This is a genomic window from Salinisphaera sp. Q1T1-3 (assembly GCF_003602005.1).
In the GTDB taxonomy this organism is placed as follows: Bacteria; Pseudomonadota; Gammaproteobacteria; order Nevskiales; family Salinisphaeraceae; genus Salinisphaera.
Genome location: NZ_QZWD01000003.1, coordinates 173,015 through 230,685, shown reverse-complemented (window position 1 = coordinate 230,685; position 57,671 = coordinate 173,015). Strand labels below are relative to the sequence as shown.

Genomic DNA, 57,671 nt, shown 5'->3' with positions numbered 1-57,671 from the left:
AGCGTCGCCGCCAGGTCGATCAGGTCGACCACGGCTTCGCGTGTGTTGTCGCGCGAGGTGATCGGGCTGCGCAGATTGATGAAATTGGCGCCGGAAGCGTCCACCACACCGTCTCCGTCAGCATCCAGACTGAAGGTCCGTTCGGCGCCGTCGATGGCCAGCGCATTGCTCGCGGGCAGCCCGTGCAGCGGCAGATCGATGGCCACGGTGACGAATCCGGCCGCGGCCAGCGCCGGGGCGATCGCGAATACGTTCGTACGATTGGCGGTGATGCCGTGCTGGAAGATCACGACCGGCCAGCCCCCGGCCGGCGGCTGACCGCCGCTGGCGCTGTTCGCGTTCGGCACGGCCACCAGCACCGGCACCGACTGCACCGATCGCATCGCCGGTCGCGGATAGCATCCGGTCGTCGAGACCGGCCGGGCAATATCGCGACACGCCACGCCGCTGCCGTCGAGCGCACGCAGCGTCGCATCACCGGCCGCCGCGGTTCCGTCGTTGTGCCAGAACCCGGTCAAGGGCGTTTCATCGTCGTTGTCGGCGTCGTTGGCCGGCAGGTAATAGGCCAGATCGACGGTGCCCTGATACAGATCGGCCGTATCGGCCAGCGCCGGATTGATGTCCCCGGTGGACAGACGCCCGCCCTGGGCGTTGGGCAACGCACGGACGCGAATCCCGCCATCGGCCGCCGCATTCGGGTTCACACGCGGCTCGGCGGCCAGCGCACGCAACGAATCCCCCACGCTCTGCGTCGTGAAACGCCATGCGACAACGGCCTCGTCCGCCGAGACGTCGGCCGACTCGAGCAGCGGCCGGACCATCGTGGTCCGGATCAGCGCCAGCTGTCGACGCTGCTCGGCCGAAAACCGGGTCGCCGGATTGGCATCGGAACCCACGGCATCCGCACTGGCCACGACGGCGAACTGATCACTCGGCGCAACGCGACCGCCGTTATCTGCCGTCAGTTCCCGGGTAATCACCACGCCATATGTCGTGGCCGGATTCAGCGGCTTGAGCGGCCGGATGAGCAGACGCGGGTGGTCCACTGAAACCGACGAGCGCACGACATCGAAATCGGTGCCCGCGCTCAGCGACTGACCGTTCGACAGATCGATCAGTCGCACGCCACCGTCGTTGGCCGAGGCCGTGTCGATGGCCGCACCGTCGAAGTCGAGATAGAGATTGTCGGTCGTGGAAAAACCGTCAAGCCGATTGAGCCCGGCGACCAACGGATTGCCCGCTGCCTCGGAGACATTGAGTGTGCCATCGGCCGCCAGCCCGGTCAGCGTGGCGCTGTTGTTCATGGCATCGACGAACAACAGATCGTTGGGGAACGGTAGTCTTGGTGTCTCGCTGATCGGCGCATAACGGCTGGTCGCCGCGGCTGGTGTCGGCGTGCCACCCGTATCGCGACCGCCGCCGTCATCCACGTCCGCTTCGTCACTACAACCGACCAGACTGGCGACGAGCAGGCTCGCCGCCCCGATAATCAACGCGCGTCTCATGATTCCCCCCCGATGTCACGTTCCGGCTCCCGCCGCTGGAAGCACTGTGTGACCGCCGATGGCACGCTACTACTGGCAATAGGTCGGATAGCCCTCACCGGATATCTCACGCGGGTCTCCGAAAGACGGCATACCGCCTTTCCGGAATCCGGCGTCGCCACAGGCATCGCTGACTTCGAGACAACTGTTCAATCGCGGGACCGTTTCGAGCGCGGGTTCAAGGCTTGTCCGGTCGCCGAACGCGGACCGATCGGCTCGGCGTCTTCCGATGATCACCTGCGTGCATGCCCCTCGGCGGGCCCCTGCGACCAAGGACGCATATGCGTGCCCGTCACTCTATGAAACGTTGCGCGCGGCGCGACGGGGGTCTCATCGGCCTTTGATATCAGGAGATTGCCTTGAGCTCGACATCCACGACGAATGAGTCGCTCTTCGATCGACTGGGCATGCCCCACTCGATTCGCTGGGGGTTTCTCGGCGTACTGATCTTCATGACCGGCAACGGCACGGCATCGAATTTCATCGCCCCGCACATGCAGAACGCCCTGTCGGGCGCCGGTGCCGAGCTGGTACCGACCATCATCGCCATGTACAGCCTGGCGGTGCTGGTCGCATCCTATCTGTCCGGTGCGCTGGCCGATCTGTTCGGACCGCGCCGCGTGATGCTCTGGGGCTTTCTGACCTGGGTGATCTTCGAAGTCGCGTTCCTGTTATCGCTGCGGCTGGAATCGACCGCCCTGGTGTTCGCCACCTATTTCATGCGGGGTTTCGGTTTCCCGCTGTTCGCCTTCGCTTTTCTGGTCTGGATCAACGCAGTGGTACCGCGGCGGCGCAATAGCACGGCCGTGGGCTGGTTCTACGTCATGTTCACCGGCGGCCTGCCGACACTCGGCTCGTTGTTCGCGGCCGGCACGATTCCGCTGTTCGGCGGCGGCGCACTGGGCGAGACACTCACCATGTGGGCGTCCATCGGTCTGGTCACGCTTGGCTTTCTCATCGTGTGGCTTGGCGTGCGCGACCCGGCGGGGTACGGGCGACTGGCACCCGCCGACGAGAGCGCGGCCGAGGTGCTCACCTCCGGCCTGCGTCTGACCTGGAACGAGCCACGCGTGCTGCTCGGTTTTCTCGTGCGTCTGATCAACACGGCCCCGGAATTCGGCATGTTCGTGATCATGCCGGCGGTCATTGCCGATCAACTCGGTTGGGGGCAGTCCCGATGGCTGTTGATGACGACGTGTATCTATGCCGGCAACATCCTGCTCAATGCCGTTTTCGGCGCGATCGGCGATCGCTGGGGGTGGACCCGGACAGTCCGCTGGTTCGGCGTGGTCGGCTCGGCCGTCGGGCTGCTGGCCTGGTGGTATATCCCGCATCTGGTGCCCGCCGGCTCCGACTGGGGCTATGCCGTCTCGGTCATCGCGGGCATGGTGTTCGGGATTCTACTGGCCGGCTTCGTGCCCCTCGGAGCGATCCTTCCGGCCCTCACGCCGCATCACAAGGGCGCCGCGATGGCCATGTACACCACGGCCGCCGGCGGTGCCACATTTCTGGGCACCGCCGTGGTGGCCATCGTTCAACCCTGGGGCGGAAACGTTGGCGTTGTCTGGGCCTTCGTTGGCCTGTATGCCGTGTCCTTCATCATGACGTGGTGGCTCAATCCGGATCAGGCAGCCAGCCGTCAGGCCGATTGATGAGCACGACACGGCATATACGCGGCGTTGTGCCGCGGCCCTTGCCGAAAGACAAGGGCCTGTTTGCCAGCCCGGCTGGCACTAGGCACGATAACTGCATGGGACGGCAATGCGGGCCGTCAGTCGCCACGGCACGGCCCGAACCCGGATGAAACCTGCCCGGAGGCTGGCATGATGAGTCGTCTGCAGTGCGTCACGACCCGGCATCGCGCCGCAGGCCGCAACCGGCCTCGGGCTGGCTGAGAACCACCGTCATGGACACGCAGCTCGATGCCCCGCGCGCTCGGCTGTCCGTTGGCTTCGTTCTGTTACCTCGTTTCACGATGTTGCCCTTCGCGGCCTTCGTGGACTGTCTCCGTCTGGCCGCCGACGAAGGGGATACCAGTCGGCCGGTCCAGTGTCGCTGGCGTTTCCTCAGCCCGGACGGTCGCCCGGCCACCGCCAGCAACGGGGCCCAGATCGCGCCGTGCGAGCCATATGCACAGCGCGCGGTCGAGGAATTCGATTATCTGGTCGTCTGTGGTGGCCTGCTCGACGACAAGGCCGCGGCGGATGCCGCCACCATTGCCTATCTGCAACGCGCCGCAGCACGCGGCGTGCCGTTGATCGGCCTGTGCACCGGGCCGTTCGCCCTGATCCAGGCCGGCCTGATGACCAACCGGCGCTGCTGTGTCAGCTGGTACCACTACAAGGATCTGACCACGCGTTACCCGGACGTCATGCCGGTCGCCGACCGTCTGTTCGTGGTCGACGGCGACCGCATCACCTGCTCCGGCGGCACGGCGGCCGCGGATCTGGCGGCCTGGCTCATCGAGCGTCACATCGGTCGCGCCTGGGCGCAGAAGAGCCTGCACATCATGCTGATCGACGGCGCGAGGCGCGGCAACACTGCCCAGCCACAGCCGGCCGTCCAGGATCAGGTCCAGGACAATCGAGTGCGGCGCGGCATTCATATCATCGAACAGCACCTCAACGACCCACCGAGCACCACGGCGCTGGCCGACATGCTCGGCATATCGAAGCGTCAGCTCGAACGCGGCTTCATGCGTGAACTCGGCATGAGCCCGAGCACGTTCTCCCGCGATCTGCGGCTGCGCTACGGGCTGTGGCTTCTACACAACACACAGCGCTCGATCACTGAAATCAGCGCAGAGTGCGGCTTTGCCGACAACGCCCACTTCACACGTCAGTTCAAGCGTCAGTTCGATCGTTCGCCCTCTCATATCGCGCGTCAGGCCGACGAAACGATGCCGCCGCCCGCGGACGAGGACCTGGCCGGGCTGTTTTCGAGACGCTCACATCTGTGAGCCTGACTGCGGCGTCCGGCAATGCGATCGAAAGCACTTTCGCCAAGAATCCGAAAAGACAGTCTCTCGAAGCGAGGTACGTCGATATAGCGTCAACCGGACCAGAATGCCCTGCATCTGGGACCAAAGTATTAATTATTACAGACCAATTGATGATGAATACCGATCGGTTTATTTCAGATCAAATTCGCTCAATCGGTGCCGCCCGCAACGTCAATCATATTCAAGCACTTTAGGGACTTTTGATGTTTCGTGCGAGTCCGCGCCTAGCGCGCCCCGAAATTGACGATGGGCGGCAAGACAAGGCGTCGTGCGCGCCGTGCCGTCATGCTGCGCCAGCGGGCGACAACGCTGGATTGCCGTCGTGTTTTTGATTTTGGGACGCTTGTCCCTTCGGGTTGGGCTGCAAATCCCGCCCTGCGGCGTTGCGAGCCTGAATCGTGCCACGCCACGATCGGCGACTCGCGCCTTGCCGGACACACGGCGGTCTCTCGACGAAAAGGCGCTCGAACGAAACCTCAACAGGCCCTGGGACACACCCTTGCCCCATCGTCGGCTTATCTCGGCATTCGATGATATCGACTCTTCATGCATCGGCTTGACCAATGAATAATCTACGCTCAAGTCGCTGGGTATAAATGAATAATTATTGGCAAATAAACTCACCCCCTCGAACACGGGATCTCGACAAGGCGCGAACGAAACACGCTGTTTGACCGGGCCGCCGTCAGCGACTCTTTCCCCAATTATCCCTATACGAATCGCCACGTCTTGTTTCTTATGTCATCGACATTTCTGCATTGATCCCTTTCCCGATCCGGCCGTCGTCGATCGTCACGGGTGCCGCATGCGTCAACGGCGTACCGTGCGGGTCACTGGTGAGCGCTCAGAATACAACCCTTTTATTATCGGTGACTTGGCCTACGGCTTGCCTTCTTTCAAACGCTGACCGGTGCATGACGAGACACCATGCGATGCGTGACCTTTCCGTAAGCGACATGATGTTTTGTATTCGCGACATCGATCGTCGTCAAATCGAAAATAACGTAAAGTTTTTCATTACTGTGATTTTTCGTTGTTATACTCGATTACTCACATCATTGCGCCGCAAGGCGAGCGGGTGACCCGTGATTCAATCCAGCCCTTTCCAGACAGGACAACCCTGCCGAATCGGATTCGTGCAGGTGCCGGGTTATTCCGCGATCTCGCTTTCGTGTGCGATCGAGCCATTGCGCATGGCGAACCAGCTGACCGATCGTCAGCTCTACGACTGGGCGGTCTTGAGCTGTGACGGCGAACCGGTCGAGGCGAGCAACGGCCTGACGATCGCACCGACCCGTGCCTTCGAGCGCGACGACGAATTCGATATCGTCTTCGTCTGCGCCGGTGTCGAGGTCAAGCAGGCCTGCGATCGCCGATTGCTCAACTGGCTTCAGCACATGGCCCAACGGCATACGCCGCTGGGCGGCCTGTGCACCGGGCCCTATATCCTCGCTCGGGCGGGTGTCCTGGACGGCTATCGATGCACGGTCCATTGGGAACACATATCGAGCATCAACGAAGAGACCGAGTTTCCGAACACGCTGTTCTGTTCGCAGCTGTTCGTCATCGATCGGGACCGCTATACCTGCTCCGGCGGGGTGGCACCACTGGATCTGATGCTCAATATCATCAGTCAGCAGTGCGGCACGGAACTGGCGGCCTCCGTATCGGAGGAATTCGTTCATGATCGCATTCGCGGCGTGGGAGACGCACAGCGCGTGCCTCTTCGCGCGCGTGTCGGGCCGAGCCAGCCCAAGCTGCTCGAGGCCGTGGCACTCATGGAGGCGAATATCGAGGAGCCGCTGACCCTGAGTGAACTCGCGCATTACGTGAACATTTCGAGACGCCAGCTCGAGCGGCTGTTCCGCACGCATCTGGACCGTTCGCCGACGCGCTATTATCTGGAGCTGCGTCTCAAGCGCGCACGGGAGTTCCTACTGCAGACATCCATGTCGATTCTGGACGTCGCGCTGGCCTGCGGCTTTTCGTCTTCGCCGCACTTCAGCAAGTGCTATCACGACTACTACGCGCTGCCGCCCAGCCAGGAACGGCGTCGACAAGCGACCCAGATCCGGCGCAATGAACCGGTCGCGGTACAGGAAACCACGCCGCACTGATCGCGCCAGGGCCGAAGCCGGCGGTCGACCAGACCGGCCGGCAGGTCCAGGGATCCGCCGGTGATCTTCGCGAGGCGGCCGCGACACCACGCGTGCCGCCACGTCGGTTTACAAGAGCTGTCAGTGCGAGCTCAAGAACCCTTCCGAACGCAGATAGTCGGCGATCGCCTGGGCAGCGTCTTCGGCCGCCGGGTCGATCATGAGCGCGCCCTGCCCGGCCTGGGTCTCGCTGGCAGCACGCAGACGATCGGCGGCACTGCCGCCGCCCGACACCCGGATTCGTTTCGGACGCGGTCGTGCCGGCCGTATGTCGGCATGTTCGGCAACCGGGCAGGCAACTTCGGGCGCGAGTCTTCGAATCGTGCCCCGGCGCGCCCTGGCCTCGGCATATATCGGACGCGGCGCGGAGGCAGCATCCACCGTAGCGATGAGCGGTGTCATGGCTTTCAGCGAACGGCGCCGGCCGCGTGGCAGAACCTGTGTCAGAGCCAGGCCGCCGTCACTCGAAGCGAGCGTATCGATCGCCGGCACAAGCGTATGGCCGAGTGCGTCAGCCAGGTCGTAGGCCAGCATGCCGCTGCCCTCGCCGTCTTCGGCACAGGTGCCGGCCAGCACGACATCACAACGCCGGGCGGCCAGATAGGCAACCAGAGCTGGCCGGATATCCCGATCCGCCGGCAGCTCGATCACATCCAGGCGGTCCAGCGATCTTCCGCCTGCGGTCTGGCCCAGATAGTCACGCAGACCGGGCGACTCGGGATCGCCAACGTGCACGGCACGCACGCGCTCGCCGACCGACAACGCGAAGGCGAGCGCGCGCGCATCGGCGATCGCGGGGCGGACGCGATCCGAGCCCGGGTGTCGGCCGAGCGAGCAGATGACGGTGATCTCAGGTATCACGGGCTTGGGCCTCCAGCAGTCGCGTCAGGGCCGGCATGACCTCTTGCGCGTCCTTGATCGCGGACAGATCGCCGCGCTTGACCATTTCGGCGTGCAGATCGGTGTTCACGGCCACGACTTTTTCACAGCGTGCAATGCCCTGGAGATGTTGTGGTGCCCCGGAGATCCCGAAGGCCAGATAGCAGCGTGCCTCGATCAGCGTGCCCGAGGCGCCGATCTGGCGCTCCCGCGGCATGAGCCCGGCATCGCAGACCACACGCGAGCCGCCCTCGGCGGCACCGAGCGCGCGCGCCAGCGCATGAAACGCGTCCCAGTCGGTCACGCCGTTGCCGGCACTGAGCACGAAATCGGCCTCGGCCAACGGCACCGCGCCGGGGTCGATCGGCAACAGGCCGAGATCGCGGATGCCACCGTCGCCGTCGCCGATATCGACGGCCGGCGGCGCGACCGGCCGTGCTTCATGACATCGATCCGGGGCGATCGGATCTTCGCATTCGGGGGCGAGCAGCAGCACCCGTGGCGGCGTTCGCGTGTAATCCGAGCGAGCGCCATCGCCGCGGCTGACGACTTCGTCAACCCGCAGGCGATGCACGCGCGTGGCCGGCGTCACATGGCGGGCCGCGGCCACGCGCCGACCGATATCACCGCCCGCGACGAGCGTATCGGCGAACAACAGATGGCGCGGGGCCAGCTCGGCGATGAGCGCTTCGATCGCGGTCGCACGATGTGCCGGGGCATAACCGACATAGCCGGGATCATCGAACCGAATCAGCCGGTCGGCGCCGGCCGGCCCCGGATCCTCGCCCGGCTCGAACACGACGGCGACCACGCCGCCGCCGTCTCGATCAGCGAGCTTGCGGGCCGCACCGAAGACATCCCGATCGTGGCTCGACAGGCGACCCGCTTCATAGTCCGGCACCACCACGATCCAGAACGCCGGGTCCTCGATGCGCGTGATGGCCGGCCCGGCAGCGACGGCGTGTGCTGCCGGCGCGCCGGCGGCCGTGCCCGCGCCGCTGCGACCCGATCGATCGAGGCGCAATCGACCGGTTGCTGCGGTCATCGCCTCACGCCGAATCCGGCGCGGATCGCGCCGTGGCCGACCGGTCGGCCCGACTTCGATCAACGGTTCGATCGTGGCGTCGGGATCGCGCTCCCGACGTGGATCGCGTCGCGGCCGGTTGCCGTCGGGCGGTGCCAAGGCACGACGGGCCCGTCTACGCACTCTCACGCCACACCTCCGCCGCCGGCTCGGCGGTCTCGATCGCATCGGCCAGCAGGTCCGCGATGTCGACGACTTCGGCCCGCGGCTGGACCACGCCTTCGAGCATCGTGGCGCAATGCGGACAGGCCACGGCCACGGTCTCGGCGCCGGTCGCCGCCACGTGTTCCATGCGGACATCAGCGATGCGACGACGGCCCGGGATATCGGTCACGGCCAGCCCGCCGCCGGAGCCGCAACAACTCGACCGCTCGCCGGACTTGTGCATTTCCGTGATCGACTGGCCCATGTGTGCCAGCAGTTGGCGCGGGGCCTCGGTCTCGCCGTTATAACGCCCGAGATAACAGGGGTCGTGATAAGTCACGGCCATGGCTTCGCCAGCGGCGGCCGGCAGGCGCCCCTCGACGACGAGTCGCGAGAGGAAAGTCGTGTGGTGGCGTACCGTGTAATGGCCGCCAAGCGCCGGATACTCTCGGCCGATGGCCTGTAGCACGTGCGGATCGGCGGTCACGATCTCGTTGAAACGATAACGATCGAGCGTGGCGATATTCGTCCGGGCCAGTCGCTGAAAGGTGGCTTCGTCACCGAGTCTGCGCGCCAGGTCCCCGCAATCGGCTTCTTCGGCACCGAGAATGGCGAAGTCCACGTTCGCCGCGCGCAACAGTTTGACCAGGCTGCGCAGCGTACGCTGGTTGCGTCGCTCGAACGCGCCCTCGCCCATCCAGAGCAGAACATCGCAGCGGCCCGTCTCCGAGAGCAACGGAATATTCAGATCGATGGCCCAGTCGGCACGTCGGGCAGCCGGCCGGCCGCCCATGTTGTCGGATTGACGCAGTTCGTCGAGCACGGCCGCGCCCTTGGCCGGCGTCGCGCCGGCTTCCAGGGTCTGGAAACGTCGCATGTCGATGACGGCATCGACGTGCTCGATCATCATCGGACATTCGGACACACAGGCCCGGCACGTGGTGCAGGACCAGAGTGTGTCCGGGTGGATGCCGGCCTCGGCATCGATCAAGGCGCCGCCGCGCGATTCCGGACGCCCGTCTCGATCCGGGTGCCCCTGACCCCGATACCGGCCCGTGACGCCGCCGCCCATTTCCGCCGATACCAGATCCTGGATAAGCGCCTTCGGGTTGAGCGGCAGCCCGGCCTCGAACGCCGGGCAGGCCGCTTCGCAGCGCCCGCACTGGACACAGGCATCGAAACCGAGCAGCCGGTTCCAGTCGAAATCCTTGGGCTGCTCCGCGCCGATCCGCTCAGCCGACAGATCGGCCGGGGCAAGCGCGGTGTCACGCGCGTCGTGATCGAATCGCTGCGGGCGCGGATGAAACGCCAGATGCAGCACGCCGTTGACCGCATGCTTCATCGGCCCGAGTGCCATACCGACATAGAGTTCGGCACAGGCCCAGATGCCAATTGCCAGCAGCGGCCAGGCCAGTACCGACGACCACGCGATCGGTGGCGCAAGACCGGCGGCGGGCAGACTCGCCACGCTGAAGAAGACGACGAATGCCGTCAGCGACCACGGCAGCCGGTCGTATCCGCCGCCGGACAGTCGTGCGGCGCGTGTCGGCCGACGGCGTCGCCATTCGATCGTCACGCCAACAGCCATGGCAACCAGCGCCGCCAGGGCCAGCCACGCGGTGACAAGCCCGCCCATACCGAGCAGATGACGTATCAGCACAAACAACGTCGCCGCCACGAAGCCGCCAGCGGTGAGCACGTGCATGCGCGCCACGCGCGCCCCGGTATCGGCCGTATCGTCGGTGGTCAGCGGTCGCCGCGAGACCACGTGATGCACATCGACGAGATAGCGGCGTGGCACCTGGAACAGCCCGCGCCACGCAATCGGCCGTGATCGCCCGGCGGCCCAGCGGGTCGCCCGCCAGGCGATCGCCGCCATCAGAAGCAACAGACTGGCCAGCACCATCCAGCCGGCCGGGTTCGTCCCCGTCATGGTTCAGAAATCCTTGGCGAGCCGGAGCGAGTCGTAGATCGCGCCGTGGATATCGCGCGGCGACACACAGTCGCCGACGCGATAGAGCAGATAGCCCTCGCCATCGTAGGTCGGCTGCGGCGTGGCCGCGAACAGGGCTTCCATGTCGACCTGGCCGTTGTTGCGGCTGCCGGTCTTGAGGGCGTAGTAGAGGTCCTCGCGCGGGCGCACACCGTTCTCGACCACGATCTGGTCAACCGCGCGCTCTTCTTCGGCGCCGGTATATTCATTGGCCAGCACCGCGATGAGCTGGTCGCCCTCGCGATAGACATCGGCCAGCGCGGTATTCGGTGTGAACACCACGTCATGTGCCATGAGCCGCTTGTTGTAGACCGGCTGACTGGTGCCGCCGGTCGCCTCGCCGACCGCCAGATCGGGCGTGACGATCTCGACCAGCGACTCTCGGTTGGCCAGATAATCGGCACAGCTGACGCCGGCATAGCCGCTGGTCACATCGAAGACCAGCGCGTTGGCACCGGGCTCCACCGCCCCTGAAAGAATATCGTGGCTGCTGACCACGAAATCTTCGTCGGCATGCCAGCCCGGGCTCTGATCCAGATATGGGCGGCCGCCGGTCGCGACCATGATGATGTCCGGCGCCAGAGCCAGCACCTCGTCGGCGCCGGCCTCGGTCGACAGATGGATATCCACACCGAGACGCTTGAGTTCCATGACGAACCAGCGCGTGATGCCGGCGATCTGATCACGGGCCGGCGCCTTGGCGGCGATCTCGACCTGGCCGCCCAGACGATCCGTCTTTTCGAACAATGTGACCTCATGGCCGCGCTCGGCCGAGACCCGTGCGGCTTCCAGGCCGGCCGGGCCGCCGCCGATGACCACCACCCGGCGCTGGGTATCGGCCTTGGCGATCCTGTGCGGCATGGTCTGCTCGCGACCGGTAGCCGCGTTCTGCACGCACAGGACATCCAGGCCGTCGTATTGTCGGTTGATGCAGTAGTTGGCGCCCACGCACTGCTTGATCTGATCGACCTTGTCATCGCGGGTCTTGTTGACGAAATGCGGATCGGCGATGTGGGCACGGGTCATGCCCACCAGATCACAATGCCCTTCCGAGATGATTCGGGCCGCCGACATCGGATCCTTGATGTTCTGGGCATGGATGACCGGCACATCCACCTCGGCCTTGATCGCCGATGCCAGATAGACGAAGGGCTCCGGCGGATAGGCCATGTTCGGGATGCAATTGGACACCGTGGCATGCGTATCCGCGCCCGAGCCGATCACGTCGATGAAATCCACCATGCCGGAGGCCGAATAGCGCGAGGCGATCTCCAGCAGCTCCTCCTGGCCCAGCCCGTCCGGCAGGAACTCGTCGCCGGCCATCCGCATGCCCACCGCGAAATCGTTGCCGACCTCGGCCCGGATCGCCTCGAATACCTCCAGACCGAAGCGCATTCGGTTCTCGAGGCTGCCGCCGTACTTGTCGGTGCGCTGGTTGGTCCGGGGGGACCAGAACTGATCGATCAGGTGCTGGTGCGCCGCCGATATCTCGACACCGTCGAGCCCGCCTTCCTTGGCCCGGCGGACAGCCTGGGCGTACTCGCCGATGATGTGCTCGACTTCCTCGGTTTCGATCGTCTTGCAGGTCGAATTGTGGACCGGCTCGCGAATCCCGCTCGGCGACACCAGATGCGGCCAGCCGCCGCCGTGCCAGCTGGTGCGCCGGCCCATGTGGGTGAGCTGGATCATGAGCGCTGCGCCCTCGCCCTGGACGGAGGCGGACAGCTGCTGGAAGTACGGGATGATGCGGTCGTGGCTCACATCGACCGCGCCCCACCAGACCGGCGTCGGGCTCGTGATCGAGACCGAGGAGGAACCACCGCACATCGTCATGCCGATGCCACCCTTGGCCTTTTCCGTGTGGTAGGCGCGATATCGCTCGGTCGGCATGCCACCTTCGGTATAGACCTCACCGTGGGGCGTACTGACGATCCGGTTGCGCAGCGTGAGCCTGTTGATCGTGAGTGGCTGAAACAGCGCATCGAACTGACTCATAGGACACCGCGCCCGAGCGCCTGCGGCGCCACCCGGTCGACGTTCAAAACAGCACGAATCGTCATGGCCCGCTCCCGAGCTTTCCGTTGGAATGATTTCAGTCTATGAGCGGGCCGTTTTTAAGGAGCCTTCGATTGCGACGCAAAATTTCACAGAAACGTCATCACTCGAAGACCCCACGTCGTGACTTGATCGAGGAATGGCCAAACCCAACCCGGCTACCCGGCACGACCTGTCTTCAAGTCGGACACACGCTTGCGCAGCCGCCATCGACGAGATTGGCGCCGGCAACAGCGGCATCTTGTGCGTTCGGGATACGAGGCGTCTTCCGACGCGCTCGGTCCGCCGTTCGGGAAACGACGAACCCGGCCGGCGTATCAGCGATACGCCTTGCCATGCGCCTATCGAGTCGGCATGCCCGCATAGGCCACGGCCAGCTGGATCGGCACTGACCCCCGGCCCGCGTCGGCATTCAGCGGACCGGGCAACCCGTGCACCGGCCGGTCGCCGGCCACGGTTGGCACGGATCGATACCGATAGTCGCGCGCCCAGGCGCGCCTTCGGCTACTGTGCGTTGGCCAGTTTCAATTCGGGCTCCAGACCCTGTAGATTCGACAGCATCCGCTGGCTATACCAATCCAGAAAATCGATGATCCCGAATTCAAAAGTTTCCGAGTAGGGACCGGGCTCGTAAGCCAGAGAATTGATACCTCTTTGATTCTCTTCCGCCAGCTGGCGATCCTGATCGTTGGTGGCATCCCAGACCTTGCGCAACGTCTCGGGATCGTAGTCCACGCCTTCCTGGTTGTCGGCGTTGACCAGCCATTTCGTGGTCACACGAGTTTCCTGGGGCCCGATGGGAATCACGCGGAACACCACCGCATGATCCCCCATCACATGGTTCCAGGAGTTCGGGAGGTGAAGAATCCGCAGCGACCCCATGTCAGGGCTGGTCAGTCGCCCCATCAGCTGGCCGACACCCTGCTGGCCGTCGGGCGTCATCGATACGGTGCCTTCGACCAGCGGCGTCCGGGTGATCCGGTTCTGCTGGCCAAAGCGCTGGAGCCGCCACGGCACGCCTTCGCTTTCCCAATCGTTCTGCTTGCGCTCGACCACCTGCTTGTATTCCGGCGTGGCACGCGGATCCTCGGTGTCGTCGAACTGGTAGAGCGAGTTGAGAAGCTCGGGGTGGGCCCCGTTGCAGTGATAGCACTCGCGGTTGTTCTCGATCACCAGTTTCCAGTTGGCCTTTTCGATGATGTCGGACTCAGCGACGACCTTGACGTTGTCCATGCCGTGCGGCCCGACGTACTCGGAAAGCGCATCGCCGAAATCATCCAGCGCCGGCGGCTCGTCGGCCAGGCATATGAAGATGAAACCGCCATGGGTGCGCACATGGACCGGCTTGAGGCCGTAGGCCGACATGTCGAAGTCCGACCCCATGTCGGTGCCGGCGAACAGCAGCTTGCCGTCCAGTTCGTAGGTCCACTGATGATAGGGACAGACCAGCTTGGCCACCTTGCCGCTGGCTTTGCTGCACAGCCGCGATCCACGGTGCCGACATACGTTATGGAATGCCCGGATGCTGTCTTCCTCCCCGCGCACGACGACCACCGAATTGTCACCGACGTTGACCGTCAGAAAACACCCCTTCTTCGGAATCTCGCAGGTCATTCCTGCGAACAGCCATTCCTTTTCGAAGATGTTCTGCATGTCGAGCGCAAAGAGCTGCTCATCGTTGTAGAACGGCTGTGGCAAGGAGAAATTCCGGTCCCGTGCCTGGAGCATCTCTGCGGCCGCCTGTCCGGCTTTATACAACGGATCCTCGAGCGGAAAGCGAACTGTGGAATTCATGACTATGCCCTCACGGCACCACGCGATTCTTGATTGAACGAGCGCGCCGTACGGAAAATTTTTCCTTGCCGAATTTTCATCAACGATTCCCGGGGCCAGATGGCCGCCCGGGACATCATTGATTGAGTTCGGGATTGATTTTGATACAGCTTTCATCGCCCGAGTTGTCTGCCAACGACATGATGAATCATGCGCGCGACGTCGCCGGAATCGGCCTTCGTCGACCCCGGATGGTTCAGATAACTACGTGTCGCTGAGAGAAAAGTCGTGGTCGGAGCGGGCGCCCAGAATCCAACCAAGGAATACGGCCCGCCCCCGGGCCGATCGGCTCACGGGGCCTTGGCCCTGCACTGTCACGTGGCGACGACATGGCGATGAACTTCTCGAACCCGGTCAATACGCAAACCTGGACCAACGGCCGCCACAAGGTGCGTTGCGTCAAGGTCATCCAGGAAACCGCGGACGTCCGCACTTTCTGTTTCATGTCCGAACAGCCGGTCATGTTCTTCTTCAAGCCCGGCCAGTTCGTGACGCTCGAGCTGGAGATCGAAGGCGAGCCGATCATGCGCTCCTACACGATCTCGAGTTCTCCTTCGATTCCCTACAGCTTTTCGATCACCGTCAAGCGGATACCGGGTGGCCGGGTCTCCAACTGGCTGCACGACAATCTGGGCGTCGGCGAAGTGCTGGCCGTACACGGGCCGGTGGGTAACTTCAACGCCATCGACTATCCGGCGGACAAGCCGCTGATGCTCTCGGGCGGGGTCGGCATCACGCCGCTCATGTCGATGACCCGCTGGTTCTTCGATACCAATGCCGCGGTTGACCTGCAGTTCGTGCACAGTGCGCGGACGCCTCACGACATCATCTATCACCGCGAACTGGCGCACATGTTCTCGCGCCTGCCCGAGTTCACGCTGCATATCGTCTGCGAACACGACGACAAGAAAGGCGAATCCTGGGCCGGCTTCCGCGGCTATCTGACCGAGCCGATGCTGGAGCTGATGGTGCCGGACTTCATGGAACGCGAGATCTTCTGCTGCGGGCCGGAGACCTACATGAAGGCGGTCCGCGGGATCTTGCAGAAACGCGGCTTCGACATGTCGCACTATCACGAGGAACACTTCGACGCCACGCCGGCCGCGGTACGCGAAGACGTCATCGAGCTGGCCGAACAGGCCGAGGTGGCTGCCGAAGCCGTGGACGAGGCGGATCTGCGTGAGATCGCGTTTGCCAGCACCGACAAGCGCGTCAGCATTCAGCCCAACGAGACCGTCCATGCCGCGGCCGCGAAAATCGGCCTGCATATCCCCAAGGCCTGCGGCATGGGCATCTGTGGGACCTGTCGTGTGGGCCTGAAGTCCGGCGAAGTGGAGATGGACCACAACGGCGGCATCACCGAGGAGGACATCGAGGCCGGCTATATCCTGTCCTGCTGCAGCCGCCCGAAGACTGACGTGGTGGTGGATTTCTAGAGCCTGTTAACACGTCCCGCGTGCGCCGCACCGGCGCTCATTTTTTGCAAGACCAGACATCGGGCGCGTGCGCCCGTCATTCTGGCGTAGCGAATGACAACGCCGGATTGCGGAAAAATGACCGTCGTCCCGTCCGGTCACGCGCGACGTGTTATTAATCCGGCACCAAAACAGCTGACGACGTCAGCTGTTTTCAACGCCATCGAAAGAAACACCGGCCCTTGTCCGTCTTTTTATTCTCAATGGCTTCACGGCCGTTGGCCGTAGCGCGCGTGCTGTCGCACACGCGCATTATCAACCCGAAAAATCATCTATTTTTATGCCGGGTTAATAACAGGCCCTAACCGAACACGAGGGTGCGTTCGCCGTTGATGAACACGCGTGATTCGATATGCATGCGCACGGCGTGCGACAGTGCCCGGCACTCGCAGTCGCGTCCCGTGGCGATCAGATCGCCCACGCGATCATCGTGACGTACCCGGGCCACACTCTGTTCGATGATCGGACCTTCATCCAGGTCAGGCGTGACATAGTGCGCGGTCGCCCCGATCTGCTTGACACCTCGGGCGTGCGCCCGGTGGTAGGGCTTTGCCCCCTTGAAACCCGGCAGAAACGAGTGATGGATGTTGATCGCCCGGCCGGCCAGTGACAAGGCCATTTCGTCGCTGAGGATCTGCATGTAGCGGGCCAGAATGACCAGCTCCGCGCCGGTCTCGGCCACGAGCGCCTGCAAGGCCGCCTCCTGTTCACCCCGGGTGTCCCGGCTGACGGGCAGATGGACGAAACGACATCCGTACTGCGCGGCCAGCGGTTCGAGATCTGCATGGTTGGAGGCGATCGCGGCAATCGTCATCGACAGCTCGCCGCGCGCGTGGCGATAGAGCAGATCGCGCAGGCAATGATCGAGTCGAGAGACCAGAATCAGGACCGGCACTGGCCGGTCCGCGGCCGCGAGGCGCACGGTCAGTCCATACGCCTCGGCCAGACGAGTGCGCTCGGCGGACAGCTCGGCGGCATCGAAACCGGTGTCCGGAACATGAAATCGCAGACGGGCGAAGAAACGCTGCGTGTCCGGATCGTCGTACTGATCGAGCTCCTCGATGTAACCGCCGATACGATCGACCGTGGCACACAGGGCCGCGACCTGACCACGCCGGCTCGGGCCGGTCGCGGTCAGCAGATGCGCAGCACGCGGCGTGGCCGCTTCCCGAGCCGATGCGCTCATGCGCCGGTCGCCGTCTTCGGCGGGGCCGATGCCTGCAGGCCGGCAAGCACCAGCGTCGACTCGGCCGGCTGGATGGCCAGACCGTATTCACCGCCGGCATCCACGAGCCACTGCCAGAGATAATCGGCAAAACTGCGACGCACCACGATCTCGAACCGCTGGCCGGCCTCGACGACGCGGACGAACATCGCGCTCTTGGCCAGCAGCGATCGCGTACAGAATCCGGTCGGCGCCACCCGCGGGTGCAGATCGAGTGTGCTGCCCTTGGCCAGCACATCCAGCGCCGCCGGCCCTTCCAGGCTGATCAGGGTCTGACCGCCCGACGTGTCGAGCACGCCGGCATGCACGTCGGCGAGCGCGCCGCGCAGCGCGGATAGCCATGCCGGCGTGCTCTCACCGTCGACCAACACCAGCCATTCGGTCGGCCCCATCCAGGCGATCACCACGCCCTGGCCTTCGGCATAGGTATTGGGCGTTGTCGGCACCTCGCAACCCAGCACTCCGGCACAGGCCGCGGTGAAAGCCGTGTCGGACGATTTACCACGCAACACGATCTGGCCAAGAAACGGGTGTTCGGTCATCCGGACGCCGACCTTGGCCGGCGCGCTGTTGCCACGCACCGCCTCGACCTGGTCCACGAGCGGGCTTTCGATTTTGATCTCAGACATTCTGACGCGCTCCTTCACGATCGTAGAACACAGGGTCGGTGATGGTCGCGGCGATCACACTGCCGTCGACCTGTGGCGAGTAGACCGTCTCGCCGTGGCGCGACCGGCCGTCCTCGACCACCGCGAGGGCGAAGGAATGACCGAGCGTGTCGCTGTGGTAGCTGGACGAGACATGGCCGACCATCGGCATCGGCAGGGCGGCTTCCGGGTCGTTGACGAGTTGGCTGCCCTCGGGCAGCACGATGCTGCCGTCGGTCGGAACCAGCCCGACGTATTGCTTGCGCCCCTCGCCGACGATGTCGGCGCGCGAGAGCGAGCGCATGCCGATGAAGTCGTCCTTCTTCTTGCCGATCGCCCAGTGCATGCCCATGTCCATCGGCGTGACGGCACCATCGGTATCCTGCCCGGCGACGATGAAACCTTTCTCCGCGCGCAGGATGTGCATGGTTTCCGTGCCGTAGGGCGTGATGCCGTGCGGCGCGCCGGCGGCCATCACGGCCTCCCAGACATGACGGCCGTAATTGGCATCGACGTTGATCTCGAAGGCCAGCTCACCCGTGAAACTGATCCGGAAGACGCGCGCGGCCACGCCCGCCACCGTGCCTTCGCGGAACGTCATGAAGGCAAAGGCCTCGCGATCGAAATCGATGTCGTCACAGAGCGCCTGCAGGATCTCGCGCGATTTCGGACCGTTGACCGCGACGGTCGCCCACTGGTCGGTGACGAAGGTAAAGAACACATCCATGTCCGGCCATTCGGTCTGATGCCACTGCTCGAGCCAGTTCAGCACGCCGGCCGCGCCGCCGGTGGTCGTGGTCAGGTAGTAGTGGTTCTCATCGAGCTTGGCGGTCACACCGTCGTCGAAGATCATGCCGTCCTCGTGCAGCATGAGACCGTAACGACAGGTGCCGGTCTTCATCTTGCGCCGACCGCCGGTATAGATCATGTCCAGAAACCGGTTCGCATCCGGCCCGTGAACTTCGATCTTGCCGAGCGTGGAGGCATCGAGCACGCCAGCGCCGTTACGCGTCGACCGGCATTCCCGATCAAGCGCCGCCTGCATGGATTCGTCGTCTTTCGGGTAATACCAGGGCCGCTTCCACTGACCGACGTTCTCGAACAGCGCGCCGTGTTGGACGTGCCAGTCGTGCATGGCGGTCTTGCGCTCCGGGTCGAACAGGTGATCGGCCGTGCGGCCGGCCACCGAGCCGAACGACACCGGTGTATAGGCCGGCCGGAACGTCGTTGTCCCGGTTTCGGGGATGCTCTGGTCGAGCAACGAGGCGAGAATCGCCATACCGTTGATATTGCCGAGCTTGCCCTGGTCGGTGCCGAAACCCATGGCGGTGTAACGCTTGACGTGCTCGACCGACTCGTAGCCCTCGCGCACGGCCAGTGCGATATCCGCGGCGGTGGTGTCGTTCTGGTAGTCGACGAACTGTTTCGGCCCGCGGCTGAGCGGCTTGCCGGTGGGTGCGATCCAGAACGGCTGGATCGGCATGACCGTACCCGGCGCCGGTGCCGACGGTGCGGCCCCGGCCGTCGGCTCGAAACCCAGCTCGGCAACCGCGGCACCGCCCTGCTCGAAGCCCTGTGACAGAGCTTTGCGCAAGGAGAAGGCACCGGTGACCGAACCGGCCGAGCTCTGGCCCGGATTATCCGGCCCGGGCAGGAAACAGGCAGCCTCGTCGTCCCACTGCGGCTTGGACCCGATATGACAGTGCAGATGCACGACCGGTGACCAACCGCCGGATGTGGCCACCACATCACAGGCGATCGTGTCGCCCTCCTCGGCCAGCTGCCCGTACTTCACCTGGGCGATCTGCACGCTCTTCACGCGTCGCGAGCCGCGCGCCTTGATGATCGCGCTGCTGTCGTGAATCGGGATGCCGGCTTCGCGGGCTGCATCGGCCAGCGCCCCCGTCGGATTGGTCCGGATATCGACGATGGCCGCCACGTCCCTGCCGGCCGCCTTCAGATCGAGCGCAGTCTGATAAGCGCTGTCGTTGTTGGTGAAGACCACCGTCCGCCAGCCCGGCGCGACGCCGTAGCGATTGAGATAGGTCGAGACCGCCGAGGCCGTCATGATGCCCGGCCGGTCGTTGTTGCCGAAGACGAGCGGTCGCTCGAGCGCGCCGGTGGCCAGCACCACGCGCTGCGCCCGAACACGCCAGAGCCGATGCCGGACCTCCCCCGCGCCGGGGCCGCCTCGATAATCGGCCTTGTCTTCCATCAGGCCGATGAAATTGTGGTCGTAGTTGCCGAACGCTGTCGTGCGCGTCATCACACGCACCTCCTGCATTGCCGACAACTCGGCGACACTCGCCGCGATCCAGTCGTGCGGGCTGCGGTCATCGATGGCGTTGGCCTGCGCGTCCCGCTCGGCGAGCAGCGAGCCGCCGAATTCGGCGTTTTCGTCGACCAGCATCACCCGCGCCCCGGCGCGTCCGGCGCGCAGGGCCGCGGCCAGACCGGCCGGGCCGCCGCCGACGACCAGCACATCGCAGTGGGCGTTCATGTGGTCGTAACGATCCGTGTCCGGCTCGGTCGGTGAATAACCGAGGCCCGCGGCCTGTCGGATGCGCTTCTCGTAGCTCGGCCACGACTTGGCCGGCCACTTGAAGGTCTTGTAGTAGAAGCCTGCCGGCAACATTCGCGAGAAGGTGTTGTTCAGGCCCATGGGGTCGAAACCGAGCCGGGCGCTGGTCGAGGCGACCAGACCGTCGAACAGCTCGACCTGCGTGGCGCGCTGGTCCGGCCGGGTCTGGCCGCCGAGCCCGACCTGCACGATGGCATTGGGTTCTTCCGGGCCGGCTCCGACCAGACCGCGCGGCCGGTGGTACTTGAAGCTGCGGCCGATGACCGACACACCGTTGGCCAGCAACGCAGAGGCCAGCGTATCGCCGGCATAGCCGGTGTACTCGCGGCCGTTGAAGGTGAATCTGATCTCGCGGCCGCGATCGATGCGGCCGCCCTGGGACAGGCGATGGGTCTGCTGGCTCATGAGGCGTCTCCGAGAGCGGGTCGACCGGGAACATCCACGGATTCGATGCGATAGGTCACGGTGTCGCGTACCACGTCGAAGAACTGGCCGCAGCCGTGGACGTGACGCCACTGTTCGTGATGGCGGCCGCGCGGATTGGTGCGCATGAACAGGTAATCGGCCCATTCGGCGTCACTCAGGGACGCCGGATTCTCCGGCCGCTTGATCGCGGCTTCGCCGGCATAGGCGAATTCCTGCTGGTCTCTCGGCCCGCACCACGGGCAGTCGATCTGAAACATGGTTTTCTCCTAGCGGCGTTGTATCAGTGCGCCACGCCGGCCGCGCCGTGCTCGTCGACGAGGTAACCGGTGGTGTAGCGATCCAGCGAGAACGGCGCGTTGATCCAGTGCGGCTCGCCGGTGGCCAGGGTGTGGGCGAATACCCAGCCCGAACCGGGCGTGGCCTTGAACCCGCCGGTGCCCCAGCCACAGTTGATGAACAGATTGTCGACCGGCGTCTTGCCGATGATCGGCGTGGCATCGGGCGTGGTATCCACGATGCCGCCCCAGTGACGCAGCATCCGCATGCGCGAGAAGATCGGAAACATCTCCTTGATGGCCGCGATCGTCTCTTCGATGATGTTGAAGCTGCCGCGCTGGCCGTAGCCGTTGAAGGCATCGATGCCGGCCCCGATGACCAGCTCGCCCTTGTCGGACTGGCTGACGTAACCGTGGACCGCGTTGGACATGATCACCGTGTCCAGGATCGGCTTGACGGGCTCGGAGACCAGGGCCTGCAACGGGTGCGACTCCACCGGCAGCCGGAATCCGGCCATTTCGGCCAGTACACCCGAGTTGCCGGCGACCACGATGCCGACCTTCCTGGCCCGGATCGTGCCGCGCGTGGTCTCCACGCCGGTCACCGTGCCTCCGTCGCGCAGGATATTGGTGACTTCGCAGTTCTCGATGATGTCCACGCCGGCCGCATCGGCGGCCCGCGCATAGCCCCAGGCCACGCCGTCGTGACGCGCCGTGCCGGCGCGACGCTGTAGCGAGCCCCCGAGGATCGGGTAGCGGGCATTCGACGAGGTGTCGATATAGGGCACCTCGGCCTTGATCTGGCGCGCATCGACCCATTCGCTGTCGATGCCGTTCAGCCGATTGGCGTTGATGCGACGCTTGGCATCGCGTTCTTCCTGCAGCGTGTGGGCCAGGTTGTAGACCCCGCGCTGGGAGAACATGACGTTGTAGTTGAGTTCCCGGGACAGGCCTTCCCAGAGCTTCAGCGACTTCTCGAACAGATGTGCCGATTCGTCGTAGAGATAGTTCGAGCGCACGATGGTCGTGTTGCGCGCCGTATTGCCGCCACCGAGCCAGCCCTTCTCGACCACGGCGACGTTGGTGATGCCGTGCTCCTTGGCCAGATAGTAGGCAGTGGCCAGACCATGGCCGCCGGCGCCGATGATGATCACATCGTATTCGGACTTCGGCTCCGGGCTGCGCCAGGCGCGGTCCCAGTTCTCGTGATGCGACAACGCATTGCGGGCCAGCGAAAAGATTGAATAGCGGTTTTTCATGACAGCTTCCGGTTGAACCTGGGTCTCAACACTCGATGACGTTGACGGCCAGACCGCCGCGCGAGGTTTCCTTGTATTTCGTCTTCATGTCGGCGCCGGTGGCCCGCATGGTGGCGATCACCTTGTCCAGCGAGACGAAATGCTCGCCGTCGCCGCGCAACGCCATGCGGGCAGCCTGAATCGCCTTGACCGCGCCCATGGCGTTACGCTCGATGCACGGCACCTGCACCAGCCCGGCGATCGGATCGCAGGTGAGCCCGAGGTTGTGCTCCATGCCGATTTCCGCGGCGTTCTCGACCTGGGCCGGTGTGCCGCCCAGCACTTCGGCCAATGCCCCCGCGGCCATCGAGCACGCCACACCGACCTCGCCCTGACAGCCCACCTCGGCGCCCGAGATCGAGGCGTTTTCCTTGTAGAGCACGCCGATCGCGCCCGCCGTGAGCAGAAAACGCACGACCGCGTCGTCGTCGCCCTCACAGAAATTCACGAAGTAGCTCAGCACGGCGGGCAGGATGCCGGCCGCCCCGTTGGTCGGTGCCGTGACCACGCGACCGCCCGAGGCGTTTTCTTCGTTGACGGCCAGCGCGTAGAGCCCGACCCAGTCGATGACGTCCAGCGGGTCCCCGGCGGCCTCGGCGTTTTCCAGATCGCGCGCCAGGCGGGCGGCCCGCCGGCGGACCTTGATGCCGCCGGGCAACACCCCGTCGCGTGAGCGACCACGCGCGATGCAGTCGGCCATGGCAGCCCAGATATCGAGCAGGCCGGCACGGATCTCGTCGTCATCACGCCAGGCCCGCTCGTTGGCTCGCATGATCTCGCTGATCGCCACGCCTTCACGGGCGCAGTGCGCCAGCAGATCGGCGCCGGTGGTAAACGGATAACACTGGCGCGTCTCGTCTTCGACCAGACGGGCTTCGCCGTTTTCGTCCGGCTCGATGACGAAGCCGCCACCCACCGAATAGAAGATCCGTTCAGCGATCGTCTGCCCGGCCTCGTCGCGAGCGACGAAACGCATGCCGTTGGTATGCAGGGGCAGGCGCTCGCGTTTCTTCATCAACAGATGTCGACGCACATCGAAATCGATCCGGTGATGGCCGTTCAGGGCCACCGCATGCGAGGCATGCATCGTCGCGATACGCGTGCCGATGCCCTCGGCGTCCACGCTTTCCGGCTCATCGCCTTCCAGGCCAAGCATCACGGCATGGTCGGAGCCGTGGCCTCGGCCGGTCGCGGCGAGCGAACCGTAGAGCGAGGCCTCGACAGCCGTGACCGAGGCCAACCGGCCGTCTGCCTCGAGCTCGCGCACAAAGCGCGCGGCTGCGCGCATCGGGCCCACGGTATGAGAACTCGACGGCCCGATGCCGATCTTGAACAATTCGAAGACACTAACCGCCATGACTGACCTCGGCTTCGCAGAGCGTCACGCTCTGCGGGCAGCGTTCACACAACGCCCGAACCTGGCGTCGGGCACGAACCGCGATCTCGGGCGCCTCGGCCGCCTCGAGCACGTCGGCGATCACACCGGCGAGCTGGCGTGCCGCGGCGTCATCGAAGCCGCGATCGGCGATGGCGCCGGTATCCACGAGCAGGCCCACGCTGGTGAACGGCCAGCCGGCCGCCCCCGGCAGGGCTTCGGCGCGTACCGCGATGTGGACAGCGTCAAGCGCATCCACCGCACGTCGACCGGTCAACGACTGGCGGCTCAGATCGATGAGGAAACGATGATCGTCGGTACCGCTGGTCATCACGTCGAAAGCCCGGCCGCGCAGCAGGCGCACCATGGTCCGGGCATGGGCGATGGCCATCCGTCGGGCCCGACGATAATCGGCGTGCTCGATACGACCGAGTGCGCGAGCCAGGTCTTCGGCCTCATCGAGCCGCGGGGCCTCGGGCGCGGCCTCGGCCACGGCCGGTGCCAGCCGATCGGCCAACGCGGCATCGCGGCCGAGCAGCATCATGGCGCCACGCGGACCGCCCGGCAGGCATTGCGTCGCCGCGACCACCATATGCGCGCTGGCCACCGGATCGCCGTGCAGGCCGGCAGCCACGCCGGCCGCGATCGGACTGATGTCGACGGCCAGCCATGCACCCGCCGCATCGGCCATGCGTCGCAGCGCCCGCCAATCCAGAGCTCGGGCATGCGGCGGCATACCGACCACGACCAAGCGCGGACGGAAATACAGCACGCGTGACTCGAGCCGCTCGTAATCCAGCCGGCCGGAATCGATATCGGGCTCGCAGCGCGTCATGCGATAACGATCGCTGTCGGGCGAGACAAAGATGTTTTCGAGCCCGACCGTGAGCACGCCGTCGCCCGGCGCGAGCAGTTGCTCGGCCAGCAGCGCGAGCGCAGCTGCTGGCGAGACCAGATTCAGATAGGCATCCGAAGCATCATAGGCTCGACGCGCCCGATCGCGGGCCAGGACTTCGATGGCTTCGACCGGATTGGGCTGTATGATCAGCCGCGATCGCGCGCGCAGCGTCGCCGCAGGCGAAGACGGCGGGCCGACCAGATCGATGCGCTGCGCATCCCGCATGCGAACGTCATGCCGCGCCGCATCGAGTTCGGCATCGGTCTGCGTCGGTGTTCCGCCGTGATCCAACATTGCCATCGTCTTCCTGTCGTGGCTCGAATGAGCCGTATGACTGGATTAGACCGATCGCGGGACCGTGCCGACTTGAACGTTTGCGACATTGTTGCGGGATTATTTCACCGCCCGTTCTCCCGGCTCGATGCCACGGCGCATGGCGGGACGCCTGTTCGATCCAGCGACGCATTCAGGCAAAGACAGGCACAACGCGACCACCGGCCGCGAAGCCTCTGAATCAGGAATGAAAACAGGTGCCGTCTTGTCTTGCCGCGGAAATCGCAGAGCCGTTCGGCGCCGGCAGTGCGCACGCGGGGTGACAATGCATCGCGGCATGCCGGATCCAGCGGCCGACACGTCGATCGAAAGCCTTATGACCGGCTGCCGCCCCGCTTCGGGTCGACCAGCGGACAGGCCGCGCAATACTCGGGCGGGCGCGTGGCCAGATAATAGAGACAACAGGTACGTCGAAAACGCACGCGACGGCCGGCGCGATCGGCGACACGGGGCCGTCGGAAACGCGCCAGCGGGTTGTAGTCGAGACCGAATACGGCCGGCGACAGATCGAGCAGAAACCGGAAATCCGCGTCGCAGCGACGGGCGATCTCGGGCGTGGCAGGATTCGCGAACCGACGATCGTAGAGTGAATAAACCCGCACCGCCGCGTTCTCCCAGAGCATGCGAAGCGACACACCGGATGTCTCGTGCAACACCCGCCAGAGCGGTGCCAGCAGGCCACCGAACAGCATCTCGACGAGGCGTTGCCGTGCCCGGAGGCGATCGCCGGGCGCCCATCGCTCGGCCCGGGTCACATGCAACGGCAGCGCTGCCGTCCAGCGATCGTTGCGGCGCGCATATTCAATCACGCAGTTCGCTGGCGACAGATCGAGCCCGCGATCACATACCGACAAGGCATACAGACCGCACCCGGTCGCAAGAAACGCCAGGCGCTTGCTCCAGAGCGAGGCCGCCACGCGCACATCAGTGGTACCGATCATCGGCGCCAGACGATCGAGTACGCCACGACAGGCGCGATGATCGTGAAGTGCCCGGGCCTCGATCGACCGCGCATCGGCCCGGGCCGCCTCGGTGAGACCGAACGTACCGCCGAGCATCTCCCATTGCACGGGCGTGAAATCGACCGCGCTCATAGTGCCCGACCGACCGGCACGCACATGGGTGTGCCGACACAGGGATCGGGCACGATACGACACACCAGATCGAAGATAGCCCGGACGTTGTCTGCGGTCATGACGGTCTCCGGCGTGCCTTCGGCGACGATACGCCCGTCACGCATGCCGATGATGTGATCGCCATACCGGGCTGCCAGATTCAGGTCGTGCAAGACCATGACAACGGTCTTTCGGGTCTCGCGGTTGAGCGTGCGCAACAGATCGAGTACGTCGAGCTGGTGGGCCGGGTCGAGAAACGAAATCGGCTCGTCCAGCAACAGCAGTGGCGTGTCCTGGGCGACCGCGAGCGCGATCCAGACCCGCTGTCGCTGGCCGCCCGAAAGGGTGTCGACCACACGATCGGCGAGATCAGCCACATCAGCACGCTGCATCGCGCGTTCGACCATGCGTTCGTCGCGCTGCGACCACTGCGCCAACCAGCTCTGGTACGGATGACGCCCCAGCGCGACGAGCTGGCGAACCGTCATCGCCTCGGGCGTGCGCGGTTGCTGCGGTAACAGCGCGAGGCGCCGGGCGATCTCGCGTGTGGGTGAGCGCTGGATATCCGCACCGGCCAGGAGGACACGTCCGCGCGACGGGACCAGCAGACGCCCGAGCGCGAGCAGCAGCGTGCTCTTGCCCGACCCGTTGCCACCGATGATCACGGTCGTCGCCCCGTCCGGCACATCCAGCGTCAATCCCTCGACCACGGTCTTGCGACCGTAACCAAGGGTCAGCTCGTCGGCGCGAATCGAAGTCATGACGTGCGTGTCTCCCGTATGAGCAAACCAATGAAGAAAGGCGCACCGACGGCCGCGACGAAGATCCCGGCCGGCAGGTCGAGCGGCAGGAACAGGGTGCGCCCCACCAGATCCGCGCTCATCACCACACTCGCTCCGATCGCCACGGCCGCGAGCGCCTGGGCGCTGCCGCTGACCGCGACCCAGCGACGCGCCAGATGCGGAGCGAACAGACCGACAAAGGCCATTGCGCCGCCCCAGGCGATCGCCAGGCCCGCCAGCAGGCTGGCCACGCCGATCAGCGCCAGGCGCGATGCCGGCACCGAAACACCGATACCGGCAGCCAGGGCATCATCGAGCGGGGCCAACAGGGCATAACGGATCAACGGCACCCCGAACAGCAACACAAGGGCCAGCAGCCCGCCGAGCGTAACGGCATCAGCCCGGTTGGCGCCGTAGACACTGCCGACCAGCCAGACATAGGCGCTCGAGGCCAGCTCGGCCCGGCCGACGATCAGCATCAGCGTAACCACGGCGCCGGCCAGCGCGCCCATGCCCACCCCGATGAGAATCAGGCGATACGGCGTCACCCGGCCGCCACGCAACGCCAGAGCATAGACGCTCGCGACCACGAGCAACGCGCCGGCGATCGCAGCGACCGGCCGTACCCAGGCCCCGCCCTGCCCGGCGGCGAGGGCCAGATACGCCACGACGGCCGCACTCGCCCCGCCGCTCAGGCCCAGCGTATCGGGCGAGGCCAGCGGATTGCGCAGCACCTGCTGCAGAATCCAGCCGGACAGTGCGAGCGCGCCACCGACCTCCGCGGCCAGGACAACACGCGGCAGACGCAGTTGGGTGACGATGAGCCAGATCGCCCCCTCGCCCCGTTTCAGCCCGGCCAGCCACTCGCCGGGCGGCAGCCAGACGCGGCCGCAGGCCAGGCTGACCAGCGCAATGACGACACAGGTCAGCAGCGACAGACCGGCCAAGCGCCACGGGCGCCACGCGATACGCCGGGAATAGCCGGCCAGTCGGATCGTCATATCACCCATGGGGGCGTCCCGTCATGCGGATCAGACCGATGAAGAACGGCACCCCGATCAGCGTCATCGCGACCCCGACCGGTACTTCGCGCGGCGCGATGACCAGACGAGCGACGATATCCCCCCACAACAGCAGCATCGCCCCCAGTGCCGCGGCACCCGGCAGCCAGCAGCGATGATCGCTACCCAAGAGACGCCGAGCGAGATGCGGCACGATCAGACCGACAAATGCGATGCTGCCGGCCATGGCGACAGCATTGCCGGCCAAAAGCGCCGTGGCCAGCAGTGCGATTGCCTGCAGACCTCGCACGCGTGCGCCGACCGTGCGCGCCGTCTGCTCACCGGCGGACAACACATTCAGGTGGCGCAGGAACGGCACACCGAGCGCCATGACGACGACCGCCCCCACGAGCATCGGCCAGACACCCGTCAGGGAATGCCCGGCCACCGAGCCGGCCATCCAGACGAGAATCGCGTCGAGACCTTGTTGATCGACCACCAGCAAAGCCTGGCTGATGGCATTGAACAAAGCCGCCAGCGCGGCCCCGGCCAGCACCAGTCGCAGGGGGCCGGCCCGGCCTGCCCCCTGCATCGCGATGAGCCAGACCAGGCCACAGGTCAGCCCGGCGCCGAGTAGCGCGGCTACGTAACCGCTGCCGGCCAGTGGCAACGACAGCAGGCCGGCGCCTGCGACCAGCGCCAGCAGTGCACCGGCGTTGATGCCCAGAATGCCCGGCGATGCGAGCGGATTGCCCGTGACCGTCTGTATCAGGCCGCCGGCCACGGCCAGACTGGCGCCGGCCACGAGCGCGATCAGCGTCCGCGACGCCCGAGTGCCGCGAATCAGCAGATCGTCGATGTTGTCGGCTTCCGGCATGACCAGGGCATGCCAGATCGCCTCGGGGCCGAGCCAGTGGCCACCGGCGGCGAGGCTGACCAGCGCACTGCAGATCACGGCCAGCAGCAGACCGAACGCTTTCGTCGTCACGCGCGCCTCGTCGTGTCGTCCAGCCAGCCTTCGATATCGTCGAGCATGTGCATCACGCCCAGGATGCCGCCAGACAGGCTCCAGGCCACCGGGTCGACCGCGACCACGGCACCGCGTCGCGGTGCGCTCATCCGTTGCCAGATCGGGTGCGCACGCAGCTCGCGATAGTGGCGGCGAACCGCGGCACTGTCGCCGTGTAGCATCACGAAGAATACGTCGGCATCGATCGACGACAGATGCTCGACACCGGTCAGGCGTAGCGACACGCCCCCGACCCCGGCCTGGATCGGATTCCAGCGAAAGCCCAGCGACCGCAGGACCGAGCCACCGAAACTGCCGGCCAGATAACTGCGCACTTCATTGGCCCGGACATCGAGCAGCGAGACCGAAATTGGCCAGGCGCCGTCGAAATGCCGTTGCAGACGCTGCCGCAACGCCCGGATACGCGTCTTCAGGCGTATCTCCCAGTCCATCGCCGAGTGCTCGCAGCCCAGAGCGGCTGCCGTCACCGATAACGTCCGCCGATACCGATAGATATCGTCGAGCATGACCAGGCGGCCCAGCTGCGAGAGCAACGGGGCGATCCGGGCATGACGAAACGACGAGGCCACGATCACATCGGGATCGAGCAGAGCCACGTCCTCAAGACTCGGCTGTGTTTCCAGCCCGAGCAGCGTCACCCCGGCCAGCGCCTGTCGGAGATAGGGATAGATCGGCTTGTCCTGCCAGGATTCGACCACGCCCACGGGCGTGATCCCCAGCGCGACGACGGTATCCGTCGCCCCCTGGAACAACGTGACCACGCGTACGGATCGTCGCGCCGCGACGCCCGGCAACGAAATCAACGCCGCCCCCAGCGCCACGAGGCCGAGCGTGCGACGCCGCCCCGCCCTGAAGGCGCCGATATGGCCCGAGTCTGCGCGGTTACGCGCGGCCACGACGGGCAATAAAACACGCCCGCACGCGGTGTTCGCGTTGTCTTTGGTCCAACTCACCCAGCACACAACCAAAAATTGAAATGCGAATTATTATTACTTAGATTCCGACGCGCAAGCCGGCTGCGATCGGTGTGTCAGAGATCAGAAAGGGGAATTCGTTGAAGCATTCACACATCAGCGGCCGTCGTTTTCGCGGCCTGACTTTCGTCTTCATACCGGGCCTTGTGTCGGTTTTCACGGCGAGCGTCGCAGCTGAACCCGTACCCGCCACGAACGAGGAGAAACTGGAACCGGTCACAGTCACCGCGACACGAAACCGCTCGAAAGCGGATGAATCGCCGCGACGTGTGACGGTCATCAGCCGCGAGCAGATCGCACAACAGCAGGCGATCACGAACGATCCGGGCCAGGTTCTGGCCAATCTGATCCCTTCCTATTCGCCGAGCCGCCAGAAACTCTCCAACGCCGGCGAGACGCTGCGCGGGCGTGACCCACAGTTCCTGATCGACGGCGTCCCGCAGTCCAACCCGCTGCGCGACAGTTCACGCGACAGCTACACGATCGATCTGAGCATGGTCGAGCGCATCGAGGTGATCTACGGCGCCAGCGCGGAACACGGCCTGGGCGCGACCGGCGGCATCATCAATTTCGTCACCCGGCGCGCTGAAAGCGGCACCGTCAATCAGCACATCGGGCTGAGTGTCACGACCGACGACGGCGACCATACCGATGGCCAGGGCTACAAGGCGGACTATCGAATCAGCGGCGCCGAGGGCAAGTGGGACTATCTGGTTTCCGGCAGCTGGCAGGAACGCGGGCTGTTCTACGACGGCAATGACCAGCCCGTGGGCGTCGCCTATCCGGGGGAGCTGCAGAACTCCCGCAACTACGACCTGCAGGGCAAGCTCGGCTACTGGATCGACGACAACCAGAACATCGAGCTTTCGGTCAATCATTTCGATCTTGAAGGCAAGAACGATTATGTCCCGGTGATCGGCGACCGTGCCGCCGGGCGGGCGACGAGCGCACGCAAGGGCGATCCGATCGGCGATCCGGGCTATAACGAGGTCACGACCGCACGGCTGTCGTACAACCACGCCAACTGGTATGGCAACGCGATCGACGCCAATATCTACGGGCAGCGCTTCCGGGCCCAGTTCGCCACCACCCCGTTCTTTCCGTACACGGTCGGTGGCGACACACGCTACGACCAGACACGTAACGAGTCCGACAAGATCGGCGGTCAGTTCACGATCAACCGACGCCGAATGTTCGATGGCTGGCTGGATGTCGCTGCCGGGGTCGACCTGTTGCAGGACGAGACCAAACAGGTGCTCGCACACACCGGACGTGATTACGTACCCAAGACGCGTTTCCAGAACTACGCCGGTTTTCTACAGCTCGACGTGCATCCGACCGACGACCTGACGCTCACCGGTGGCCTGCGCCGCGAGCATGCCCGGCTCAAGGTCGGGCGTTATGCCACGATCGATCGGAGCAACGTCACGCAGGACAACGTCACCGTCGACGGCGGCGACCCCTCGTTTTCCGAAGTGCTCTACAACGGCGGGCTGACCTATCAGCTGACCGACTGGGCCCAGGTCTACGGCAGTTATTCGCAAGGCTTCGGCATGCCGGATGTCGGTCGCGTGCTACGTGGTATCGCCACCCCCGGCGAAAGCGTGGACAGTCTGATCGACCTCAAGCCGATCGTCACGGACACTCAGGAGATCGGCGCCCGCTTCGACTGGGCACGCTACGGTCTGGAGATCAGTTACTACGAATCGGACTCCGATCTCGGACAGCGCCTGACCGAGCGCAACGGCCAATGGGTGGGCAGCCGGGAAAAGACCGAGATCCACGGTCTGGAAGTCACCTCACACGCGCGCGTCGGCGACCGTCATCGCTTTGATCTGTCCTATACCCACGCCAACGGCCGTTCGGACACCGACGGCGACGGATCCGTCGATACCCGCCTGACCGGCATCAACATCGCCCCCGATACGCTACGCGGGAGCTGGCACGCCACCTGGACCGATCGCGTCTCCACCTTCGTACAGGCCGTCCACTACTTCGACCGCGATATCGACAATCCCGAACTCGATTTCAACGGCTACACACTGGTCGATGCCTCGGTCAGCTACGCGTTGTCGCTGGGACGCATCCAGCTCGGCGTCGAGAATCTGCTCGACAAGGACTACTTCACCTATTACTCACAGGCCGCGCGGGTCAGCGACGAATACTATTTCAAGGGTCGCGGCCGGACGTTGACGCTCGGCTATCAGGTCGACTTCTAAGGAACCTCTGATCTATTCATCCACGGTCGCGTTTGAGTCCCCAAAGGCCACGATACAAGGCGCATGGCGCCGCGTCATAGCCACTCCATGATCCAGCCATGCAACGCCGTAGCGCGGCCTTTTGGGCCAAACCGCTTAGCGGCCGGGCTTTTGCGCGCGCCTGAGCGGCGTTGCCGCTCGCTCATTTGCATTCAGCAAACGGCGCTCGCGGCGTCTTGTCAGACGCGCGCAAAAGACACCGGCGCGACCGTGGATGAATAGATCAGAGGTTCCCTAAAAATCCGGCATGGTTCGCGTCGGGCCGACGACGGCCCGGCGCGCGATGATCCAGCCGCTATGAAACGGCGACGCTACGTGTTCTCGACCTTGATATTGGGGAACTTGCTGGCGTAATCCTTTTTCTGGCGCGCCAGCCGGGCCGTCGTGTGGCGCCCGATATCGAAATAGGACGAGGCGATGGCCGAATCCGGCGCGGCCACGACCGTCGGCCGGCCGGAATCGGCATATTCCCGAATCGAAATATCCAGCGGTAACGAACCCAGCAGGTCGACTTCGTATTCATCGGCCAGGCTCTGTCCGCCGTGCTCGCCGAAGATATGTTCCTCGTGGCCGCACTGCGAACAGATATGCGTGCTCATGTTCTCGACGATGCCGAGTACCGGCACGTTGACCTTGTTGAACATCTCAACGCCCTTGCGAGCATCGATGAGCGACAGATCCTGCGGTGTGGTGACCACCACTGCCCCGGAGACCGGAATCTTCTGGCTCAATGTGAGCTGAATATCGCCGGTGCCCGGCGGCAGATCGATGATCAGATAATCCAGCTCGCCCCAGGCACTCTGGAACAGCATCTGCTGCAGCGCCGAGGTGACCATCGGACCGCGCAGGATCGCCGGGCTGTCCTTGTCGATCAGATAACCGATCGACATCGTCTTCAGGCCGTGCGCATCAACCGGCTGGATGACATTCTCGCCGGCGGCCTTGGCGCGCGTGTCGATGCCCATCAGGCGCGGCTGGCTGGGGCCGTAGATATCGGCGTCGAGCAGGCCGACGTTGGCGCCGTCGGCGGCCAGGGCCAACGCCAGATTGGCCGCGACCGTGGACTTGCCGACCCCACCCTTGGCCGAGGCCACGGCGATGATGTTGGCCACCCCGTCGATGCGCTTGAGCTGGGACTGAACCGAGCGCGGCGCCACGGTGAAACCGACCGTCACATCCGCCTGATCGACGCCCTCCAGCGCTTCCAGTGTCTGGCGCAGACGCTCGGCGAGCTGCTGACCGTAGGCCCCGCAGGGAAAGCCGAGATCGAGTTCGAGCGTGACCCGCCCGCCCTGCACATCCAGCGTGCGCACCGCGCGTGCCGTCATCAGGTCGGTATCGAGATAAGGCTCGTGGTAGCGGCCCAGTTCGGCCTCTACGGCCTCGCGAATCGCATCGCTCATGGTTGCACCGCGTCGTTGTCCGGTGGATGGCAGCGGCCCATGATAGCAACTCGATGCCGGGAAACGGGCCGGCGCCTATGGCATACTGGCCGGCTTCGATTGAGCATGTCCGAACGAGCCATGGCGCGCGATATTCTGGTGACCTCCGCCCTGCCCTATGCCAACGGCGCGACGCATCTGGGGCACATGCTGGAACATATCCAGACCGATATCTGGGTCCGCTTCCAGAAACAGCGGGGACACAACTGCATTGCGGTCTGCGGCGATGACGCCCACGGCACGCCGATCATGCTCAAGGCCCGCGATCAGGGTATCACCCCGGAAGAACTGATCGCCGGCGTCTCGGCCGAGCGCCAGCGCGACTTCGCGGATTTCCATGTCGTCTACGACAACTACCACTCGACCCATTCGGCCGAGAACCGCGAGCTGTCGGGGGCGATCTACGAAAAACTGGCCGCCGAGGGCCATATTGCGCGGCGCACGATCTCCCAGGCCTACGATCCCGAAACCGAGATGTTCCTCCCGGATCGTTTCATCCGCGGCGAGTGCCCGAACTGTGGCGCAGCCGATCAGTACGGCGATGCCTGTGAGGTCTGCGGGGCGACCTATCAGCCGACCGAGCTGGGCAACCCGGTCTCGGTGCTCTCCGGGGCCACGCCGATCGAGCGGGATTCCGAGCATTATTTCTTCAAACTCGCCGATTTCGAGGCTTTCCTGCGCGACTGGATGCGCGGCGACCGGCTGCAGGCGGCCATGACCCGCAAGCTGGACGAGTGGTTTGCCACCGGCCTGCGCGACTGGGATATCTCCCGCGATGCGCCCTATTTCGGCTTCCAGATCCCGGGTACGGAAGACAAGTATTTCTATGTCTGGCTGGACGCGCCGATCGGCTACATGGCGGCCTTCCAGAATCTCATCGACCAGCGCGGCGATCCCGAGCTGACCTTCGATCGTTTCTGGGGCCGGGATTCGGACGCCGAGCTGTATCACTTCATCGGCAAGGACATCGTCTATTTCCATGCGCTGTTCTGGCCGGCGATGCTGGAAGGCGCGGGCTACCGGACACCGAGCGCGATCCATGCGCACGGCTTCGTCACGGTCAACGGCGAGAAGATGTCCAAGTCACGCGGGACCTTCATCAAGGCCCGGACCTGGCTGGACCATGTCGATGCCGAGTTCCTGCGTTACTACTTCGCGGCCAAGCTCACCCATCGGGTCGAGGATCTGGACCTCAACTTCGACGACTTCATGGCCCGGATCAATGCCGATCTGGTCGGCAAGTACGTGAATATCGCCTCGCGTTCGGCCAATTTCATCACCAAACGCTTCGACGGCCGCCTGGCCGCCGAGTTGGACCGGCCGGAACTGGCCCAGCACTTCGCCGCGCAGAGCGAGACGATCGCCGACCATTTCGAGTCGCGTCGTTACGCGCAGGCCATCCGCGCGATCATGGGCCTCGCCGACGAGGCCAATGCCTATGTTGCCGAGCGCGCGCCCTGGCAGCTCGCCAAGGAAGACGGTCGCGAGGCCGAACTGCAGGCCATCTGCACGACCGCGCTCGAGCTTTTTCGCCAGCTGACGATCTATCTCAAGCCTGTGTTGCCGGCGACCGCCGAACGCGCCGAGGCCTTTCTGCAGATCGCCCCGCTGACCTGGGCCGATCTGGCGCACCCGCTGCTCGACCACGACATCGCCAGGTTCAAGCCGTTGCTACGCCGCGTCGAACAGCCGGCGATCGACAAGATGATCGAGGCCAGCAAGGAAGATCTCGAAGCCGCAGCCGCACCGGCCCAGACCGGCGCGGAACAGACAGCGTCGAATAACGACGACAGCACGCCGGCCAAGCCACAATCCGAGTCGAAAGACACCGACGATGGCGTGATCGATATCGACGATTTCACGAAGATCGATCTCCGAGTCGCGCGGGTCGAATCGGCCGATCACGTCAAAGGGGCCGACAAGCTGCTCTGCCTGCAGCTCGATGTCGGCGATCTCGGCAGGCGCCAGGTCTTCGCCGGTATCAAGTCGGCCTACGATCCGGCTACCCTGGAAGGCCGTCTGGTTGCGCTCGTCGCCAACCTGGCACCGCGCAAAATGCGTTTCGGCGTCTCCGAGGGCATGGTGCTGGCTGCCGGCGATTCCCCGCATGTGCTCTCGCCGGACGACGGCGCCAAGCCGGGCGATCGAATCAAGTAACGCGGCTTCGGTGTTCATTGCCGACCCGTGCGATGGTGCCAATGCACGCAGATCGGTACGCGGCGCGTCTCGATTGGCGTGCTCAACCGACGCGTGCGATTTGACACCGCCCGAGGCGGCAATGGAATGTCGAGGCGATCCGACTTTCGACCGGCGCATATCGGCGTCGATCGGCGGATGCCTGCCCGTCCGGTTCGTATATTTGAGTCACCCAATCGCGCCATGACCGACGCTTTTGTCGACGCCATCGATGCCCTGCTGCCGCAGACCCAGTGTCGGCGCTGTGGCTATGACGGCTGCCGGCCGTATGCCGAAGCGATCGCGGCTGGCGAAACCGACATCAATCGTTGCCCGCCGGGGGGCACAGCCACGATCGACAATCTCGCGGCACTGACAGGTGTCGGAGCCAAGCCTCTGGACCCGGCCTGTGGCGATGCGAGCGTGGCCAGAGTCGCTTTCATTCGCGAGGCCGAGTGCATCGGCTGTACGCGCTGTATCCAGGCCTGCCCCACCGATGCGATCGTCGGTGCCGCCAAGCAGATGCATACCGTGATCGCGGCGGACTGCACGGGCTGCGAATTATGCGTGCCGGCCTGCCCGGTCGATTGCATCGACATGCCGGCGTCCACGCCCGAGACCGGGCAGCCGCTATGGCCGCCCGAGCGCCCGATCGATGCCGAGCGGGCCGGCCGCGCCCGGGCACTGTTCGAGGCCCGCCAGCAACGCCTGAACCGCCGAACCACCCGCCGGCGCCGCGCGAATCGACACGAGGACACCCACGATGCGCACGAGGATGCGGCGGCCACATCCGGCGCGAAGAAATCGACCATCGCCGATGCGATCGCCCGAGCCAGGGCCAAGCGCGAAAAGCGCGAGGAATGAGCGAATACGCGCCTTTTTAAGAGCCTTCCCGTCGCAGGCCGACACCGATTCCCGATTCATGCCGATGGCCGCCGGAGACGACAACGGCATGCGGATGACGCCGCCATGCCGCACATTTGCTATTGGGCCGCAGCGACATTAAAACCTCTGCGTCCTGATGTCCCGAACAGGCGCGGTCCCGTGCCGATCCGCCAACGGAAACACAGCGCCGCCGACGCCGAGTCAAGCCCGATGAACAAAGCAAAACGCACCGAGATCTTCGAACGGCTCAAGGCCGCCAATCCGGCACCGAAAACAGAGCTGGAATACAGCTCGACGTTCGAGCTGCTCATCTCGGTGATCCTGTCCGCCCAGGCCACCGACGTCGGCGTGAACAAGGCCACGCGACGGCTGTATCCGGTCGCCAATACGCCGCAGGCGATTCTTGCCCTCGGCGAAGGCGGGTTGAAGCAGTACATCAACACCATCGGCCTCTATAACAGCAAGGCCACGAACGTCATCAAGACCTGTGCCGCCCTGATCGACAGACACGACGGCGAAGTGCCGGCCACGCGTGCCGAGCTTGTCGCCCTGCCGGGCGTCGGCCGCAAGACGGCCAACGTGGTGCTCAACACCGCATTCGGCCAGCCGGCCATGGCGGTGGATACCCATATCTTTCGCGTGGCCAATCGCACCGGCATCGCCCCCGGTGAAACGGTGCGCGCCGTGGAGGATCGACTATTGCGCCTGGTGCCGCGACCGTATCTGCAGGACGCCCATCACTGGCTTATTCTCCACGGGCGCTATGTCTGCAAGGCCCGCAAGCCGGACTGCCCGGACTGCCCGATTCTCGATCTGTGCGAATACAAAGCCAAAGCGCTTCAGGAGCCGACATCCCCATGAGCCCTCAACAAGCCACTGCCTTTTCGCATCGCGCGACGCCGCGCCTGTTCTGCATCGGCCGCAATTACGCCAAGCACATCGAAGAGCTCAACAGTTCGCTGCCCGGCGCCGAATGCGTGATCTTCATGAAACCGGCCTCGGCGCTGGTCGCCCCCGACGAGGTCATCACGCTGGCGCCCGATGTCGGTGAAATCCATCACGAGGCCGAACTGGTTGTCGAAATCGGGACCGGCGGGCGCCATATCGCCCCGGAAGTCGCCCGATCGCATATCGCGGCCGTCGGGCTGGGGATCGATCTGACCGCCCGCACGGTCCAGACCGAACTCAAATCCTCCGGCGAACCCTGGGAACGCGCCAAGGCCTTCGACCACAGCGCCCCGCTGGCCCCGCTCGTATCGCTGACCGACGATCTCGATCTGACCGATCTGCATTTCGAGCTCTCGGTGGATGGCGAGACGCGGCAGGTCGGTCACACCGCGCACATGCTGGTCGGCGTCGCCGATCTGGTGGCCGTTGTCAGCCGCACCTGGGCCCTGCAACCGGGCGATCTGATCTTCACCGGCACGCCGGAAGGCGTGGGGCCGGTCCGGCCCGGACAGACGATCGGCCTTGCCGGCGCGGGGCTCACCGGCGCGACCTGGACCACTGCCTGAGACACGCGGACCGCGCCGTCTAACCGGCGGATGCAAACGTGAACGGGCAGCCGGCCCAACCGAAAAGACGTCTTGTCATTTCGCGACTTCTGGGACAGGATCGAGCAAACGTGACGCTGCAGAGGAGCGCGTCGCATGCACTACAAGAAGATCCTGGCGCTCGCGACGGTACTGGTTGTGATCATCGCCGGCATCGGCGTGGCCTTGAGTTATCGTGCGGCCCATCGCAGCCCCCGGGATGGGGCCGCGGCGCTTGTCATCGCCAAGAAGCATCAGCTGGCCGCACTCGATTCGCTCGATAACGACCTGGCTGCGCCCGACGAGTCGCAGTGGAATCCGCTGGAGCGCGACCGCACACTACGCGACTCGGGCCGTCAGGGCGTCGGGCTGTTCATCCGGCATGCCTTTTTCCGCGTGGCTGGCGACATCGGCTTCAAGGTCGACACGCTCTCGGCGCTGCTGGTCCCGCGTGATGCCGGGGCCCCGGTGATTCTCGACGACCCCTCGTCGTTCATCTTCAAGCCGCTACACGGCGATGTGGTCATGCCCGCCCGCGCGCTGGGCGCGCTGTTCAATCAATACCTGACCGACTACGACAGCACGCAGCTGCGCCATCTTCACGTTTCCACCAACGCCGACGGGACGCTCGATGTCGTCGGCCAGACTCAGAAAGTGCCCGGGGTCTGGCTCCCGTTCGAGATGCACGGGCCGGTCCGATTGATGGACGGCCATCTGTTCGTCTACACGCCGGACAAGATCAAGATCGCCAAGATTCCGGCCAAGGGGCTTTTGAAACTGATCCGGCTGCAGATGTCGCAGCTCGTCCAGATCGATACCCAGGGCGCCGAGCTCTCCGGCGATTCGATCGTGCTCGATCTGAACCACGCCCTGCCGCCGCCAGAACAGGATGTCCATGTCTCGGCGATGCGTATCGACAGCGACGGGGTCCATCTGTCGTTTCGCAGCCCCTTCGATCCCGAATGGCCTCAGCCGATCGTGGAAACCGACAGTTACATCCTGCTCAACGGCGGTGACGTGAAGACCTTCCGCTCGATGTTGACGCATGTGCGCATGCAACTGGTCGCCGCCGACGGCGGCGCACTGGACACCTCGCTCTACAACTATCGCCAGCAGATCGTCGGCGGCCACTTCGATATCACGCCGGCCGGCGAACTCGTGGCCCATCTGGCCACGCTCGAAACCGCCGACTACGTGCCCGATGCGGCCGTCGGCCGCCAGGACAGAGACCATGAACATGACTCGTCCTCCTGAACATCGCATGCGTCATACGATGATTGCCGGGCTGCTGGCGCTGGGCGTTGTCGGTGCGGCCTTCGGCGCCGACTCGGCCGCCCATACGGCCACGCCGAACACGCTCGACCCGCAGGACCGAATGACCACGCCGGGGTTGGTGACATCCCAGCAGGCCGAATATCGTCGCCAGCGTGCCCGCTGGCAGGCTGATCAGGTGCCCAAGGGATTGCCCAAAGCCCGGGAACCGGCACAGGCACGCGACTCGCATGCGCCTGAAGTCGGTATCGAGGTCCGCGACGTGGATTACGAGATCGCCGACGGCATCGGTTTTCATGTCAGCTCGTTGCGCGGCGCTCTGGTGCCGGAGCATACCGGCGACCCGGTCGATTTCGACAACCCCGACAGTTATCACATCCATATCTACACCGGGCGGGTCACGCTCAGCCCGGCCCAGCTCGATGCGTTGTTCAACCGTTACGTGCTGACCTATGCACCGCGGGCGCTGTCCTCGGTCTCCAACGACACATCAAACGATACGCTGACCGTACATGTCGGCGCGCGCCTGTTCGCATTCCTGCCACCGGTGGGTGGTCTGCCCACCACACTTGCCGGCCCGGTGCGGGTGACCGACGACAATCGACTGGCCTACACCCCGTCCCGGGTCGAGAATTTCGGCATTCCCATCGGCGGCCTGCTCTCGCGCGTCGGACTGTCGCTGGCCACGTTGACGCCGCTCGACCGGCCGGGCGTGACGCTCAAGAACAACACGCTGTTCATGGATCCGGAAACGCTGTTTCCGGCCCCGCGTCTCGTCATCGACCGGATCGATGACGTCGCCCTGTCCCGCGACGGCCTGACGCTGACCTTCTCCAGCCCGGCAGGCCAGCCGGATTTCGAGGCGCCACCGGTCGATACCGAGAGCTATATCTGGCTGCAGTCCGGCGACGCACGTTTCTTCAACACGGTGCTCGTCAACGCGCGCCTGCTGTTGATGAACGAGGACAGCAAACGACTGCATTTTCATCTCTATCACTATCGCGCCCAGACCGCTGCCGGTCGGATCAACGGCCTGGCTGATGGCACGCTCGTCGCGCGGGTGCCCAATACATTCGATACGCACGACGACGCACCGAAACGTACGGATAACGCGGCGCCGAAACACTGACTGAACGGCTCGTTTTGCGCTGAAAAGACCTGTTTCCCAATCTCTGTGTCTTGTTGTGTTTCGCGGCCGCACGCCGCCGGAAGCCAGTGAATGACGCTGCGTTTCGAACGCCAGGAAACACTCGAATCGGTCGATATCGCATTTCGACACAATCTCGATTGTCAGGGGCTGTTCACACGTCCCGCGCGCGCCGCGCCGGCGCTCATTTTTTTGCAAGACAAGGCATCGGGCGCGTACGGCCGTCATTCTGGCGTCGCGAACGATAACGCCGGATTACGCAAAAAATGACCACCGTCCCGCCGGGTTGCGCCCAGAAACCGGCCATGCGCGAAGTGTTATTGACGCGGCATAAAAATAGATGATTCTTCGGGTTGATAACGCGCGTGTGCGACAGCACGCGCGCTACGGCCAACGGCCGTGAAGCCATTGAAAATAAAAAGACGGACAAGGGCCGGCGTTTCTTTCGATGGCGTTGAAGACAGCTGACGTCGTCAGCTGTTCTGGTGCCGGATTCATAACAGGCCCTGTCCTGTATGCCACGCGACTGACCGCGCGGATGAAAACCCACGACACGCGCTGCGTTTTGCTCAATACCGGCTGAACAGGCGGGCCGTATGGCAACGGCACACGCATATCGCCGGCGTTGACCCGGGCTCTGCTGCGGGCGGCCATTGCTGGCACGCTCGACGAGATCCCTGCCGAACCGATCCGGTGTTTGGACTCGCGGTCCCCGCACACTGCCCCGGCGTGCCGGACGACATCCTGGACCCGCCCCGGACCTGGGCGGACAAGACTGCCTACGATGCCCAGGCGCATCGACTGCGCGATCTGTTCCGTAACAATTTAAACGCCCACGACGACGCGGCGATGGGCATCAAGGCCGTGATGTAGCCGTGCCTCGCCCGACATGGCGATAACGCAAGCGCGCGAGGTCTCCGTACACGAATCAGGGCTCCCGTCTGCACATCGACATCAGGCCGGCGCGAGGCCTGTTGCAGACAAAAGAGCCGCCGGTGATCGCCACCGGCGGCTCTTCGTATCACGCCTGGCCTGCGATGGCCGACGTGTCGAGCGTTACTGTCCGCTCTGGCCGGCGTCGCTCGAGCTGTCGCTGCCCGAGTCGTCGCTGCCGGTGCCCTTGTTCTTGTCGACGCTGATCAGCTTGACGTCGAAGATCAAGGTTTCATTGGGGCCGATCTTGGAACCGGCACCGCGCTCACCGTAGGCGAGATCCGGCGGGATGAACAGCTTGTATTCACCACCGGCGTGCATGAGCTGCAGCGCCTCGGTCCAGCCCGGAATGACGGCGTTGACCGGGAAGGTCACCGGCTTGCCGCGTTTTTCGGAGCTGTCGAAGACCGTGCCGTCGATCAGCGTGCCGGTGTAATTGACGGTCACGCTGTCGTTGGCATCCGGCGACGGCCCGTCGCCCTTGTTGACGACCTTGTATTGCAGGCCGTCATCGAGCGTCTTCACGCCGTCCTTCTTCTTGTTCTCGGCCAGGAACTTGGCCCCCTTCTGCAGATTCGCCTTGGACTCCTGATCCTGCTGCTTCTGCTGCGCGGCCTGCATGTCCGAGACCACGCCCTGCATCACCTGCTGCAGCTGCTTCTGCGAGAGCTTGGTGTCCTTGCCTCCGACCACGTCCCGCACGCCTTGCGTGAGCTGATCGAGGTCGATATCCATCGGCAGATCCTTGAGGGAATTGCCGATATCCATACCCAGCGCATAGCTGCGTTTGGCATTGTCATTCGCAAACTGGCCCGAATCGCCGGTGCTCTGGCTGGGGGCGCTCGATGCGTTGTTCGACTGGGTATCGCCGCTGTTCGAGTCGGACTGGTTGCCGCATCCCGTCAGGGCGAGCGCCAGCGCACACGCAGACAGTGCAATCGTTCGTTTCATGGCCTCTTTCCTATCCATTTGAGCCTCCAGAGCGTACGTGAAACCCTGCGCGGGCAAAAGAACGCTTTGAGAATCGATGTGACTCGGCGATCAGCCCTGACGATGCCCGAGCCGCAGACGCAGTGCGTTGAGCCGGATGAAGCCGGCCGCATCGGCCTGATCGTAGGCCCCGCGGTCGTCTTCGAATGTCGCGATCGCGGCATCGAACAGGCTGTCCTGGTCCGAGGACCGGCCGACCACACTGACCGAGCCCTTGTAGAGCTTGACGCGGACCGTGCCGTTGACGTGGCCCTGCGATTCATCGATCGCCGCCTGCATCATGCGTCGTTCCGGCGAGAACCAGTAACCGTTGTAGATGAGCTTGGCGTAACGCGGCATCAGCTCGTCCTTGAGATGCGCGGCCTCACGGTCGAGCGTGATGGATTCGATGGCACGATGCGCACGCAGCATGATTGTGCCGCCCGGCGTCTCGTAGCAACCGCGCGACTTCATGCCGACATAACGGTTCTCGACGATGTCGATACGCCCGATGCCGTGGGCACCGCCCAGCGTATTGAGCCGGGCCAGCACTTCATACGGCGTCATGCGCTGACCGTCCACGGCCACGATATCGCCCTGCTCGAAAGTCAGATCGACCTCCTGCGGCGTATCGGGCGCCGCTTCGGGCGCCACGCTCCATTCCCACATGACATCCTCGGCCGGCGTCCAGGGATCCTCGAGCACGCCCCCTTCGTAGGAGATATGCAGGGCGTTGGCGTCGGTGGAGTAAGGCGACCCGCCGTCGGCCTTCTTGCGGATGTCGATGCCGTTTTCCTCGGCGTAGGCCAACAGGCGCTCGCGCGAGTTCAGATCCCATTCGCGCCAGGGGGCGATGACCTTGATATCCGGGGCCAGCGCGTAGGCCGACAGCTCGAAGCGGACCTGGTCGTTGCCCTTGCCGGTCGCCCCGTGGGCGATGGCATCGGCGCCGGTCTCGCGCGCGATTTCCACCAGACGCTTGGAAATCAGCGGGCGGGCGATCGATGTGCCGAGCAGGTATTCGCCTTCGTAGATGGCGTTGGCCCGGAACATCGGATAGACGAAATCACGCACGAATTCCTCGCGCAGATCGTCTATGAAGACTTCCTTGACGCCCAGCTGCTCGGCCTTCGGGCGTACTTCGGACAGTTCCTCGCCCTGGCCGATATCGGCCGTGAAGGTCACCACTTCGCAATCATAGGTGTCCTGCAGCCACTTCAGGATCACCGAGGTATCGAGCCCGCCCGAATAGGCCAGGACCACTTTGGAAACGTCGCCGCTCATGCTGCGCTCCGCCGAAAAATGTCTGGGGCCGGTCGATGCTGTGACAACCGGCGGTCTAAGCTGGCCACGAGTATACAAAAGCGCGACCGCGGACGCGCCCGGATTCGTTCACTCGGTGCTACCATCGGCACATGAGCGATATTGAATCCGATGGTCCCGCGACTCCGCGGATGGCCACCCGCTTTCGCGGCTTTCTCCCGGTAGTCGTCGATGTCGAAACCGGCGGCTTCAACGCCGCGACGGACGCGTTGCTCGAGATTGCGGCGGTCACGGTGGGTTTCGATGACGACGGCCAACTGGGTCTGCGGGAGTCGACCTCCTATCACGTGGCGCCGTTCGAGGGCGCCAACATCGAACCGGCCTCGCTGGAGGTCAACGGGATCGATCCGCACCACCCGCTGCGCCCGGCAATCCCGGAACGCGATGCGCTGGGCCGTATCTTTCGCGTGGTCCGGGAGGCGATGAAGGCCGCCGAGTGCAAGCGCGCCGTGCTGGTCGGTCACAACGCGCACTTCGATCTCGGCTTTCTCAATGCCGCGATCGCGCGCACCGGCATCAAGCGCAGCCCGTTTCATCCGTTTTCCTGCTTCGACACGGCCACGCTGGCCGGCGTGGCCTATGGCCAGACCGTGCTGCGCCGCGCCGCCGCGGCCGCCGGCATGCCCTGGGACAATGCAGCCGCGCATTCGGCCCGCTACGATACGGAACAGACCGCGCGTCTGTTCTGTGACATCGTCAACCGTTTCCAGCCGATCTACGACGCGGTGCCGCCCGCACCGCAGACCTAGCGCCCGGCAAAGACGCATACACGTCGCCTCGTCTCACGCCCCGTTCGCCAAGTCCTCGTTTCATCGCTATGTCAGCAACGACTCCCTCGTTTTCGACCGACCGACCGCTTCTGGGCCGTTTTCGTCTCACGATCAAGGCCGTGCATTTTGCGAGCGTCCTGTTGTTGGGCACGATCCTGCTACCGACGGTGCCGCTGCTCGGCCGCTACAGCAAATACCTGATCAACTGGTGGCTCGGCCGCATGCTGGCCGCGCTCGGCGTGACCGTTGAACTGGACGGCGAAGCGCCGGCCGGGCCGATGCTGGTCGTGGCCAATCATTGTTCCTGGCTGGATATCCTGGTGCTCGGTCGAGCCTTCAACACGGCCTTCGTATCCAAGGCCGAAGTGGGCAAGTGGCCACTGGTCGGCTCGTTCGCCCGCGCCGGCGGCACGTTGTTCCTGTCGCGCGGGGCCGGCAAGACCGGCGAGACGAGTGCTGCGATCCGCGAAGTGCTCGATCATGATCGCTCGGTGCTGTTCTTTCCCGAGGGCACGACCACCTACGACCCGACGCCACATCGCTTCCACGCACGTCTGTTCGCGGCGGCGATCGACGGCGGCTACCCGGTGCTGCCCGTGGGCCTGCGCTATGCCGACGACACCACGCCGCCCGGCATGCATCATGCACTGGCCCCCTGGGTGAACGAGGCGCCGCTGGGGCCGCATTTCCGGGATCTGTTCAAGCTGCACGGCATTACCGCTCAACTGCGGGTCTGCGCGCCGATCAACCCGCGCGGCTACGATCGTCGCAGTCTGGCCGAGGCCGCCCGTACCGCCGTGGCCCATCGTCAGGCGATGGCCGCCGCACGCAACGCCCGCCGTACCGCATCGGCGCATACGGCCGACGACGCCTGAGCCGGCATCCGTCGCCTGCGGCGACGTCGCACGCATTGTCATGACGATCCGCCGCCCGCCGCACCAGCTGGCATGCGAAAACGCGTGGGCTGCGCGACGATGGCGGGTGCCCGACTCAGGGCTCGGGCGCTTCCGGCCACGCCAATGGCGCGTCGCCATCGCCGGGCGCCGGGGGAACGAGTTGCCCGTCGCGGGGCAACCCGCGAGCCAGATGGTAATCGGCGTTGTCGGTGCCGTCGTAGCGACGCTCGTTGATGAAACGCAGGATCACGGCCGCGCTTTCATTGGCACGCAGCAACAAGAACAGGTGCCCGCCGCCACGCACCACGTGCAGATGCGACTTGGGAATCAGCCAGTAGAGAAACCGGCTGTTGACCAGTGGCGAAATCGGGTCGTCGTCACCGCCCATGATCAGCGTTGGACAGCCGAGATTGTGCAGCCGGTGGACGCTGGTCCAGGCCGCCCCGGCCAGGGCCTGATGAAGATAGCCACGCGTACTGGGCCCGCTGGCGTGCTCGCCGCGCGGCCGTAGCAATTCCGGGCGTTGCCGGATCAGTCCGCCATACAGTCCGGCAAGGCCGGGACTGGGTGCTTCGGCTTTCCGATATCGTCGAACCGCCTGCAGCCGACGCCAGCCGTTGGTACCGAACGTGCGCCCCAGCACGCCCACGGAACTGGAAGCCAGCACGATACGGTTGGTGCGCGCCGGATAGGCCAGCGCAAAGGTCTGGACCAGCGCGCCGCCCCAGGCCAGACCGACGAAATTGAGCGGGCCGTCGTAACCGAGCCGATCCAGCAATGTGGCCAGGAGTCGCGCGTGCCAGCCCATCGTCCGGGGCAGCCTCAGGCTCGGCGTCTGCCCGGCGCCCGGCAGTTCCGGCACGATCAGTTCGCTGTCATCCAGCGCGTTGACCAGCGGCAGCATCATGTCGAGATTGGCGCCCAGCGTGTTGAGCAACACGATCGGCCGGCCCCGCCCGCGCCGGATGCCGCAGCGCAGCTGCACGCCGTCGATGTCCAGCCACTCGATCTGCATGCGCGTACGCCGCCGCAACACACTCAACTCCGGCGGCAGTTTTCGTCGCGGAGGCGTCGTTTCACTCATCGTCGTGTTCTCGCATCATCGCCGGCCAGAAACGCCTCGATTCGGCGTATCGCCTCGAACTGGCGTTCGATCAGGAGCCAGTGGCCGGCCGCGCACAGCACCGACAGCTCGGCATGGGGAATCAACATCTGCAGCACGCGCGCGTTGGCCAGCGGCATCAGCCGGTCGTCGTCGCCGGCCAGGATCAACGTGGGCGCGCTGATCCGGTGTGCCCAGGTCAGGCTCGAGAATCCGGCGAGCGCGTAGACCTGTGCGGCGACTGCCGACAGGGCCGGCGCACGGGCCCGGTGCAAGGCACCAGCCACGGCGCGGCACTCGGTGTCGCGCCGGCCGCCGAACAGCGCCCGCGCCGCCGAGCCATCGCGGGCGATATCCCGAAGGCCAGACGTGCGAGCGAGTCGACGCAGATTCGCCAGCCGACCGGGCAGCATGATGGCGCCGGTCGAGGTCGCCACCAGCACGAGCCGCCCCAGGCGGTGTGCGTGATCGCGCGCGAACTGCTGGGCGAGCAGCCCGCCCCAGCCCATGCCGAGCACATCGACTGCCGCCACGCCCAGCGCATCGAGCAGCCCGACGAGCAGCGCTGCCAGGGCCGGCATCCGCTGAAAACGCGACACCCCCGGAGCACCGACACCGGGCCAGTCGAACACGATCGTGGGGCGCGACATCGCCGCGCAGAAATCATCCAGCACCTCGATATTCACGGCAAAATCGCTGCAGATCAGCACCGGCCGTCCGGTGCCGGGCCGATGCCGGGCACGCAGGATCTGGCCGCCGACACGACACGAGACGATTTCCGGTATGTCAGCGCTGGCGCACATAGCGTCCCGGCGCCGCTTCGATCGGTTCGTGGGCATCGTTGCCGTATCGCATCGAGGCCGCGACCGTCGGCCCGCCACGTGCCCGACACCAGTCGAACCATTCCGGCCACCAGGAGCCGTCCCGACGCGGTGCGCGTTCCTGCCAGTCCGCCGCCGCTTCATCCCGGGCACAGGTATCGCTCAGATACCCGCCGCCCGATCGGGGCGGCGACACCACGGTCTGCACATGGCCGGCGTCGGCAAGCACGAAACGCATGTTCGTATCCAGCAATCGTGTCGTGCGGAAACAGGCCGTCCAGGGCGTGATGTGGTCGCGCGCACCGGCCACGATGAAGACGTCCTGATCGATCTCGCTCAGATCGATGGCAGTCTCGTCGATATGCACGCCCCGGGGCGTCCGCAGCGAATCCGCCGTGTAGATCGACAGCAGATCGGCGTGCAGGCGCGCCGGCAGACGCGTGGTGTCGGCGTTCCAGAACAGGATATCGTGGGCCGGCGGGCGCTGGCCGAGCACGTAGTTGTTGGTGACGAACCGCCAGATCAGATCATCGGGTCGCAGCCAGGCAAAGGCACGCGCCAGGTCGGCGCCGTCCAGCACGCCGGTGCGCGATGAGTGCGCCAGTGCATGCCGGATCGCCCGGTTGCCGAACGTGCCGCGGCTGGACGCGCTGTCCGTCAGCTCGCCGAGCAGCGTGACGAACAAGGACAGACAGGCCACACGGGCGGCGCGCCCTCGCCGATGCGCCAGCGCCAGCGCGATGGCAGCGGTCAGCCCGCCGGCACAGGCACCGACCAGCTTGACCGGCTGCTCGCCGCCGATGCCCCAGACGATGTCCACGGCATCACCGACGGCGCCGACATAGGCATCGAGTCCCCAGTCGCGCTGGGCGGCGGTCGGATTGCGCCATGAGATCATGAAGACCTGCTGACCGGCCTCCAGCGCATGCCGCACGAGGCTGTTGTCCGGTGCCAGATCGAGCACGTAGTACTTGTTGATCTGCGGCGGCACGAACAGCAGCGGTCGCGCGTCGACTTCGGCCCGGCGCGGCGCGTACTGGATCAGCTCGAACAGATCATTGCGAAAGATCACCGCCCCCGGCGTGGCCGCGAGATCGCGGCCGACCCGGAAGGCGGCAGGATCGACCTGGCGTGGCAGACCGTCATTGTGTCGCCAGTCGTCGACAAGCTGGCGCAGACCATTGAGCAGCGAACGCCCTCGGGTAGCCACCAGATTGTCGTAGAACCCGGGATGGGTCAGGCACAGGTTGCTCGGGGCGCCGGCCGCGACGACGTGCTCGACCACGAAGCGCAGACGTTCGCGCGTCTGGGCGTCGACACGCAGTGCCTCGATCAGTTCGCGTAACGAATGCGACCACGCCAGATAGCCCTGCAGCGCCCGCCGGAAGGGCGCGCGTCGCCGCCAGGCCGGATGCGCGAATCGTCGATCGGCGGTATCGACGCTCATCGGCGTCCGGCCGAGCGCGATCAGAGCCAGCCGCCCGGCCAGGGCCAGTTCGATCCGTGCGAGCACTGCCGGCTGGCGGGCGCAGGCCGACAGCAACTCGGCCGCGGAGCCGCCGAGCGACGGCGGCTGGGTGTCCTGACTCGGGTCCGCGACGTCGGGCTCGAACGAGCCGCGATCACGGCGCGCCGGCAGCGAATCGGTTCGGCGCTCTCCCATGGAGCCTCTCGGCGGTTGTCGCGAACGGCCATGCCGTTCAGGGCGGTTGTTTGATGGTTACAATGTCGGCTGACTATTTTCAAGTGGAACGTGCATGAGCGCGCTCGCCACAGCCCGGCAAACCTACGAACGCTGGATCTGGCCATCGAACTTCGAGGCACTGCCACGCCATCGCCGGGCCCCGATCCGGCTGGTGCGCATGCTGATGGCGCTGGTCGCGGAGTTCCGCGACGGCGAAATCACGCTGCGCGCGATGAGCCTCGTCTACACGACACTCGTCTCGCTCGTGCCGCTGCTGGCCCTGGCCTTCTCGCTGCTCAAGGCCTTCGGCGTCGACAACGCGCTGCGTCCGACGCTGGAACGCTTTCTCGCACCGCTGGGCTCGGGCAGCAGCGATATCGTCGACAAGATCGTGGGCTTCGTCTCCAACGTCCAGGTCGGCGTGCTTGGCGTGGTTGGCGTGGTGGCGCTGATCTACTCGGTGCTATCGCTGATCCAGAAGGTCGAGGCCGGCTGCAATTTCATCTGGCGTGTGCGGGCCCCGCGACCGCTGGCCCGCCGCGTGACCGATTACATCAGTGTGCTGGTAGCCGGCCCACTGGTGATCCTCGCCGCTGCCAGCATCACCGCCAGTCTGGGCCGCAACAGCAGCGTGGCCTATCTGTCGCAGCTCGAACCGTTCGGCATGCTGCTCTACGGCATCGGCCGCCTGTTGCCCTACGTGCTCTACAGCATCGGATTCACGCTGCTGTTCAAGTTCATTCCCAACACTCGCGTCCGGTTCCTGCCGGCGCTGGGCGGCGGCATCTTCTCCGGCGTGCTCTGGCAGACCGCCAGCGTCGGGTTCGCGCTGTTCGCCAAGAATGCCGGCAACGTCAACGCGATCTATTCCAGCTTCGCGATCCTGATCCTGCTGCTGATCTGGCTCTATGTCTCCTGGATGATTCTGCTCATGGGGTGTCGCGTGGCGTTCTGGCTGCAATACCCCGAACGCCTGGCGCGCGGCAGCTATCCCCCGCGTCTGGGAGCAGCCGAGGCCGAGCGTCTGGCGTTGCTCACGGCAGCGACCGTGGCCAGCCGCTATGCCCGTGGCGACGGGCCGACGGATGTGGCCTTGCTCGTCCATCTGCTGCGTGCCGCACCGGACCATATTCACAACGCCATCGCGCGGCTCGTCGCCGCCGGACTGCTCGTCGAGACGGCCGACGCCTCGGATACGAGCGTCGTGCCACGGGCCGATCTGTCGACGCTGCGTGTACGCGATGTGCTCGCCGTGGTCCGCAGCGGCGACCGGCAAGCACGTCTGGTGCCTCGTGCGGATGTTCCCGTGCAGGCTGTCGACAGCCTGCTGGCGCGCGCCGACACAGCACGCGATAACGCCATCGGCGAGACGACGCTACGCGACCTGGTCGAGGCGGTCCCGCGACACGACGGCTGACCAACGACCGGCGGTCCAGTGCCGCTGGTGTGACGCACGACCAGGGCATGTCGTCACGAGATAGGCAGCCGCATTGCCCCTGCCGGACGGCTTGAGCAAGGCACGGGCCGCCGCGCGTGGCCGAGCCATGCTCACGATGCCTTGTCTTGCCGCCGCTTGGCCGTGGGTGCGACGGCCTCTCTCGTGACGACGCGCCTTCGGGTCTGACTCGCCTAAAGGCGTAGATCAAGCGCCGGTCCAGCGCCCCGGACCGGGCTGATATACTCCACTCGACACGCCCTGGGCGACCTCGCGGTGCCCTGCGAGCAAAGGAGATTGCGTGGAAAAGTTCTGGCTCAAGCAGTATCCGGACGGCGTTCCCGCCGAGATCGCCGATGCCGAGAGCGGTACCCTCGTCGAACTGATCGAGGCCAGCTTTCGTGAATTCGGCGACCGGCCTGCGTTCGAGAACATGGGGGCGAGCCTGACGTACGCGGAGCTCGATGCGCGCTCGGCGCATTTCGCGGCCTACCTGCAGCACGAGCTCGGCTTCGCCAAGGGCGATCGCGTGGCGCTCATGATGCCCAACCTGCTGCAGTACCCGATCGCGCTGCTCGGCATCCTGCGCGCCGGCATGGTCGCGGTGAACGTCAATCCGCTGTATACCGCGCGCGAGCTGGAGCACCAGCTATCGGACGCCGGCGCCCGGGCGATCGTGATTGTCGAAAACTTCGCGGCCACGCTGGAGAAGGTGGTCGACAAGGTCGCACTCGAAGCCGTGATCACGACCCAGATCGGCGATGCGCTGGGCACCCCGAAGCGGCTGCTCACCAACTTCGTGGTCAAGCACGTCAAGCGCATGGTGCCATCGTTCCAGCTGCCCGGTGCCATCGGTTTCAATACCGTGCTGGCCGACGGCGCGAAGCAATCGATGAAGGCTGTCGACGTGGCCCCGGACGATATCGCGTTCCTGCAGTACACGGGCGGGACGACCGGGCTGGCCAAGGGCGCAATCCTGCGGCATCGCAACATGGTCGCCAACGTCGCCCAGGCCGAGGCCTGGCTGAATCCGTGGATTGACCAGGGCAACGAGGTCATCCTCACGCCGCTGCCGCTCTATCATGTGTTCGCGCTGATGGCGAACTGTCTGGTCTTCATGCGTCAGGGCGGGCGCAATGTCCTGATCACCAACCCGCGCGATATTCCAGCGCTGGTCAAGGAATTCGAGAAACAGCAGCCGACCGCATTCACCGGCGTCAACACCCTGTTCAACGCGCTCACCAACAACGACGCCTTCCGGAAGCTGGATTTCTCGCGCCTGAAATTCGCGCTTGGCGGCGGCGCGGCCGTGCAGCGCTCGGTGGCCGAGAAATGGCACAAAATCACCGGGCATCCCCTCATCGAGGCCTACGGTTTGACCGAGACCTCGCCGGCCGTGGCGATCAACCCGCTGAACCTGGAAAGCTATAGCGGCTCGATCGGCGTGCCCCTGCCCTCCACCGAGGTCGCAATCCGCGACGAGCAGGGCAACGATGTGCCGCTCGGCGAGCCGGGCGAACTCTGCGTGGCCGGCCCGCAGGTCATGGCCGGCTACTGGAACAAGCCGGAAGAAAACGACAAGACCTTCTTCCCCGATGGTTTCCTGCGCACCGGCGACGTCGCCCGCTTCGACGACGCCGGCTTTCTCTACATCGTCGATCGCAAGAAGGACATGATTCTCGTCTCCGGCTTCAACGTGTATCCGAACGAGATCGAGGACGTGATCGCCACGCATCCCAAGGTGCTGGAAGCCGCCTGTATCGGCATCGACGACGAACGCTCCGGCGAGGCGGTCAAGGTCTTCGTGGTCAAGGCCGACGACACGCTGGACGAGGACGAGCTCATCGCCTTCTGTCGCAAGGAGCTGACCGGCTACAAGGTACCCAAGCACGTCGTCTTCATCGACGAGCTGCCGAAATCGAACGTGGGCAAGATATTGCGCAAGGACCTGCGACAGGCCTGACGCTCGGCGGCGGCGGTTTTCTCGCTCAACCGCCGCCGTTCATCGGGGCCACGAAGACCAGACAGGCACCGAGCGTCACCACGGAACCGACCGTACTCCAAAGGATTACACGTGATGTGACGGTCAGGTCACGTCCGTAGAAATCCGCCAGCATGTAGGGGCCGGTGCCGGTCGGCAAGGCAGCCAGCAGCACAGCAGCCGTGCCCCAGAGCGGATCAAGCCCGAACACACCGAATGCCAGCAGTGCTGCGAGCGCCGGATGCACGATCAGTTTAAGCGCGATCAGCCCGCCCAGACCGCGGTCCGTGGCGCCACTGAGCGGCCGCGCCACGAATGCCCCGATCGACACGAGCGCGCAGGGCGTGGTGGCTGCCCCGAGCAACGAAACGAACTTGGCCAGCGGCGCGCCCAGCGGTATGCCGCCCGCGGCCCACAGCCCGCCGATGACCGGGGCGACGACGATCGGGTTGCGCATCAGCGCGCGCGCGACCATGCCGAGCGGGCGCCATACCCCACCATCCTCCTGTCTCAGGATCTCCACGGTCACGATGGCCAGCGCAAACAATACGCAGACCACGACCAGCGTGGCGATCAGCGCAGGCGCCAGGCCCGGATCACCCAACACCAGCACACATAGCGGGATGCCCACATAACCGACGTTGGCATAGGCCGCTGACAGGCCGTCGATCGTTGCATCGATCGGGTGTTGTCCGCTTTGCCAGCGCCACAGGATCGTCAGCCCGAAAACGGCTGCGGTGGACAAGACGTTGACGGCGATGAAGCCGGGCTGCCAGAGCGCGCTCCAGCTCGCGGTCGCCGTCGCCTGGAACAGAAGTGCCGGTAGACAGAACCAGACCACGAATCGATTGAGTTCCCCGGCCGCTGCCTCGCCCAGCACGCCGCTGCGCCGCCCGACATAACCGGCCAGAATGAGGCCGAAGATCGGCAGCAGAACATTGATGACCGACGTCATGGAGACTCCGGGGACGGCTCAAGAGTCGCAAAGCCTACGAACCGCGCTCGCTGGCGTCCAATCACACCTTTGCGTGTTGCCAACTTGCCGGATCGATGGCCATACCACCGCGGGACCAGCCGCCGAACGCAACCACGAGCGGCGCGTAATCAACGTCGTGAGGCGCCGATGCGCCGTCGAACCAGTCGATCGCGGTCAGGCGTTGTCCTCGATGATCATGTCCGCCGCTTTTTCGGCGATGGCCGTAGTCGGGGCATTGGTGTTGCCGCCGACGACTGTGGGCATGATCGAGGCGTCAACCACTCGCAGGCCCGCGATGCCGCGCACGCGCAGACGATCGTCGACCACGGCGTCTGGATCGTGGCCCATGCGACAAGTGCCCACCGGGTGATAGATGGTCTCGGCGCGGCGACGCACATAGTCGGCAATTGCCGCGTCGTCGGCCATGTCATCCTCGAGCGGCTCGAGCGGCCGTTCGAAATGCGCGGCCAGCGGCGGCGCGCGCATGATGCGGCGCGCGATCTTGACCGCGGACACCATCTGCTGCACGTCGCGCGGCTCGGCGAGATAGTTCGGATCGATGACCGGGTAATCGCGCGGATTGGCACTGGCGAGCGTGATCCGACCGCGCGAGGCCGGATGCAGATCACACACCCGCAGCGTATAGCCATGATGACGCATGGTGTTGATCAGATTGCCGTGGTCCTGCTCGATCGTCGCGATGAAATGGAACTGCAGATCGGACTGGCGCGGATCGTCGCTCGAACTGATGAAACCGCCCGATTCGGCGATGTTGCTCGTGAACTGACCACGCCCGTGTCGGAAATACCGATAGATTTCACGTGGCGCCTGCAGGAGCAGGAATCGAGCCGACAGACGCAGGCTCAGACGTGTCTTTTCGATATCGATGACGCTGATATCGAGATGATCCTGCAGATTGCGCCCGACCCCATTCAATTCCGACACCATATCGATGCCGTGCGGGGTAATCGCATCACGGGGCCCGATGCCGGAGAGCATGAGCAACTGCGGCGAATTGATGGCACCGCCGCAAAGCAGGATTTCCCGACGTGCACGAACGCGCCGTCGGCGGCGCAGCCAGCCCTGCCGAAAAACCACATCCGTGGCCCGGTCAGCATCGAAGACGATGCGCTCGGCCTGGCACCGGGTCAGCACGGTGAGATTCCGACGGTGCCGCACGGGATGCAGAAACGCATCGGCATTCGAACAGCGCCGGCCGTTGTTCTGGGCCACGTTGTAGAGCCCGAACCCCTGGTCGGTGGCGCCGCCGAAATCGTCATTGCGTGGGTAGCCGCAGTGCTCGGCAGCGGCCACGAATTTTTCGTTGAGCGGATTGACGTGGCGCAGCCGGCTGACGGTGTAGCTGCCCTCGGCGCCGTGGTAATCGTTGGCCCCGCCCTCGAAACGCTCGGAACGCTTGAAATACGCCAGCATCTCGGCGTAGCCCCAGCCTCGATTGCCGAGTGCTGCCCAGTGGTCGTAGTCGGCAGCCGCACCACGAGTGTAGCACTGGGCGTTGATGGCGGATGATCCGCCCAGCGTCTTGCCACGCGGCCAGTACAGCCGTCGTCCGTGCATGTGCTGTTGCGGTGCGGTCCAGTAATACCAGTTGGCCAGGCGCGACCACATCAGGCCGATGATGCCGCTGGGTATATGGATGAGCGGTGACCAGTCCGGTGGTCCGGCCTCGAGGAGTAGCACCGACACGTCGGCGTCTGCACTCAGTCGATTGGCCAGCACGCAGCCGGCCGAACCGCCGCCCACGATCACATAGTCGTAGGCCGACGCCTGCTTGTCGTCCATGGCACGCTCCTCCGCCTTTTACCAGGCGTTATATTCCGGCCAAATCCATGATTCGGCGCGGACGCGGCGGGGCCGGTGCCGTGAGCGCGTCCGTGACCTCGTCAACCATCGTCGACAGGGTCACGGACGACTCTAACAGAGGTCAGTGTCGAGATTCGGGCAGGGTGATATTCAGTTCGAGCACTTCGAGATCGCCCTCGCGCTCGATGTCCATCTGGACCGCGTCATCGCCAACCTCGATGTACTTGCGCAGCACCGCCAGCAGATCCTGCTGCAGCTGCGGGAAATAAGCCGGCTGATTGCCACCGCTACCGGATCGGCGATGTGCCACGACGACCTGGAGACGTTCCTTGGCCGTCTGAGCCGAGCCCTTCTTCTCGGACCGGAATACGTCGAGCCAACCCATCGTCTATCTCCCCATGAGGCGATCGAAAAAGCCTTTCTTGGCCTGGGTATAACGCATCGGCCGTTCTTCGCCCAGGAAACGAGACACCATATCCTTGTACGCACCGCCCGCATCGGCCTCGTTCTCGAGCACCACCGGCTGACCCGCGTTGGACGAGTTGAGCACAGTTTCGGACTCCGGCACCACACCGAGCAGCGGAATGGCCAGAATGTCGCTGATGTCATCCAGCGAGAGCATTTCACCCTTGCCCACGCGCGAGGCTGCATAGCGGGTGACGACCAGGTGCTCCTTGACCGGCTCGTCGCCTTCCTGCGCGCGCTTGGTCTTGGAGGACAGCATGCCGAGCACGCGGTCCGAGTCGCGCACCGACGAGACTTCCGGGTTGGTCACGATCAGCGCTTCATCGGCGAAATACATGGCCATGATCGCCCCGGTCTCGATACCGGCCGGCGAGTCGCAGATGATGTAATCGAAGTCCTCGGACAGCTTGTCCAGCGCACGGCCGACGCCTTCCTTGGTCAGCGCATCCTTGTCGCGCGTCTGCGAGGCGGCCAGGATGTACAGATTCTCGATGCGCTTGTCGCGGATCAACGCCTGCTTGAGATTGGCTTCACCGTTGATCACGTTGACGAAATCAAACACCACGCGGCGTTCGCACCCCATGATGAGATCCAGGTTGCGCAACCCGACGTCGAAATCGATCACTACGGTCTTGTGCCCCCGCAAGGCAAGCCCCGCGGCGAACGACGCCGAGGTGGTGGTCTTGCCGACCCCGCCCTTGCCAGACGTGACTACGATGATCTTGGCCACTGATTACTCCTGCAATTCGATCAGCAAATTGTCGTTTTCGAGCCGAACCGCCACCGGTTTCGACCGGATCCCCTCGTCGATGGCGTCGGCGACTTTATAACACCCGGCGATGGCCACCAGGTCAGGTTCGAAGCGCCGACAGAAGATTCTGGCCTGCGTGTCGCCTGATGCACCAGCCAACGCGCGGCCACGCAGGGCACCGTAGACATGAATATGGCCATCGGCCAGCACTTCGGCCCCTTCCGAGACCGAGGCCGCGATCACCAGGTCACCGCCACGGGCGTAGATCTGCTGCCCCGAGCGCACGGGCTTGGTGACCAGACGTGTCGGCGTCCGGGCCGGTGTCTCGGTCTCGCGCGGCGCCGGTTCCGAGGCGGGCTCGGCCGCCGCGGCCGCGGGCTCGGCCTTGCTCGGCGTCGGCGCTTCGGTGTTGCGCCCCGGTGAATGGAGCACGCCCAGCCCGGCGTGACGTGCGGCCTCGGCGGCGGCGTCATCCGGATCGAGCAGCCCGACGACGACCAGATCCGCGGCCTGCATGACCGCCACCAGGCGTGCCAGATCCGGCAGTTCGCCGCGCAGCGAGAGGAGCACGGGCATGCGCGCGAAGAACTCGGGCGCCTTGGCAAGCTGTTGCTCGACCTGGCCTGCGATGACGTCGCAATCGCTCTCGCCGATTTCGACGACGGTCAGCGTCATCATCCGGCCCTTGAAGACCACGCCGGCTGCGTTTGAAGACGTCGTTTGCGCCATGCCCCGAGTCGCTATTTGCAAAGCGCCGAGTCTATCACGCTGATCGCGGCTGCCCGAGCCTGCATTTCGTTCGCCGATCGCGTATAGATGACGGCCCGCGCGCAACCGGGCCGCGCAACGACAACCGCCCGTCATCAAGAGCCTGCCGATGATCGATACGCGCCCGCAATCGCTTGC

48 protein-coding genes (2 of these 48 running past the window's edge) are annotated in these 57,671 nt (G+C 64.9%); 18 read left to right on the top strand and 30 right to left on the bottom strand.

Annotated features, from left to right (window positions below; translation table 11 throughout):
* On the bottom strand, positions 1 to 1,505 hold the 5' portion of the coding sequence (locus D3260_RS04755) for an alpha/beta fold hydrolase (protein ID WP_120097423.1). 805 nt of this gene lie to the left of the window's left edge; 1,505 of the gene's 2,310 nt are visible here — the first part of the coding sequence; the start codon lies at positions 1,503 to 1,505; the stop codon falls past the left edge of the window.
* Between the two features lie 392 nt (positions 1,506 to 1,897).
* Here D3260_RS04755 and D3260_RS04750 point away from each other — a divergent pair, with 392 nt between their 5' ends.
* Together D3260_RS04750 and D3260_RS04745 are read left to right on the top strand one after the other, a co-directional pair.
* The gene (locus tag D3260_RS04750) at positions 1,898 to 3,196 is read left to right on the top strand and encodes an MFS transporter (RefSeq protein ID WP_370456279.1); all 1,299 of its coding nucleotides are present in this window, start codon (positions 1,898 to 1,900) and stop codon (positions 3,194 to 3,196) included.
* Positions 3,197 to 3,450: 254 nt separating this feature from the next.
* Positions 3,451 to 4,503, top strand: coding sequence for a GlxA family transcriptional regulator (locus tag D3260_RS04745; RefSeq protein WP_120097422.1), 1,053 nt, complete (start codon positions 3,451 to 3,453; stop codon positions 4,501 to 4,503).
* A 213-nt stretch (positions 4,504 to 4,716) separates the two neighbouring features.
* Here D3260_RS04745 and D3260_RS17445 read toward each other — a convergent pair whose 3' ends face one another.
* Complete coding sequence (locus D3260_RS17445) at positions 4,717 to 5,271, bottom strand: hypothetical protein (protein WP_158583396.1); 555 nt, start codon at positions 5,269 to 5,271, stop codon at positions 4,717 to 4,719.
* 467 nt (positions 5,272 to 5,738) lie between these two features.
* Here D3260_RS17445 and D3260_RS04740 point away from each other — a divergent pair, with 467 nt between their 5' ends.
* Positions 5,739 to 6,662, top strand: coding sequence for a GlxA family transcriptional regulator (locus D3260_RS04740; protein WP_120097421.1), 924 nt, complete (start codon positions 5,739 to 5,741; stop codon positions 6,660 to 6,662).
* Positions 6,663 to 6,782: 120 nt separating this feature from the next.
* Here D3260_RS04740 and D3260_RS04735 read toward each other — a convergent pair whose 3' ends face one another.
* The 5 genes from D3260_RS04735 to D3260_RS04715 form a co-directional block, all read right to left on the bottom strand.
* Positions 6,783 to 7,562 (bottom strand): electron transfer flavoprotein subunit beta, encoded by a 780-nt coding sequence (locus tag D3260_RS04735; RefSeq protein WP_120097420.1) that lies wholly within the window; start codon positions 7,560 to 7,562, stop codon positions 6,783 to 6,785.
* Entirely contained in the window at positions 7,552 to 8,625 is a 1,074-nt protein-coding gene (locus D3260_RS04730) for an electron transfer flavoprotein subunit alpha/FixB family protein (protein ID WP_158583395.1), read from the bottom strand. The genes D3260_RS04735 and D3260_RS04730 overlap by 11 nt, the downstream gene beginning before the upstream one ends.
* Before the next feature lie 154 nt (positions 8,626 to 8,779).
* Positions 8,780 to 10,741, bottom strand: a complete 1,962-nt coding sequence (locus tag D3260_RS04725) for a DUF3483 domain-containing protein (RefSeq protein ID WP_233543961.1) — start codon at positions 10,739 to 10,741, stop codon at positions 8,780 to 8,782.
* A 3-nt stretch (positions 10,742 to 10,744) separates the two neighbouring features.
* A complete protein-coding gene (locus D3260_RS04720) occupies positions 10,745 to 12,796 on the bottom strand; it encodes an NADH:flavin oxidoreductase (protein ID WP_120097418.1) in 2,052 nt (683 codons plus the stop codon).
* A 564-nt stretch (positions 12,797 to 13,360) separates the two neighbouring features.
* Positions 13,361 to 14,650 (bottom strand): aromatic ring-hydroxylating dioxygenase subunit alpha, encoded by a 1,290-nt coding sequence (locus D3260_RS04715; RefSeq protein WP_120097417.1) that lies wholly within the window; start codon positions 14,648 to 14,650, stop codon positions 13,361 to 13,363.
* A gap of 368 nt (positions 14,651 to 15,018) precedes the next feature.
* On the opposite strand from D3260_RS04715, the gene D3260_RS04710 reads away from it, so the two are divergent.
* Complete coding sequence (locus tag D3260_RS04710; RefSeq protein WP_120097416.1) at positions 15,019 to 16,125, top strand: hybrid-cluster NAD(P)-dependent oxidoreductase; 1,107 nt, start codon at positions 15,019 to 15,021, stop codon at positions 16,123 to 16,125.
* A 340-nt stretch (positions 16,126 to 16,465) separates the two neighbouring features.
* On the opposite strand, the gene D3260_RS04705 is transcribed toward D3260_RS04710, so the two are convergent.
* The 12 genes from D3260_RS04705 to D3260_RS04650 form a co-directional block, all read right to left on the bottom strand.
* Entirely contained in the window at positions 16,466 to 17,350 is an 885-nt protein-coding gene (locus D3260_RS04705; protein ID WP_120097415.1) for a formyltetrahydrofolate deformylase, read from the bottom strand.
* Positions 17,347 to 18,018 (bottom strand): sarcosine oxidase subunit gamma, encoded by a 672-nt coding sequence (locus tag D3260_RS04700; RefSeq protein ID WP_120097414.1) that lies wholly within the window; start codon positions 18,016 to 18,018, stop codon positions 17,347 to 17,349. The genes D3260_RS04705 and D3260_RS04700 overlap by 4 nt, the downstream gene beginning before the upstream one ends.
* On the bottom strand, positions 18,011 to 21,022 hold the full coding sequence (locus D3260_RS04695; protein WP_120097413.1) for a sarcosine oxidase subunit alpha family protein: 3,012 nt from the start codon (positions 21,020 to 21,022) through the stop codon (positions 18,011 to 18,013). Before D3260_RS04695 ends, D3260_RS04700 begins: the two co-directional genes overlap by 8 nt.
* The gene (locus D3260_RS04690) at positions 21,019 to 21,300 is read right to left on the bottom strand and encodes a sarcosine oxidase subunit delta (RefSeq protein WP_120097412.1); all 282 of its coding nucleotides are present in this window, start codon (positions 21,298 to 21,300) and stop codon (positions 21,019 to 21,021) included. The genes D3260_RS04695 and D3260_RS04690 overlap by 4 nt, the downstream gene beginning before the upstream one ends.
* Positions 21,301 to 21,323: 23 nt before the next feature.
* Positions 21,324 to 22,577: a sarcosine oxidase subunit beta family protein gene (locus tag D3260_RS04685; RefSeq protein WP_120097411.1), complete on the bottom strand. Its 1,254-nt coding sequence runs from the start codon at positions 22,575 to 22,577 to the stop codon at positions 21,324 to 21,326.
* Between the two features lie 25 nt (positions 22,578 to 22,602).
* A complete protein-coding gene (locus tag D3260_RS04680) occupies positions 22,603 to 23,973 on the bottom strand; it encodes an L-serine ammonia-lyase (protein ID WP_120097410.1) in 1,371 nt (456 codons plus the stop codon).
* A complete protein-coding gene (locus D3260_RS04675; protein WP_120097409.1) occupies positions 23,963 to 25,189 on the bottom strand; it encodes a hypothetical protein in 1,227 nt (408 codons plus the stop codon). The genes D3260_RS04680 and D3260_RS04675 overlap by 11 nt, the downstream gene beginning before the upstream one ends.
* Before the next feature lie 347 nt (positions 25,190 to 25,536).
* Positions 25,537 to 26,316 (bottom strand): IucA/IucC family C-terminal-domain containing protein, encoded by a 780-nt coding sequence (locus tag D3260_RS04670; protein WP_120097408.1) that lies wholly within the window; start codon positions 26,314 to 26,316, stop codon positions 25,537 to 25,539.
* Positions 26,313 to 27,098 (bottom strand): ABC transporter ATP-binding protein, encoded by a 786-nt coding sequence (locus D3260_RS04665; protein ID WP_120097407.1) that lies wholly within the window; start codon positions 27,096 to 27,098, stop codon positions 26,313 to 26,315. Before D3260_RS04665 ends, D3260_RS04670 begins: the two co-directional genes overlap by 4 nt.
* Complete coding sequence (locus D3260_RS04660; RefSeq protein ID WP_120097406.1) at positions 27,095 to 28,129, bottom strand: iron chelate uptake ABC transporter family permease subunit; 1,035 nt, start codon at positions 28,127 to 28,129, stop codon at positions 27,095 to 27,097. Before D3260_RS04660 ends, D3260_RS04665 begins: the two co-directional genes overlap by 4 nt.
* Positions 28,122 to 29,108, bottom strand: a complete 987-nt coding sequence (locus tag D3260_RS04655) for an iron ABC transporter permease (protein ID WP_120097405.1) — start codon at positions 29,106 to 29,108, stop codon at positions 28,122 to 28,124. Before D3260_RS04655 ends, D3260_RS04660 begins: the two co-directional genes overlap by 8 nt.
* Positions 29,105 to 30,046, bottom strand: a complete 942-nt coding sequence (locus D3260_RS04650; protein WP_199671359.1) for an ABC transporter substrate-binding protein — start codon at positions 30,044 to 30,046, stop codon at positions 29,105 to 29,107. Before D3260_RS04650 ends, D3260_RS04655 begins: the two co-directional genes overlap by 4 nt.
* A gap of 158 nt (positions 30,047 to 30,204) precedes the next feature.
* Here D3260_RS04650 and D3260_RS04645 point away from each other — a divergent pair, with 158 nt between their 5' ends.
* Complete coding sequence (locus D3260_RS04645; protein WP_199671358.1) at positions 30,205 to 32,343, top strand: TonB-dependent receptor; 2,139 nt, start codon at positions 30,205 to 30,207, stop codon at positions 32,341 to 32,343.
* A 350-nt stretch (positions 32,344 to 32,693) separates the two neighbouring features.
* On the opposite strand, the gene apbC is transcribed toward D3260_RS04645, so the two are convergent.
* Positions 32,694 to 33,785: an iron-sulfur cluster carrier protein ApbC gene (apbC, locus tag D3260_RS04640; protein WP_120097404.1), complete on the bottom strand. Its 1,092-nt coding sequence runs from the start codon at positions 33,783 to 33,785 to the stop codon at positions 32,694 to 32,696.
* 105 nt (positions 33,786 to 33,890) lie between these two features.
* Here apbC and metG point away from each other — a divergent pair, with 105 nt between their 5' ends.
* The 8 genes from metG (at position 33,891) to D3260_RS17440 (ending at position 41,708) form a co-directional block, all read left to right on the top strand.
* Positions 33,891 to 35,981: a methionine--tRNA ligase gene (gene metG / locus D3260_RS04635; protein WP_233543960.1), complete on the top strand. Its 2,091-nt coding sequence runs from the start codon at positions 33,891 to 33,893 to the stop codon at positions 35,979 to 35,981.
* A gap of 222 nt (positions 35,982 to 36,203) precedes the next feature.
* Positions 36,204 to 36,863: an RnfABCDGE type electron transport complex subunit B gene (locus D3260_RS04630; protein WP_120097403.1), complete on the top strand. Its 660-nt coding sequence runs from the start codon at positions 36,204 to 36,206 to the stop codon at positions 36,861 to 36,863.
* A 231-nt stretch (positions 36,864 to 37,094) separates the two neighbouring features.
* The gene (gene nth, locus D3260_RS04625) at positions 37,095 to 37,745 is read left to right on the top strand and encodes an endonuclease III (protein WP_120097402.1); all 651 of its coding nucleotides are present in this window, start codon (positions 37,095 to 37,097) and stop codon (positions 37,743 to 37,745) included.
* Positions 37,742 to 38,398, top strand: coding sequence for a fumarylacetoacetate hydrolase family protein (locus D3260_RS04620; protein WP_120097401.1), 657 nt, complete (start codon positions 37,742 to 37,744; stop codon positions 38,396 to 38,398). Before nth ends, D3260_RS04620 begins: the two co-directional genes overlap by 4 nt.
* A gap of 135 nt (positions 38,399 to 38,533) precedes the next feature.
* Complete coding sequence (locus D3260_RS04615) at positions 38,534 to 39,670, top strand: hypothetical protein (RefSeq protein WP_120097400.1); 1,137 nt, start codon at positions 38,534 to 38,536, stop codon at positions 39,668 to 39,670.
* Between the two features lie 7 nt (positions 39,671 to 39,677).
* Positions 39,678 to 40,817: a DUF2993 domain-containing protein gene (locus D3260_RS04610; RefSeq protein WP_120097399.1), complete on the top strand. Its 1,140-nt coding sequence runs from the start codon at positions 39,678 to 39,680 to the stop codon at positions 40,815 to 40,817.
* A gap of 90 nt (positions 40,818 to 40,907) precedes the next feature.
* Positions 40,908 to 41,105: a hypothetical protein gene (locus D3260_RS04605; protein WP_120097398.1), complete on the top strand. Its 198-nt coding sequence runs from the start codon at positions 40,908 to 40,910 to the stop codon at positions 41,103 to 41,105.
* A gap of 459 nt (positions 41,106 to 41,564) precedes the next feature.
* Positions 41,565 to 41,708 (top strand): hypothetical protein, encoded by a 144-nt coding sequence (locus tag D3260_RS17440; protein ID WP_158583394.1) that lies wholly within the window; start codon positions 41,565 to 41,567, stop codon positions 41,706 to 41,708.
* 183 nt (positions 41,709 to 41,891) lie between these two features.
* Here D3260_RS17440 and D3260_RS04600 read toward each other — a convergent pair whose 3' ends face one another.
* Together D3260_RS04600 and D3260_RS04595 are read right to left on the bottom strand one after the other, a co-directional pair.
* A complete protein-coding gene (locus D3260_RS04600; RefSeq protein WP_233543959.1) occupies positions 41,892 to 42,719 on the bottom strand; it encodes an FKBP-type peptidyl-prolyl cis-trans isomerase in 828 nt (275 codons plus the stop codon).
* A gap of 90 nt (positions 42,720 to 42,809) precedes the next feature.
* A complete protein-coding gene (locus D3260_RS04595; RefSeq protein ID WP_120097397.1) occupies positions 42,810 to 44,021 on the bottom strand; it encodes an argininosuccinate synthase in 1,212 nt (403 codons plus the stop codon).
* Positions 44,022 to 44,152: 131 nt separating this feature from the next.
* On the opposite strand from D3260_RS04595, the gene rnt reads away from it, so the two are divergent.
* Both rnt and D3260_RS04585 read left to right on the top strand, forming a co-directional pair.
* Positions 44,153 to 44,809, top strand: a complete 657-nt coding sequence (gene rnt, locus D3260_RS04590) for a ribonuclease T (protein WP_120097396.1) — start codon at positions 44,153 to 44,155, stop codon at positions 44,807 to 44,809.
* A 140-nt stretch (positions 44,810 to 44,949) separates the two neighbouring features.
* Entirely contained in the window at positions 44,950 to 45,705 is a 756-nt protein-coding gene (locus tag D3260_RS04585) for a 1-acyl-sn-glycerol-3-phosphate acyltransferase (RefSeq protein ID WP_233543958.1), read from the top strand.
* A gap of 115 nt (positions 45,706 to 45,820) precedes the next feature.
* Here the strand turns inward: D3260_RS04585 and D3260_RS04580 are convergent, their stop codons facing one another.
* From D3260_RS04580 to D3260_RS04570, 3 genes are read right to left on the bottom strand one after another with little or no spacing between them, the layout of a single operon-like run.
* On the bottom strand, positions 45,821 to 46,810 hold the full coding sequence (locus D3260_RS04580; protein WP_120097394.1) for an alpha/beta fold hydrolase: 990 nt from the start codon (positions 46,808 to 46,810) through the stop codon (positions 45,821 to 45,823).
* Positions 46,807 to 47,631 carry an alpha/beta fold hydrolase gene (locus D3260_RS04575; RefSeq protein WP_158583393.1) on the bottom strand — a complete coding sequence of 275 codons (825 nt, stop codon included), beginning with the start codon at positions 47,629 to 47,631 and terminating at the stop codon, positions 46,807 to 46,809. The genes D3260_RS04580 and D3260_RS04575 overlap by 4 nt, the downstream gene beginning before the upstream one ends.
* A complete protein-coding gene (locus tag D3260_RS04570) occupies positions 47,615 to 49,312 on the bottom strand; it encodes an alpha/beta hydrolase (protein WP_120097392.1) in 1,698 nt (565 codons plus the stop codon). Before D3260_RS04570 ends, D3260_RS04575 begins: the two co-directional genes overlap by 17 nt.
* A gap of 94 nt (positions 49,313 to 49,406) precedes the next feature.
* On the opposite strand from D3260_RS04570, the gene D3260_RS04565 reads away from it, so the two are divergent.
* A complete protein-coding gene (locus D3260_RS04565; protein WP_120097391.1) occupies positions 49,407 to 50,750 on the top strand; it encodes a YihY/virulence factor BrkB family protein in 1,344 nt (447 codons plus the stop codon).
* Positions 50,751 to 51,069: 319 nt separating this feature from the next.
* Positions 51,070 to 52,731 carry an AMP-binding protein gene (locus tag D3260_RS04560; protein ID WP_120097390.1) on the top strand — a complete coding sequence of 554 codons (1,662 nt, stop codon included), beginning with the start codon at positions 51,070 to 51,072 and terminating at the stop codon, positions 52,729 to 52,731.
* A 25-nt stretch (positions 52,732 to 52,756) separates the two neighbouring features.
* Here D3260_RS04560 and D3260_RS04555 read toward each other — a convergent pair whose 3' ends face one another.
* The 5 genes from D3260_RS04555 to minC form a co-directional block, all read right to left on the bottom strand.
* The gene (locus D3260_RS04555) at positions 52,757 to 53,704 is read right to left on the bottom strand and encodes an AEC family transporter (RefSeq protein ID WP_120097389.1); all 948 of its coding nucleotides are present in this window, start codon (positions 53,702 to 53,704) and stop codon (positions 52,757 to 52,759) included.
* Positions 53,705 to 53,899: 195 nt separating this feature from the next.
* Positions 53,900 to 55,528, bottom strand: a complete 1,629-nt coding sequence (locus tag D3260_RS04550) for a GMC family oxidoreductase (protein WP_120097388.1) — start codon at positions 55,526 to 55,528, stop codon at positions 53,900 to 53,902.
* 142 nt (positions 55,529 to 55,670) lie between these two features.
* Positions 55,671 to 55,934 (bottom strand): cell division topological specificity factor MinE, encoded by a 264-nt coding sequence (gene minE / locus D3260_RS04545; protein WP_120097387.1) that lies wholly within the window; start codon positions 55,932 to 55,934, stop codon positions 55,671 to 55,673.
* A gap of 3 nt (positions 55,935 to 55,937) precedes the next feature.
* Positions 55,938 to 56,744 carry a septum site-determining protein MinD gene (minD, locus tag D3260_RS04540; RefSeq protein WP_120097386.1) on the bottom strand — a complete coding sequence of 269 codons (807 nt, stop codon included), beginning with the start codon at positions 56,742 to 56,744 and terminating at the stop codon, positions 55,938 to 55,940.
* Between the two features lie 3 nt (positions 56,745 to 56,747).
* On the bottom strand, positions 56,748 to 57,494 hold the full coding sequence (gene minC / locus D3260_RS04535) for a septum site-determining protein MinC (protein WP_120097385.1): 747 nt from the start codon (positions 57,492 to 57,494) through the stop codon (positions 56,748 to 56,750).
* A 148-nt stretch (positions 57,495 to 57,642) separates the two neighbouring features.
* On the opposite strand from minC, the gene D3260_RS04530 reads away from it, so the two are divergent.
* Positions 57,643 to 57,671 carry the 5' end (the start) of an alpha/beta fold hydrolase gene (locus tag D3260_RS04530; protein WP_120097384.1) on the top strand. 898 nt of this gene lie beyond the right edge of the window, so 29 of the gene's 927 nt are visible here — the first part of the coding sequence; its start codon is at positions 57,643 to 57,645; the stop codon falls past the right edge of the window.

Bases quoted from the DNA above. Each gene is read 5' to 3' on its own strand.
- D3260_RS04745 (WP_120097422.1), top strand. From the start codon at position 3,451: ATGGACACGCAGCTCGATGCCCCGCGCGCTCGGCTGTCCGTTGGCTTC.
- D3260_RS04740 (WP_120097421.1), top strand. From the start codon at position 5,739: ATGGCGAACCAGCTGACCGATCGTCAGCTCTACGACTGGGCGGTCTTG.
- D3260_RS04730 (WP_158583395.1), bottom strand. From the start codon at position 8,625: ATGACCGCAGCAACCGGTCGATTGCGCCTCGATCGATCGGGTCGCAGC.
- D3260_RS04725 (WP_233543961.1), bottom strand. From the start codon at position 10,741: ATGACGGGGACGAACCCGGCCGGCTGGATGGTGCTGGCCAGTCTGTTG.
- D3260_RS04720 (WP_120097418.1), bottom strand. From the start codon at position 12,796: ATGAGTCAGTTCGATGCGCTGTTTCAGCCACTCACGATCAACAGGCTC.
- D3260_RS04715 (WP_120097417.1), bottom strand. From the start codon at position 14,650: ATGAATTCCACAGTTCGCTTTCCGCTCGAGGATCCGTTGTATAAAGCC.
- D3260_RS04710 (WP_120097416.1), top strand. From the start codon at position 15,019: ATGGCGATGAACTTCTCGAACCCGGTCAATACGCAAACCTGGACCAAC.
- D3260_RS04705 (WP_120097415.1), bottom strand. From the start codon at position 17,350: ATGAGCGCATCGGCTCGGGAAGCGGCCACGCCGCGTGCTGCGCATCTG.
- D3260_RS04700 (WP_120097414.1), bottom strand. From the start codon at position 18,018: ATGTCTGAGATCAAAATCGAAAGCCCGCTCGTGGACCAGGTCGAGGCG.
- D3260_RS04695 (WP_120097413.1), bottom strand. From the start codon at position 21,022: ATGAGCCAGCAGACCCATCGCCTGTCCCAGGGCGGCCGCATCGATCGC.
- D3260_RS04690 (WP_120097412.1), bottom strand. From the start codon at position 21,300: ATGTTTCAGATCGACTGCCCGTGGTGCGGGCCGAGAGACCAGCAGGAA.
- D3260_RS04685 (WP_120097411.1), bottom strand. From the start codon at position 22,577: ATGAAAAACCGCTATTCAATCTTTTCGCTGGCCCGCAATGCGTTGTCG.
- D3260_RS04680 (WP_120097410.1), bottom strand. From the start codon at position 23,973: ATGGCGGTTAGTGTCTTCGAATTGTTCAAGATCGGCATCGGGCCGTCG.
- D3260_RS04675 (WP_120097409.1), bottom strand. From the start codon at position 25,189: ATGGCAATGTTGGATCACGGCGGAACACCGACGCAGACCGATGCCGAA.
- D3260_RS04670 (WP_120097408.1), bottom strand. From the start codon at position 26,316: ATGAGCGCGGTCGATTTCACGCCCGTGCAATGGGAGATGCTCGGCGGT.
- D3260_RS04665 (WP_120097407.1), bottom strand. From the start codon at position 27,098: ATGACTTCGATTCGCGCCGACGAGCTGACCCTTGGTTACGGTCGCAAG.
- D3260_RS04660 (WP_120097406.1), bottom strand. From the start codon at position 28,129: ATGGGTGATATGACGATCCGACTGGCCGGCTATTCCCGGCGTATCGCG.
- apbC (WP_120097404.1), bottom strand. From the start codon at position 33,785: ATGAGCGATGCGATTCGCGAGGCCGTAGAGGCCGAACTGGGCCGCTAC.
- metG (WP_233543960.1), top strand. From the start codon at position 33,891: ATGTCCGAACGAGCCATGGCGCGCGATATTCTGGTGACCTCCGCCCTG.
- D3260_RS04630 (WP_120097403.1), top strand. From the start codon at position 36,204: ATGACCGACGCTTTTGTCGACGCCATCGATGCCCTGCTGCCGCAGACC.
- nth (WP_120097402.1), top strand. From the start codon at position 37,095: ATGAACAAAGCAAAACGCACCGAGATCTTCGAACGGCTCAAGGCCGCC.
- D3260_RS04620 (WP_120097401.1), top strand. From the start codon at position 37,742: ATGAGCCCTCAACAAGCCACTGCCTTTTCGCATCGCGCGACGCCGCGC.
- D3260_RS04615 (WP_120097400.1), top strand. From the start codon at position 38,534: ATGCACTACAAGAAGATCCTGGCGCTCGCGACGGTACTGGTTGTGATC.
- D3260_RS04610 (WP_120097399.1), top strand. From the start codon at position 39,678: ATGCGTCATACGATGATTGCCGGGCTGCTGGCGCTGGGCGTTGTCGGT.
- D3260_RS04605 (WP_120097398.1), top strand. From the start codon at position 40,908: ATGACGCTGCGTTTCGAACGCCAGGAAACACTCGAATCGGTCGATATC.
- D3260_RS04600 (WP_233543959.1), bottom strand. From the start codon at position 42,719: ATGAAACGAACGATTGCACTGTCTGCGTGTGCGCTGGCGCTCGCCCTG.
- D3260_RS04595 (WP_120097397.1), bottom strand. From the start codon at position 44,021: ATGAGCGGCGACGTTTCCAAAGTGGTCCTGGCCTATTCGGGCGGGCTC.
- rnt (WP_120097396.1), top strand. From the start codon at position 44,153: ATGAGCGATATTGAATCCGATGGTCCCGCGACTCCGCGGATGGCCACC.
- D3260_RS04580 (WP_120097394.1), bottom strand. From the start codon at position 46,810: ATGAGTGAAACGACGCCTCCGCGACGAAAACTGCCGCCGGAGTTGAGT.
- D3260_RS04575 (WP_158583393.1), bottom strand. From the start codon at position 47,631: ATGTGCGCCAGCGCTGACATACCGGAAATCGTCTCGTGTCGTGTCGGC.
- D3260_RS04570 (WP_120097392.1), bottom strand. From the start codon at position 49,312: ATGGGAGAGCGCCGAACCGATTCGCTGCCGGCGCGCCGTGATCGCGGC.
- D3260_RS04565 (WP_120097391.1), top strand. From the start codon at position 49,407: ATGAGCGCGCTCGCCACAGCCCGGCAAACCTACGAACGCTGGATCTGG.
- D3260_RS04555 (WP_120097389.1), bottom strand. From the start codon at position 53,704: ATGACGTCGGTCATCAATGTTCTGCTGCCGATCTTCGGCCTCATTCTG.
- D3260_RS04550 (WP_120097388.1), bottom strand. From the start codon at position 55,528: ATGGACGACAAGCAGGCGTCGGCCTACGACTATGTGATCGTGGGCGGC.
- minE (WP_120097387.1), bottom strand. From the start codon at position 55,934: ATGGGTTGGCTCGACGTATTCCGGTCCGAGAAGAAGGGCTCGGCTCAG.
- minC (WP_120097385.1), bottom strand. From the start codon at position 57,494: ATGGCGCAAACGACGTCTTCAAACGCAGCCGGCGTGGTCTTCAAGGGC.